The following is a 57,671-nucleotide window of genomic DNA, read 5'->3' as shown; positions in this document are numbered from 1 at the left end:
TAGGACGAAATTTAATATTCCGGTCTACATTCATACAAATGAAAAGAAATGGCTTGGTGATCCTTCATTAAATGGTTCACGTTTTTTTATGGGGAATGAAATTAGCATTAACGATGCAGATCATCTCATTAAAGAGGAAGGTACAATTGACGTCGGGTCATTTACGTTTGAAATTTTCCATACACCAGGGCATTCGCCAGGTAGTGTTTCATTCTATTGTAAAGCTGTAGAGGCTGTATTTTCAGGTGATGCTCTTTTTGCAGGTAGTATAGGTAGAACTGATTTACCTGGTGGAAATTCAGAACAATTGATTTCAAGTATACATAAAAAGCTGCTTACTTTACCTGAAGAAACGGTTGTTTTATCTGGTCATGGTCCAGAAACAACGATACAAGCAGAAATGGATGACAATCCATTTTTACATGGGTTTTAAAAACCAAAAGGCGTAAGGCAAAATAGAAGAGCCTTTCTCAACATGTCGAGAAGGGCTCTTCACAGGGGATGTTCTATTTAATCATAATGGGAGGGAATATAGTTAAGCTACTAATTTAAAGTTATAACAAAGTTAATACTATGTCAATAGTGGAAACTTCGCAAAGGTGATGAAATGATAGACTATTTAAAAAAGCATATTAAGCAATCAGAAAACAGCTATATTACATATGATGAATTTATAAGTAAAGCGTTATATGACCCCGAGTTTGGCTACTACATGAAAGAGAAAGAAAAGGTTGGCAGACAAGGTGATTTTATTACTAGTAGTAACATATCTGATGTATTTGGGAAGCTATTCGCTCAGGTTTTTTTGAAGTTGATTGAACAGGAAAAAGTGAAACCCTATATATGTGAAATCGGCGGAGGGAATGGTCGATTTGCACATGCGGTATTAACAGAATGTAAAAAGCTATCTCCTACTATTACTAAAAAACTTACGTATTGCATGATTGAAAGTAGCCCGTATCACCTTTCATTGCAAAAAAGTATTCTTCCTGCTACAAGTGTTGAGTTTTTTCAAAGCCTAGATGAGATGAGAAAACAATACCGGAGTTTTAATGGAATTATTTTTTCAAACGAACTTTACGATGCTTTTCCAGTTAAGGTGATCGAAAAACGCAATAATGGTTTGTACGAAGTAATGGTTGGGCTAAACGCCGGAGAACTATTAGAAGAAAAGACAGTCCCACTGACGAATAGTCACATAATCAGATACCTTAATGAACAACAAATAGACCTGAGTAATGGTCAGAGGTTTGAGGTTCCACTTGCAATGGTAGGTCATATAGAAAAAATGGCTGGATGGGTGGACAAGGGAATTGTTTTTACGATTGATTACGGATACACACATAAAGAATGGATGTTGCCTGAGCATAAAAAGGGGAGCTTACGAGGGTATTATCAACACAATTTACAAACTGATCCGCTAATACATCCCGGAGAAATGGATTTAACGACACATATTCATTTTGATTCGCTAATTTACTATGGAGATAAAGCAGGATTGAACTTTATAAACAAATTAAGGCAGGACCATTTCTTGCTTGGAGTCGGTATCCTAGATTATTTACAAGATCATCATGATCCAAATCCTTTTTCAGAGGTTAGTAAACAAAATCGTGCTCTTCGTTCACTTATAATGGACGGAAGTATGAGTGCAGCCTTCCATGTAATCATCCAGCAGAAAAATGTAAGTGTGGACTGGAGAAGTATAATTAAAAATAGGTGAGAAAAAAAAGCGATGTAAACATCGCTTTTTTTAATGAGCCCCTGGAACCATCATAAATGTTGTCCAATAAGTAAAGGCAGCAAAGAATATAGTTAAATATGCGCCAAAAATGTAGATATACATACGCTCAGACAATTTCAAATAACTTAAAAGAATAAAGAATCCTGTTTGGCCAAAGAAAAGTAAAGCAGTTTGCTCCATGTCGCCAATGAAAAACATAACAGCAAAAATACCTGTCCAGAATCCTAACACTCGGAACATACGATCCATATGTATCCCTCCTTTTCACCTCTAGTCCATCACTTATCTATTATAATGTACAATTTAATGAAAAGTAAATATTACTTTGTGATAAAGTATAACTTCACACAGTTGATTGTCCACTATTGTGAAGTTAGAGGGATAAATGCATGATAACTGCAAGAGTTGCAACCAGTCATCATATTTTCTTGTTCAACTAAATCAACATCTGTAAATAAAACAGTAAACATCCCCTTTAAAAAAGCAAAGTGCGTAGAACATACTATATCATTATGTCTAGCAGCTATTTCTTTAAAAGGACAATTATAAATTTGGAAAAAGATTTTAGTCTTATCTATATTGTGATTGAATTCAGGATAAAAACCAGCCATTGTCGATGCTTCTTTTAAAACGTTTAGCTTTTGCTCAAATGTTAACTCAAGTGGAGACGTTGTTTGATGTGGTAATTGTGTTTTGACAAGTTCTTCGCCAAACTTCTTTCCTGTTTCAAAGAGTGCTTTCTCTCCAACATTTCCAAGGCTCATCATAGTTTGAATTGCAATACTAGCCAAAAGTTTATAATCACGGGCAGGAAAATGAAGCTCAATAACATCGTCAGATAATTTATATAGTCTGCTCGGCCTACCGCCTTTTCCAGTTTTCTTCGTTTCCGAAATGAGCATGTTTACATCTTCTAACTTTGATAGATGTAATCTTGCAACATTCGGATGAATATTAAACGAATCTGCTATCTCTTGGACGGTAACTTCACCGTGCCGCTTTGTCACAAATTGATAAATATTAAAACGAGTTGGATCTGATAATACGTTTGTTATCTTTAATGTTTGTTCCATCCATTTCACCCCTACCCCCTACTTATTGGTATCATTATAATACAGTCAACTATCATATTTAAGGTGTTTGTAGTGTTTGTTCTAAATTGTTCACAATTAATTATATGAAATTGACATATCTTCACTACTTAAACATGAAAGAGCTGACTCAGACATGGAGTCAGCTCTTTTAAAAGAAATGTAAGTGTAAATTTTGGAACCTAGTTCTGTTGTCTAGCTCCTGGTGCTTTTCTTAACTGGGCTAGCTGGATTCGAACCAACGCATGACGGAGTCAAAGTCCGTTGCCTTACCGCTTGGCTATAGCCCACTGAAATACTATGCAAGCTAAAAAATAGGTTTGTAGCGCAGTACATAAATTATATTTGCCAATTGTGCTAAAAATATACTTGGAATTTTAAAAGAAAAAATAGGTATATAGTACAATTTACTTCCAAAGACTATATTTATAACTACCAAAAAGGGGTATTGAAAAATGGAGTTTGATTGGATATGGAAAGCGGTACTAATTGTTTTAGCGGGTACATTATTATTAAGATTTGCAGGTCGAAAATCGATCTCACAAATGACGTTAGCACAAACCGTTATAATGGTTGGAATTGGGTCATTATTAATTCAACCTGTTGCTGGAAAAAGTATTTGGGTTACTTTTGGTGTTGGAGGAGTTTTAATAGTAACACTAATTGTGATGGAATACGGGCAAATTAAGTCAGATGGTATAGAAAGCCTAATTACCGGGAAATCAAAAATAATAATTGAAGACGGTACCTTAAATGAAAAAAATCTGAGGAAAATGAGATTAACAGTGGACCAGCTTGAGATGAAGTTAAGGCAAGGAAATGTAGCAAAAATTTCGGATGTGAAATGGGCTACATTAGAACCGAATGGGCAATTAGGTTATACATTAAAAGATGACATGCAAACTGCTACAAAAAAGGATTTAGAGCAATTACGAACTGATTTTCAATGTCTACATGATTTGATTAACAAACGTTTACCAAATGTGAAATTGGTTACTCAATTTAATCAACCAGTGGCTAACTCAAGTGGTGATGTGACCAATCAACCACAAAGTAATAATCAACAAGACATTTTTTCAGAGGTTGAGGATAAATCGCATGAAACATCACCGCCAAAGTACTTACAGTAAGGAGAATAGTTGTATTTTGAAGCAGGTAGATGTTCCTGCTTCTTTTAGTATGGAAAGGAAAATGTGAACAAATTGTGAACGATGTAGCAAGTTTAAAAAAAATTTAAAATAAATAAAAGGAATATGTCAATCTTTGTAGAAATATGTAAGTGTAAACACAGTTAAATAAAAGAAGAGGTGGTTAAAATTGAATCCAATAGAACAATTGGGAGATCGTTTTTTGCAGGACGCATTTGCAAGTAGTGCCTCTGACATCCATTTTGTTCCCCGTAAACATGATGCAATTGTGCAATTTCGAATGGATAATGATTTAATAACTAAAGAAATCATTCCAAGAGAGAAATGTGAAAGACTCGTATCGCATTTTAAATTTTTAGCAGAAATGGATATAGGCGAGAGGCGAAGGCCACAAAACGGTGCATTATCCACTGTAATAAATAATCATCTATTAAGTTTACGACTCTCGACATTACCCACAGCATATGATGAAAGTTTAGTCATCCGAATACTTCCACAAGATACCCTATACCCATTATCACAACTCTCTCTTTTCCCAAACACGACCAAAAAACTGATATCTCTTCTCAAGCATTCCCATGGTTTAATCATCTTTACCGGACCTACAGGTTCAGGAAAAACAACGACACTTTACTCCCTATTAGGTGCCACGAAAAAACTCTATAATCGGAACATCATCACACTAGAAGATCCTATTGAGAAAAAAAGCGAAGATGTATTGCAGGTACAAGTAAATGAAAAAGCAGGTATCACGTATGCAATTGGTCTAAAGGCAATCCTACGCCATGATCCCGATATTATTATGGTTGGAGAAATCCGTGATTCTGAAACCGCCCAAATTGCTGTAAGAGCGGCACTTACAGGGCATTTAGTGCTTACAACGATGCACACTAGAGACGCCAAAGGAGCCATTTACCGACTTCTGGAGTTTGATGTTTCGCTACAAGAGATTGAACAAACTATAATAGCGGTCGCAGCTCAACGTTTAGTTGAATTAAAATGTCCTTTCTGTGAGGGGAAGTGTTCCTCCTATTGTAAGAAAATGAGAAAAATACGCCGTGCGAGTGTTTATGAACTATTGAATGGGCGTGCTCTTTCAGAGGTAATGAAGGAGGCGAAGGGAGAATCCTCCGTTTATAATTACCGCAAACTACGAGATGTTATTAAAAAAGGTATTGCACTTGGCTATTTACAGCCTGAAGAGCTAGATCGATGGGTGTTTAAAGATGAACAATAAATGGCTAATACAAGAGCAAGCTGTATTTTTAAAGAGGTTAGGAGAGTTGCTTGAAAATGGCTATCCACTATCACAAGGAATTGAATTTTTACAGCTCCAAGTGCGTGATAAAAGCAAACAAGACTTAGAGAAATGTCTTGTAAAGCTTAAGGAGGGGAACACATTTTATAGTATATTAGTTGATCTCAAGTTTCATAAAGATGTATTGGCCTATCTATTTTTTGCTCAAAAGCAAGGGGATATAAGCTTTGCTTTACGAGAAGGCAGTGCGATTCTAGAAAGAAGGGTTGAATATCTTACTAAAATTAAAAAGATCCTCCGCTATCCCCTATTCCTTGTGTTTTTTGTTGGTTGTATGTTTATTCTGGTTGAACGATTCCTTTTGCCTCAGTTTCAACAATTGTACACATCAATGAATTTAGATTCTTCCTTCTTCGTCAACGCATTGTCTTACTTTTCAACATTTATCAAACTGCTTCTATATGGGATAATCAGTAGCTGCATCTTTCTCCTCACATTTTACTTTCTTAAATTTAAGAACCTCACAGCAGTTATACAAATGAAACTAGTAATGAAAGTCCCATTGCTAAATAGATTAATTGTTTTATTAAACTCCCATTTCTTCTCTGTTCAGCTTAGTAATTTATTGAAAGGGGGATTATCAATTTATGAATCGATAACGGCTTTTGAAGAGCAAAATCATTCACGATTTTTTCGCGAAGAAGCAGTTGTGATAAAAGAACAACTATCAGGAGGTGAACGATTAGATTGGATTATTGGCAGTAGGAATTATTTTGAAAAGGAGCTTGCTTTGGTCATTTTACATGGCCATTCACATGGGAGTTTAGACAAAGAACTGTACCACTACAGCCAATTCACTCTCGAAAGATTAGACGGGAAGATCTCATCTTTTCTTAAAATATGCCAACCCATCTTATTTACAAGCATAGGGCTCATCATTGTATTTATGTATCTAACCATCATGTTACCCATGTTTAAGCTTATAAATGCCATTTAAAATTAGGAGGAAAAAGGATGAATCAAAAAGGCTTTACCCTGATCGAGATGATAATCGTTTTGTTTATCATTTCAATTTTATTATTGATTACCATTCCAAATGTAGCTTCACAAAATGCAGTTATTAAAAGTAGGGGATGTGAAGCATTAATTAAGATGGTACAAGCTCAGTTACAGGCACATGAGCTTGATGCGGACAATATTAATACCGATGGAACATACACTGCTCCAACTTTAGAACAACTAAAAACGGAAGGCTATATTGAAACAACGTCATGTCCTGGTGGTAAGTCATTAATCATTAATCCTACGACAGGAAAAGTAGAAGAAAGCTAACATGCACCAGACAGTGGCAGTGCCTAATCAAAAAGGTTTTACCCTCATCGAAGTTCTTCTCGTACTCCTAATTATCTCCACGTTAACTTCGTTGACATTAATCCAATTCAAACCGATTTTTGATTCTAAAAAAATAGAGTATTTTTTTGAAACGTTTGAGAATGATTTATTATTTGCCCAGACCTATGCAATGAGCCACAATGAAACGGTTTATGTTTACTTTACTGTGAATGAACACCAATATAGAGTTTTAGCAGGTTCCACTCGCAGGCAAATTCTATCCCGTGAATTTAGTAAAGATATTAAGTTAGAGTACTCCAATTTAATACCAGGAGTTGTTTATCTTGCAAATGGAAATTTATCAAAATCAGGATCACTGGTCTTTAAATATAAAAAAGATGTATATCAAGTAACATTTTTGCTTGGGAAAGGTCGTTTTTATGTTAAAAAAGTGTGAACGTGGGATAACCATGCTAGAAGTGCTTGTTTCATTCTCCATTTGGCTATTACTGATACTTACTTTGGTTCCGAGTCTTATTTTACTAAAACAAGAAAGAGATAATATTCAAACATTAAATAACGGAAACCAATTATTATATGAGGAGCTAATAAGCTACAAGGAAGATCGTAGTTTGAAGCAGAATTCAACAATTATTAGAGGTGGTACAAGCTTCATACTTACATGGGACTTCACTAGCGATACATCGATTGTAACAGCCTGTGTTTCATGGGAGGACAAAAGGAACAGGATGATAAAAAGGTGTGGGTATTCAAGACAATGAAGAATGAAAAAGGTTTTACTTTAGTTGAAATGCTACTATCCTTTTCTATGATGCTGGTCATTCTTACATTTTTAGTTATGATGTTACAGCTTCTGTTTAATGAAAGTGAAAGGGACTTTAATCAATTAGAATGGGAAGTATTTATCCAACAAGCTAAGTATGAAGCACAAGGTTCAAATACGATTTCATTGAGAAATAACATAGTCACATTCGCAAGGTACAATGGAGAAATGGTAAGCTATGAACCTTATCAACAAGTTATTCGAAGAAGAGTTAATGGAACTGGACATGAAGTTCTCCTTCAAAACGTAAAAAGTGTGAAATATGAAGCGACGTCAAATGGAATTATCATTGAAGTAAATGATAAATATAAAGCGCGAATTTCCTCAATCATTCCAATCGAGGTGAAATAATCTGAGCAATGAAAAAGGCTTTATTTTACCAACGACATTACTCATTTCATTCCTGTTTTTCATCGTATTCACCCACCAACTCAATTCCTATCTCACAGAGAAGAAATTTTACAAGGAAATCGAGGAGTTGTATAAAATCGACAACCTTCAACGTTTAGCTATAAACGATATTGTGAGCATACTGGAAACAACAGAACCAGAGAATATAGCATATGCATACTTTTATTATCCTAATGGTACGGTGAAGTATTCAACGCAAGTTTTATCAGAGCAATCGGTATTGATCACTTTAAATTGTGAAACCTTAAATGGCAGAAAATCAAATGTTAGGGTGATGTATGATGTGAATGATAAGGTTTTAAAGGATTGGACAAAATATTAGCGTTTTCAGATCACTATTAAAACTAAGCATCTAGTTAGGTTAGCGCTTAGTAATGATAAACCTGTCCAACAGTCAAAAAATATAGTATTATAATCAAAAGTACTATGGGGGCAATTTAGGTGAAAGCAATTTATTTAACAGGCTTTATGGGAGCGGGGAAAACTACGATTGGTCGAGAACTCGCAGGATTTTTAGGCTGTCAAGTTATTGATACTGATGAGTATATTGAAAAAGATGTAGGCAAGAAAATCCGAGCCATTTTTGAAGCAGATGGAGAAGCGACATTCCGTACGTATGAAAGAGAATATTTGCGAAAAGTACCAACTACTGATGTGATTGTAACAACTGGCGGGGGTCTGGTCATTCAAGAGGAAAATCGCGAATGGATGAAAAAACAAGGTATCGTGGTTTATTTACACTGTGAGCTTGAAACCATTCTAGAACGACTAAAACATGATACAGCAAGACCATTAATTGATCATAAACAGCTAGAAAGTGCCAAAAAACTATTTAATAGTCGGAGTAAATTCTATGAGGAAGCAGATATTATGATTGATACTACTTCAAAAACCATTAATGAAACAGTGGATGAAATTGTAAAGCTGGTTAAAAGTAATCGGAAATGGGAAGAATAAGAATAAAAACAGAGTGGGTGGTGTTTTTATGTCTCCAAACGATTACGTCAAATTTATGACCCAACAAATTGTTAGTTATATTGATAAACCAAAAGAAATGCGGAAAGAAACGAGATTACAGCGAAAAACTGAACGTACCCCATTTGTAAACCACTGGTTTGGTGTTATTCCATATGGGTTTCAGTTGTTTTTTAAAAAAAGTAAAAGTAAAAAGAAAAGAGTGACGAAGTAATTTACTAACGGGTTCCCTTTTGAAATGCAAAAGGTGAAAAAACAGGGTATATAACTTACAAAAAAGGCGTGGCAATTCGCCATGCTTTTTATATTTCGTTAAACCTAAATAAAACCCAAAAATTTATAGTGTTTAAGGTATATAAATAATGTCCTTAAAATCAAGGCTCTGTTATTATTCATTGTTGAATTTCGTGTAGGAATAAGAATTCATAGGCGGAGAATTTCCCGCTAATGTATATAGTAGAGGCTTAAGATGCAGATATAAGTGGTGATATTCCGATTAACTGTTCTAAATAAGACAAAATCCAAGGATTTGGATAATATAAACGGAAAACTTCCCTTATTTTTTGGAAAATATGCGTATTTACCAATTTAAACGGAATTTTTCCGTTTATTTTTTAAACACGGTAAAAACAGCATTTAGTTATAATGGAGCCAAAATTCTGATAATCCGATCTTATACATAATTCAACATAGTAATTTACATCTATTTAGCAATCCAATTATCAGATAGAGAATTGCTATTCGCAAATAGTTATTTTTACATGCGATTTTATATGTTAAATTGCAAAAAAAACATTGATCAAGCAATAAAAAATAGGGTGAGAAAATCACTACGATTTCGCACCCTATTTGCATTGTGATTTACTGTTTTGCACCTTTAAAGGGAACCCGTCAGTAATTTACTTTGTTACTCTTTTTTTGAATTAAAAATCTAAATAGGACCTTGATTCACACCCCACAACAACTAATACATCATCTCTATAAACTGCACGTCCTTAACAGTCTTTGTTTCCAAATCATAAACGATTGTTACATGGACATTATACTCTCGTCCATATTGCTTGATTGAAAACGTAAATCGTTCAAGCCCAGTTCCATCTTTCTTCTTTTCTCTCCAGATATGTTGATAATCCAGTATTTTTGCAGCGGGATACTTTTTCTGAACTTCCTTCATTGCTAATTTGCCCCATTTTACAGGAACCTTCCCAAGTTGTGATTGGGCTGAAACCTTTTCGGGTTGTAAAACGTATGTATAATGATTGGTAAAAATAGACACAAACATCATTAGTAATAATACTTTTCTAAAAATAGGAATCACCTCATTCTTTAGTTTCTACATATTTTTCCTATTTATTCAAAATGAGGTCAATCATGACAGCCGAAAGAAGAAACTTGTAGTTACGAACACTTTGTCTGATACTACAAGTTTTTATTTTTTGGAATGGAATAATGATCTTTCGTACATATTAAAGCTATGTGAACAGTCATAATTCATTAGGAGGCCAGTATGAAAAAGCTATTTATACTTAGTATTTGCGCATTTGTTTTAATGGGATGTGGCGGTGATAAAGAAGAAAAAGCAAAAACAGCCAAAAAAGACGAAAAAACAATCATACAAGAAGAAGGTATTGCTCGTATTCAGGCGCAAACAGAGCTGGGTACACTTGGCTTTACACCTGAGGAATTACAGGAAAACTGGAACAGCGCCCAAGACGAAATGAAGGAAGAAGATTCCTATCAAATTAAACAATTAAACGTGACAAATGGCGAATTTAGAACCGATGTTGGAGAAGGTGTAATTTTAGAAGGAATTGTAAATGAAGAAACAAACGAAGTATCAAAGCTTTCTGTGATCCGAAAAGAAGTAGAAGCAGAACAACTTTCACAATCATTACACCAATTTGAAGACACAATTGCGTCATTTTTCTTACTCGTTGCAGTTACCAATAAAGAAGAAAAAGTCAGTGAAGAGCAAATCAATACAATGGTTCATGACTTAGTGATCTTAGAAACGGATAAAGATATGCTAGATGCTGAATCATCATTAAATAATGTAACGTATATGGTGGAAGAAAATGAGCGTGGACTAGTCATGACGGCAACGCAAAAAAAGGATTAAATCAATAAAGCGACCAGATTCAAATTTGGTCGCTTTTTCATAATAAGAATTAATATGTGAAAGTGTAAAAATTTATACCTAGTTTTAGTATCTAGATCCGGGTGCGCCTTGCGCTTTTCTTTAAAAGGTAAGTATAAAAATTTTACCTGGTTTTGGTGTCTAGCTCCAGGCGCCATCGGACCTGAGGTCATAAGCCGATAGGCGGGCGCCCCGCGCTTTTCTTACGTGTTGCATAGATAACATATTGTTTAGGATCATTTAGATAGTTCGTTGCCAACACGAGTAATTCTTGTGTAGAAGTCGATTTCAACATGGAAGTATTATTAGCTTCAACAACTTCAATTCTTTCTATATTGTACGTAAAACTGCCATAAGGAAGGCTAACCACCAAATTATCACCAGCTTTAAGTTCGTTAATTCGTTTAAAAACAGGATAATCTTGGCCTAATAAAACCATTTGATTATCTTCATCAGGAAGAGCTGAACCGATGTAATGGCTAACCCCACGCTCTACTTTTTCATTCGTTTCAACGATTGGTAGCTCTGAGTTTAAACTAGGTATTGCTAATATACCAATGGCATCACCTTTATTCGGAGCGAAGTTTATTTTTAGGGAGCGATTTTTCAGTACCTTATATGCATCCGAAAGGCTGTTAGCCTGTGCCTGTACACTGTGAATATATTTAAAACTTCCGATACAACCTAACAGAATTATTACAAAAGTGAATAAAATCGTGTAACGTTTAATCATATATCTCCTTTATCTTTGAGAGAATTCCCTTTTGATAGTTTAAAAACGTAACTGGTGATATTCTAAATCTCTAGCTTTCGTTAATAAGAGTCCCCACCTGTTCGACAACTCCATTTTCGACTTCCCTATTATAAGAAAAGCGCAGGGCGCCCGCCTATCGGTTTATGACCTCAGGTCCGATTGCGCCTTGCGCTAGACACCTTAAACTAGGTACAAAATTTTATGCTTTCACATATAAATTCTGAATTGGCTAAAAAATATTCACCTTATCCCCCATTATTCCAATCATCAAATTCGGGTCTACTTTTTTTCCAATGCCTAAATCGAATAAAATCTCGATACTCGCGAAAATCGTCCTTACTCATACCATCATTAATTGCCTTTTGGATAATTGACTTCCATTCCTCATCCAAAATATCTACTCCAGGTTCCGCTTTTTTAGCATCAATACTCTGGCCGATTATGTATTCAACAGATGTTTCAAGTGGTGCTGCTATTTTTACTAAAAACTGTAATGAAGGATTATTTTGGAGATTACGTTCGATATAGCTTAAATAAGACTTGGACACTCCAGCCATTTCAGCTAGCTCAGTTATGGAGTATCCTTTGTGCTGACGCAACCTTTTTATGCGATCTCCAACCATAGGTTTCTCCTTGTTCTACAAGAATTTCACTTCTATTCTTAAACCTTTCCTATAAAGCGTATATAAACATAGTTTACTACTATAAATTCATTATACAGAATATATTGTTCTTTTGAAAGAACAAATTAAATAAAATATCGAAAAACTTTTTATCAAAAAATTCCATTTTTATATTGTTCACTTTGACATCCTATGATATAGTAACAACAAAATTCTTTATAAAGAACAAAATGTTCTATGAGTTCAATACATAAGAGGTGAAATGATACAGGTGAAGCACATAGGTGACAGAATAAAAGAACTACGAATTGAACATGGTATGACATTAAAAGAATTGGGAGAAGCAATCCAATTTAATTACAGTAACTTATCAAAAATTGAACGTGGTAGCCGTAAACCAGCAATTGACTTCCTTGAAAACCTCTCTAACTATTTTGATATTGAGATTTCCTATTTTTTCGGTGAACAGAAATCAACTGTTAACGAGCTAGATCCTAATTCATTAGACCTAGAGATTCGATACTTAGCTGAAGAGATGAAACAAAAAAACATATCGATCGAAGAGTTAAAAGACCTAGCAAGTACGCTTGGGAAGATGAAAAACTATAGTTCATAAGAACCGATTGAAGTGAAATAAATGTGAAAAAAGGTATTGACATGTTCTTAATACAGAACTAAACTATGTGTAGATAGTTTTCCAGATTGAACAATAAAGTTATTTATTTATATTTTTTACTTATTTGTTCTTTAAAACGAATTGATTGAATGTTCAACGACAAAATTTTTTATTTAAAATGTTCTTTATTAAGAATCAATTGTACTTTAAATAAAGTTTTGGTGATGTCTCCTTGCCATTATCTATGGAGGCACTCGGTCATGCTGTGGGTTGAAATAGTACCTTAGACGCGTTTGTTGTCAGAAGTGTGGTGTGAGGGTGGGTTAAATGCCCATATTTTTATTAATGTTTTTAATTATATGGTTTAACACATAGACCATATAACTAAGAACTTTAATGTTCAAAATAACCATTGAGGAGATGTAAGTTGTTAATGAAAGATTTTGATAAATTTCCGAAATCAATTAAAAAAGCAGTAAGGTATATCAACCAAGATGCAACAAAAGAACAACTAGAAGATATAAAAAAACTAATTGAGTATGCCATTGAAAGAAGATCGTTAACTCTCGAGTAGGAAAATGCGTATTGAAAGGGGGAAAGGTATGACCTACCGTCAACGATTATCTTTTTTTATCATGATTGATTCATGTATTGTCTTAACGGCTATCTTCTTTAGTAGTTTTCTAGTCAATGCTGACATATATGTGATTACACTACCAATTGTCATTACTTCTACTGTTATTCTACTTAGCCATCATTTTTTCTCTTTAAAATTTAAGCTTTATAAAAAAGCCTGGGAATATGCAAGTATTGGGGAATTATTAATTGTTCTTAAGGTTGTTACTTTATCGATTTCAACTGCCGCGATCGTGCAGTTAATCTTAGTTCAACAAATTCACTTTCGTCTTCTAGCAGTCACATGGATGCTGCACATGTTATTAATAGGTGGTTCACGCTTCTTTTGGAGATTATTTAGAAACTCAATTATTAAAGAAGCTGAAAATAAGAAGCGAACACTAATTATCGGTGCTGGTTCTGCCGGACGGATGGTTGCGAGACAATTATTAAAAAACAATGAGGGTGACTTACATCCTGTTGCCTTTATTGACGATAATGTAAAAAAACAAAACCTTGATATTTTGGGTATTCCAGTACTGGGTGGAGTTGACCAAATAGAGGGCACGGTAACGGAATTAGAAATTGAAAACATCATCATCGCAATACCTTCATTAAGTAAAAGAGAATTAAATGTAATCTTCCAGGAATGTGCGAAAACAAATGCAAAAACACAAATACTCCCAATGTTAGAGGATTTGGTAACTGGAAAAGTTTCAGTTAATCAATTGAAAGATGTACAAGTCGAAGATCTACTAGGAAGAGAACAAGTTGCCCTTGATATTGAAAGTATATCAGAATATGTAACAGATAAAGTTGTCCTAGTAACCGGTGCTGGTGGATCAATCGGTTCAGAGATTTGTAGACAGATTTCAAAGTTCAATCCGAGACAGCTAATTTTATTAGGTCATGGTGAAAACAGCATTTATACAATTGAAATGGAATTGAAAGAGACCTACCGCTTATCTGAAATAGAGTTTTTTACCGAAATTGCAGAGCTACAGGATGAAAAGCAAATGATGAAAGTCATGAGTAGATATCAACCAAATGTTGTTTACCACGCAGCAGCTCACAAGCATGTTCCGTTAATGGAGCGGAATCCAGAGGTGGCTGTGAAAAATAATTTAATTGGAACTAGAAACGTTGCAAATGCTGCGAGTTGGCACGGTGTTGATACCTTCGTGATGGTTTCTACTGATAAAGCAGTCAACCCAACAAGTGTCATGGGGGCAACGAAAAGGCTTGCAGAAATGATCATTCAAGACATGGATAAAAAGAGCAATACAAAGTTTGTCGCTGTTCGTTTTGGTAATGTCCTTGGAAGTCGGGGTAGCGTCATTCCACTTTTCAAAAAGCAAATTGAAAAAGGTGGTCCTGTAACAGTAACCCATCCTGATATGGTTCGCTATTTTATGACGATACCAGAAGCTTCAAGATTAGTGATCCAAGCGGGTTCTTTAGCGAAAGGTGGCGAAATCTTCGTACTAGATATGGGTGAACCAGTAAAAATAGTAGATTTAGCAAAAAACCTTATCAAGCTATCAGGTAATTCAATTGATGAAATTGGAGTCGAATTCACCGGGATGAGACCTGGTGAAAAACTTTTCGAAGAATTATTAAAAGATGATGAAGTGCACGATCAGCAGGTCTATCCCAAGATCTATGTCGGCAAAACAGCACATCTCTATATATCAGAAATTGAAGAACTTATTTCTACTTATTTAAAACTAGATAAAGAAGAATTAAGGGATGAACTACTAAATTTAGCCAATCGAACCCTTGTCCCGGAGCGTCTACTATCAATCTCAGGTTAAAAGGAGCTAAAACAATGAAAGTAAGAAAAGCAATTATCCCAGCAGCAGGACTTGGAACGAGATTCCTGCCAGCAACAAAGGCAATGCCAAAAGAAATGCTACCAATCGTAGATAAGCCAACGATTCAATATATTATAGAAGAAGCCATTGAGTCAGGTATTGAAGACATTATCATCGTTACAGGAAAAGGAAAACGAGCAATTGAAGATCACTTCGACCATTCCTTTGAACTCGAGCAAAATCTATTTGAAAAAGGTAAATTCGAACTATTAGATGAAGTCCAGAAAACATCAAAACTAGTTGATATCCACTACATCCGTCAAAAAGAACCAAAAGGATTAGGCCATGCCATTTGGTGTGCTCGAAAATTTATTGGTAATGAACCCTTTGCAGTTCTTTTAGGTGACGATATTGTTGATGCCGCAAAACCTTGTTTAAGACAAATGATTGAGCAGTATGAACGCTACAATGCTTCGATTCTAGGAGTGCAAACAGTTCCTGATAAAGAAGTTTCCAGGTATGGTATTGTTGATGGAAATCAAATTGGCGATCGCTTCTATAGTGTTAACAATTTAGTTGAAAAACCAAAGCAAGACGATGCACCTTCGAATCTAGCAATTATGGGTCGCTATATTCTTAACCCAAGAATCTTTGAAATTCTAGAGAATCAGAAACCAGGTGCTGGTGGAGAAATTCAACTTACTGACGCCATTGCAGGATTAAATCAATTTGAAGCAGTTTATGCGTATGATTTTGAAGGTACACGTTATGATGTTGGGGAGAAAATGGGGTTTATTCAGACAACACTTGAATTTGCACTAAAACGTGATGACTTAAGACCAGATCTACTAGAGTATTTTAAAAATGTATTAGACAAAGAGCTAGTTAAATAATATGGAAAAACAACTGCCAAAACGAGTTTTATTTTGTGCAACAGTCGACTATCATTTTAAGGTCTTCCATATACCATATCTTAAATGGTTTAAAGAACAAGGCTGGGAAGTTCATATCGCTGCATTTGGCGAGCTAGAACTTCCTTTTGTTGATGAAAAGTACAATATACCGATTCAGCGTTCGCCCTTTAAACTGAAGAATATTGAAGCCTATAAACAGTTGAAAGAAATCATTGATAATAACACATACCAAATTATTCATTGCCATACTCCTATGGGTGGTGTACTCACTAGGCTTGCTGCAAGAGAAGCAAGAAGAAATGGAACAAAAGTCATTTATACGGCTCATGGATTTCACTTTTGCAAAGGAGCTCCGTTAGTAAATTGGCTATTATACTATCCGATTGAAAGAGTACTTGCTTCCTATACAGACTGCTTGATTACGATTAATGAAGAGGATTTTAACCTTGCAAAGAGTCATGGATTTAAAGCGGGTACAATTGAACATGTTCATGGTGTTGGTGTGAATACAGATGTTTTCAAGCCAGTAGATGGGTTGAGAAAGAACGTACTCAGACGAGCATATGGTTATAAACCAGAGGACTTCCTAATGATCTATGCAGCCGAATTTAATAAAAATAAGAATCAGCAATTATTAATTAGAGCATTAGCTGAAATAAAGGATGAGGTTCCAGGTGCAAGGCTTTTATTAGCTGGTGAAGGGGCTTTACTTGGTGAATGTAAGGAGTTAGCAGAAAAACTAGGTATTAGTGGAATGGTTGACTTTTTAGGTTTTCGAAATGATGTTGAAATGTTGTTGAAGATGAGTGATATTGCAGTGGCTTCTAGTTTGAGAGAAGGTTTGCCAGTGAATATTATGGAAGCTATGGCTTGTGGGTTACCAGTGGTGGCTACAAAAAATAGAGGGCATAGAGAGCTAATAGCAAATTACAATAATGGTTGGGTTATTTCAGAGAATAATATAAAAGAAATGGCAGAAAAGCTGTTTTTATTAGCTAATAATAGTGAACTTAAAAAATATCTTGGCTTAAACGGTAGGAAAAAAATTGATATAAGTTACTCAACAAAAAAGGTATTATCTGAATTAAACATTATCTATATTTCTATAATACAGTTCGGAGCAAGGGATGAAAAATCGGGAGTCCCCAGAATTTTTTGAGTTTAATAAATCTAAGGTAGGTTTAATATGATACCAAAAATTATACATTATTGCTGGTTTGGTAAAGGTGAATTACCTGAAAAGGTAAAATATTGTATTGATACATGGAAGAGGGAATTACCTGATTATGAAATAATGCTATGGAATGAATCAAACTTTAATGTAAATACTAATAGATTTACTTGTGAAGCATATGAGGCAAGGAAATATGCTTTTGTTTCAGATTATGTTCGCCTATACGCACTTAAAAAACATGGTGGAATTTATTTGGATGTTGATGTGGAAATTACAAAAAGGCTTGACCATTTTCTAGACAAGAGTTTGTTTATGGGATTTGAAGAACCAAATGGAGGAATAGCATCTTGCCTTATTGGTGGAGAGAAAAATCATGAATTTATAAATTTATTATTAAGTAAGTATAGTAAATTAAATTTTAAAAATGAAGATGGAACCTATAATATGAATCCTAATACATTACTCATTGAGGAGATTTTAGTGGAGAATTATAGTTTTTCTAATAATGGTGAATATCAGATTTTAGATTCTGATATTAACATTTATCCATTTGATTTTTTTCATCCTTTAAGTTTAGTTTCAGGAAAAATATATCTAACTGATAATTCTGTTGCTATACACCATCATACATTGCTATGGGTATCAAATAGAACTAAATTAATAAGATTAATTAGGTTGAAAATTTTAGTGCCATTGCTAGGTAAAGAGCGTTACGTAAAATTAGTAAATAGTATTAAAAAGGGTGTCCATCCTTAGTAGTGTGTATTGTGAGACTAAAAAATTCTTATTTCATAACTATTCGTTAGAAATAGAAGGAATGATAAAAATATGGAACCAATAAGAGTACTTCAGGTAGTTACAATTATGAACCGTGGTGGATTAGAAACCATGTTAATGAATTATTATAGACAAATAGATCGATCAAAAATACAGTTTGATTTTTTAGTACACAGAAATGAAAAAGGGCACTATGACGAAGAAATCTCAAGGCTTGGTGGGGAAATTTATAACATGCCGCAAATAAGACCTGGTAATTATAGTACATATTTTAAAATGCTAAAACAATTTTTTTTAGACCATTCCTATTATAGAGTAGTTCATTCACATATTAACGAGAATAGTAGTTTTGTACTTAAAGCTGCGAAAAATGCTAGAGTACCTTGCCGTATTGTGCATAGTCATATTAGTGATTTAGGGATAGATATAAAGCTTCCTTTTCGTTTATATGCAAGGTACTCTATGAGGGATAATCCCAATAAATATTTTGCATGTTCTAAAGTTGCGGGTGAATGGTTATATGGTAAAAAGTTTAAGGAGAAAAATGATATTGTAATCCTAAACAATGCAATTAATACAAATGAATTTAAATATGACATTGTTAAAAGAATGAAAATTAGGGAAGATTTAGATCTTAATGACAAATTAGTAATAGGTCACGTTGGCAGATTTAATAAACAAAAAAATCATACATTTTTAATTGATATTTTTAAGGTAATACACAATAAAAATCCCAATTCAATGCTTATTATGGTTGGAGATGGTGATTTACGTCTTGATATGGAAAAAAAGGTGGAAAATATGGGGCTATCATCAGCTGTTAAGTTTTTGGGGATAAGAAGTGATATAGCTGAAATAATGCAGGGAATGGATGTATTCTTGTTTCCTTCTTTATTTGAGGGCCTACCTGTAGTTTTGGTTGAGGCACAAGCAGCAGGTTTAAATTGCATTGTGTCTGACACAATTACACAGGAAACTAATATTACTGGACTACTTAAATTTACAAGTCTACACGAGAGACCTGAAATATGGGCAGAAAATGTACTTACATCCACAACTGTTCATCAGGATACATCGGAAATATTAAGAGAAAGAGGATATGATACAAGAACAATGGTAAATTGGCTTACGGAATATTATGAAAATAATAGTATTAATGCCTAGACAATAAATGGAGGTGTATTATGACACCAACCCTTACTGTTTTTACACCAACTTATAATAGAGCGTATACTTTACATTTATGTTATGAGGGTTTGAAAAGACAGACATGTCATGACTTTATTTGGTTAATTATAGATGATGGATCATCAGATAATACGAAAAATCTTGTAGAAAAATGGATTATAGAAGGAGTAATTTCAATTCAATATCACTATCAAGAAAATCAAGGAATGCATGGGGCTCATAACACAGCATATAAACTCATTTATACAGAATTAAATGTTTGTATTGACTCAGACGACTATATGCCTGATAACGCTGTAGAAAACATCATCAGTTTTTGGAAGAAGTATGGAAGTGATAAATACGCAGGGATAGTTGGATTAGATGCAACCCGAAATGGCAATATTATTGGTACTAAAATACCAGAAAGACTAGCTGAATGTACAATCTCATCTTTATATGGAGTACATAAGGTTAAAGGGGATAAAAAGTTAGTATATAGATCAGAACTTACCCGGTACTACCCTCCTTACCCCATTTTCACAGGAGAAAAATATGTTCCACTAAGTTATAAATATATTCTTATTGATCAAGACTATCCATTATTAGTAATGAATAAAATCCTGTGTTTCGTTGACTACTTAGAAGATGGTTCAAGTATGAATATTATTAAACAGTATCAACGAAATCCTAAGGGGTTCTCATTCTTTAGAAAAGAAGCAATGATTTACGCATTATCATTAAAGGATAGATTTAGACATGCTGTCCATTATGTTTCTAGCAACTTAATAATTAGGAACAGTAAATTTTTAATAGAATCTCCCTATAAAGTTACTACCTTTTTAGCTATTCCATTAGGAATTGTATTATTTCTTTATATTCAAAATACAAATAAAACAACAGTTCTTAAAAGATAAAAAATAATAAATCAATAACTTAATAAGAAGTGTGGAAGGAACAAGTAGTTGAAATGACCATATTATGGATTAATCTGTGTGCAGTCTTTTCATTTTCGTTATTAGCTCGTTATTTCTCTAAAACTACATTAATTGATAGTATTCCGCGACCAAATAAGATATTTACTTTATTAGTACTGATATTATTAGTCTTGGTATCGGGACTTCGAGCTGGAAACATAGGAGATACTGGGGCCTATATGCATGGCTTTCGCATTGCAAAATTTAATTGGAATGATGTAGATTTTAGTGGAGAGTTTGGATTTTATATATACCAAATGCTTATAAAAAATATAACAGATGATCCACAGGTTTTGGTCTTTGTAAGTGCACTTATAACTAATTTACTTATAATTTATGTATTTTATAAATATTCAAGGTATTTTGAACTTGCTACATATGTTTATATCACATCAGGATTATTTTTAGTATCGATGAATGGAATTAGGCAATTTCTCGCATCAGCTATTTTGTTTACAGCCACGAAATTTTTAATTGCAGGGAATTGGAAAAAATATTTTATTGTGGTTATTTTTGCATCTACTTTCCATAAATCTGCACTAATTCTTATACCGGTTTATTTTATTGTAAGGAGGAAGGCATGGTCCAAAACTACTTTAGTATTAATTTTAATGACAATTCCTTTTCTTATGATTTTCACGTTTTTCACTGACACTTTCTTTTCGCTTTTAGAAGAAACAAGATATGGTCACTACGAAAATTTTAATGAAGGGGGGGCGAATGTTCTTAGGACTCTAGTATCTATTGTACCAATTATAATTGCCTACTTTGGCAGGCATAAACTTAAGGAAATTTATCCACAGAATGATTGTATAGTAAATATGGCTTTAATTAATACAATAGTAATGCTTGTTGCGACTCAAAATTGGATTTTTGCAAGATTTACAATCTATTTTGGATTGTATCAAGTTCTATTATTATCTTGGGTAATAAAATTATTCAATAAAAAGGATCGAAAGTTTATCTACTATGCAATTTTAATATGTTACTTTGTATTTTTTTATTATGAACATGTGGTCAGCCTCAATATCGATTATAAAAGCAAATTTATTAATTTGTAATATTGTTTTAATGTACTGATTGTTAAAGTTTGAAATTAAAGGAGGGTTAAAAAATGGTAATACTCGTAACTGGAGGAGCTGGATATATCGGTAGTCACACTTGTGTAGAACTACTAAATCAAGGATATGAAATTATTGTTATAGACAACTTTTCTAATAGTAAAAAAGAATCATTAAAGAGAGTGACTGATATTACTGGTAAACTCTTTAAAGTTTATAATACAGATATACTTAACAAAGATCAATTAAACTTAGTTTTCTTAGAAAATAAAATAGATTCCGTAATTCACTTTGCTGGTCTTAAGGCAGTGGGAGAATCTGTTTCAATACCACTCAGGTATTATTATAATAATGTTATTGGTACACTAAATTTGTGTGAAGTTATGAATAAGCACAATGTCAAAAATTTAGTATTTAGTTCATCAGCAACAGTATATGGTAATCCAAAAGAAGTGCCAATTTTAGAAAGTTCACTTTTAGGTGCAACAAATCCATATGGAAGAACGAAGCAAATGATAGAGGAGATCTTAAAGGATTTATATAATTCTGATCATTCATGGAGTATTTCTCTCTTAAGGTATTTCAACCCTATTGGAGCACATGAAAGTGGCCTAATTGGAGAAGATCCAAATGGTATACCTAATAACTTATTGCCATATATTTCACAAGTTGCAGTTGGTAAATTAGATAAGTTAAAAGTATTCGGTAATGATTTCCCAACCAAAGATGGTACTGGAGTAAGAGATTATATACATGTTGTTGACTTGGCGAGAGGTCACTTAAAAGCATTAGAAAATGTGAGTAATTCTACAGGTATAAATGCCTATAATCTCGGGACTGGGACTGGTTATAGTGTACTAGAAATGATTAAAGAATTCGAAAAGGCTTCTGGTAGAAATATTCCATATTCTATAGTTGAACCTCGGCCTGGTGATGTTGACAAATGTTTTGCTAACCCGTCAAAAGCAAGAGAAGACCTTGGTTGGATAGCTACAAAAACTATCGAAGAGATGTGTGAAGATACATGGCGTTGGCAGATAAATAATCCTAATGGATATATAGAAAATAATAAAATAATATTCACAACTTCTGATTCCCGTTTGTCTGCTGAGACAGCGGGTTTTGTTATGTCTAAAGCTGAATGAGGGATTTGGATGAATATATCTGAAAAGCTCACTCAAGAGAATTTTCAAGATCTTTTATTAAAATTCTATCAAAAAGAGCTAGAGTCAAAAGAAGTAGAAGTTATTGATGTTGTTAATGAGATTAAGAAAAATATACTACTTATATGTTCTTCAAATAATTAATAACAGTCCATACTCTTCATCATAATAGAAGGGAAAAACTTATGAAACGATCTCTAGATATTTTAATATCAATAACCATATTATTATTATGCTCATTTATTATCTGTTGTATCGGATTATTATTAAGAATAAAGATGGGATCTCCAGTTATTTTTAAGCAGAAGCGTCCTGGATTAAATGGAAAACCATTTTACCTATATAAGTTTCGTACAATGATAGATTTAAAGAATGAAAAAGGTGAGATGCTATCAGACGAATTGAGATTAACCAATATTGGTATGTTTATTAGGAAATATAGTTTAGATGAATTTCCCCAACTCATCAATGTACTTAAAGGTGATATGAGCTTAGTAGGTCCAAGACCTTTATTAATGGATTATCTACCTTTATATACAAAAGCACAGGCCTCACGTCACCTTGTAAAACCAGGAATTACGGGATGGGCACAGGTAAATGGAAGGAATAATTTAACTTGGGAAGAAAAATTCGAGTTAGACACTTGGTATGTTAAAAATCAAAACCTCTTCCTTGACCTAAAAATATTAATTTTAACCATAAAAAAAGTAATTAAAAAAGAGGGGATTAATCAAAATGGTCATGTTACAGTGGAAAAATTTCATGGAAGTAAAGAAGTGAATTATTAGTATGAAAGTAGTCTTAATTGGTAATGGCGGCCATAGTAAAGTTATTCAAGATATCATAAGATCTATTAATGAATTAGAGTTACTTGCTATTTTAGATGATAAATATGATGGTGAAATGATTATAAACGGAAAAGTTTATGCCCCTATTTCCTTCTTAGAAAGACTACTAGAAAAGGGGACTAAAGTCGTTGTTGCAATTGGGTCAAATGTTATAAGACAATCTATTGTACAAAAAATGAACCTGAATATGGAAAGTTATTTAACTTTAATTCATCCATCAGCTGTTATTAGTACTTCGGCAGTAATAGGGTATGGAACAGTCATTATGCCAAATGCTGTTATTAATTCAGATACAACAATTGGCGACCAATGTATTATCAATACTGGTGCGATAATTGAACATGATAACGCCATTGGTGATTATTCACATGTTTCACCGAATGCAACCTTAACAGGCAATGTAAGAATATTGGAGGGTGTGCATATAGGTGCTTCTGCAACAATTATTCCTGGAATAGAGATAGGTGAATGGTCAGTGATAGGTGCTGGATCAACTGTTATTAAAAATATACCTCCTAGTACAAAGGCTGTTGGTAGTCCGACAAGATTCATTGATTATAGTAGGCAATTTTAATGCAGATAAGGTGGTTATAATGAGTAAACCTAGAATTTATTTATCCCCGCCTCATATGAGTGGGAAAGAACTACATTATATAAAAGAAGCGTTTGAAAGTAATTGGATAGCACCTCTAGGTCCAAATGTTGATGAATTTGAAAAAGACATAGCATCTTATGTAGGGGTCAATGAAGCTGTAGCGGTGAGTTCAGGAACTGCAGCTATTCATTTGGCTCTTTCGTTATTAGATGTAAAAAAAGGTGATACTGTTTTTTGCTCAAGTCTAACTTTTGTAGCTAGTGCAAACCCAATCGTTTACCAAGGAGCAGAGCCAGTTTTTATCGATTCAGAGCCTGACACTTGGAACATGTCCCCAGAAGCGCTTGAAAGAGCACTTACTTATGCTTTTTATGATGGAAAAATGCCAAAAGCTATTATTGTAGTTAACCTTTATGGTCAAAGTGCAAAGATGGATGAAATAGTTGAGATTTGTAATAAGTATAATGTTCCAATAATTGAAGACGCTGCTGAATCACTTGGTTCCACATATAAAAGTAAACAGAGTGGAACCTTCGGAAAGTTTGGTATTTATTCTTTTAATGGCAATAAAATTATAACAACTTCTGGTGGTGGCATGCTTGTTTCAGATGATACCGAGGCAGTGAAAAAAGCACGGTTTCTAGCAACCCAAGCAAGAGATCCTGCTCCTCATTATCAGCATAGTTTGCTAGGATTCAATTATAGAATGAGCAACATTTTAGCCGGAATAGGAAGGGCACAACTGGAGATTTTAAATGAAAGAATAAGAGCAAGAAGAATAATTTTTAATAGGTATTCAGAAGAACTAGCTCATATTCAGGGTATCGAGTTTATGCCTGAATTGGAAAATACCTTTTCTAACCGTTGGCTAACGGCATTAACTGTTAACGAAAATGAAGTTGGTGTTTCAGTTAAAACTTTACTAGAAACATTAACTGAAGAAAACATAGAAGCAAGACCTGTTTGGAAACCCCTTCATATGCAACCATTGTTCGAAAAAGCAAAATACTATCCTCATAGTGAAGATGAGAATGTTTCTGAACAATTATTTGTGACAGGACTTTGTCTTCCTTCTGGTTCTAATTTGACAGAAGTTAATCAACAAAGGGTAATTAGAAGTTTAGCTAATACAATAAAACAAAAGGTGAGATAATTTGAAAATACATGTTTTAAAGTGAGGTGGAAAATTGGAGACATTTAAAAAAATACCCAAAAAAATACATTATTGCTGGTTTGGGGGTAAAGAAAAGCCGGACATAGTTAAGCATTGTATTGAGAGTTGGAAAAGACATTTATCTGAGTATGAAATAATTGAATGGAATGAAGATAATTTTGATATTAATAGAGTCCCATTTGTAAAACAGGCATACCAAGCAAAAAAATTTGCATTTGTTAGTGATTATGTAAGAGTTTACGCTTTGTTCAACTTTGGTGGTATTTACTTAGATACAGATGTTGAAGTTTTTAAACCTTTTGATGAATTTTTACACCATGATTCATTTTGGGGGTTTGAACAAGAGAATTATATTGCAACAAGCACTATTGGTGCTGCTAAAGGAAGTAAACTTATTAAAGTATTTTTAGATTCATATAAAAACAAAAATTTCGTTAAAAAAGACGGAGCTCATGATGAATTAACAAATGTAGCAATTATAACTGAAATTTTAAAAGAGAAAGGTCTAAAAACGAATGGAGAATTCCAAGAAATAGAGGGGTTAGGGGCATTTTACCCTCAAACATTTTTTTCCCCATTTGACTATATAAATTGTCGGAAATTCATAACTATAAATACTGTAGCAATGCACCATTTTTATAAAAGCTGGTTACCACCAAAAGCTAGATATAAAAGTCAAATTAAACAGACATTATCAAAAATAATTGGTGGAGATAATATCGCAAAGCTTAGGAGAATATTTTAAATAGTAGTTTTTAGGAGAAATGAAATGTTTAAAATACTAAAAAAAATAGGTAAAACATTGATTACAGAGTCTAAAAATAGAGGCATTTATTTCACTATTTTAATGAATGTTTCTCACCTAATGGGAGTTTTGAGGGGATTATTTTATAAGTTTTTATATTTTAGGAATTTAAAAGCTTCCATATTCTCACTTCAAACAAATAGTAGAATAGAAATTTTTAATAAAAATTCAAGAGTTAACATTGGAAAGTTTGTTTTCATTAGGAAAAATGCAAGCATTAGATTGGATTTTAATGGTGTATTAAATATAGGAGATAATGTTTTTATTAATGACAATTGCAATATTAACTGTATTAATAAGATCTCTATTGGAAGAAATACAAAAATAGCTCCTAATGTAAGTATTAACGACCACGACCATAACTATAAAAAAGTAGATGATCAACATTTGATTAAAGGTGAAGTCAAAATAGGGGCAAATGTTTGGATTGGATCTAATGTAGTGATATTACGGGATTCAATAATTGGTGATAATGCTGTAATTGCTGCTGGTAGTGTTGTTAAGGGGAATGTGCCTTCAAACACATTATTTTTAAATAAACGAGAGAGTCATTTTGTTAATTTTAATAGTACTGGCAAGTTGAGAGGAATTTTATGAAAAAAGACATTTTAATCTCTGTTTATAACATGGAAATTGGTGGTATTGAAAGAAGTTTAATCAACATGTTGGAAAGTTTTAATTATGATAACTATAATGTTGATTTATTGATTTTTAATCATACCGGAGAACTAATGGATTTTATCCCTGAAACAGTGAATATTTTGCCGCAGATAGATCAATATTCAGTATATAGAAGATCCATTGTTCAATGTTTGAGAGAAGGACATTATTCAACTTCAGTTGCAAGAATACTAGGGAAATTCATGGCAAATATAAAAGCTAGAAATAGTAATTTTGAAGAAGGCTCAGCATATATACAGATGCAACTTGCTTTGAAGTATTCTACTATTTTTCTTCCAAAAATTGAAAAGATATATGATCTAGCGATAAGCTATGCTTGGCCACATGACATTATAGCAAAAAAAGTTCGTGCAAAGAAAAAAATGGCATGGATCCATACAGATTATTCGAAACTTGAAATTGATAACAAGATAGATTTTGAGATTTGGAGCAGGTTTGATTGTATAGCATCAATATCCGAAGAATGTTCAAAGTCATTTGTAAATATTTATCCATTATTAAAATCAAAAGTTAAATTAATAGAAAACATAAACTCACCTAACTATATAAAAAGAATGATCGTGCAAAGTGAAGCAAATAATGAATGGAATTGTAATAGTAATACTTTTAATATTTTATCTGTTGGAAGATTAAGTCATGCCAAAGGATATGATCTTGCTATAAAAGCTCTTAAGGAACTTCATAATAGGGGCCTTACTAATATAAATTGGTATGTAATTGGATATGGAACTGAGGAAACTGCACTAAAAGATTTAATAAAACAATATGATTTAAAAGACCATTTTATATTATTAGGTAAAAAGAATAATCCATATCCTTATATGAAAGCATGTGATCTGTATGTTCAACCATCAAGATATGAAGGAAAAGCTGTAACAGTCACAGAAGCAAAAATAGTTGGAAAACCCATTTTAACTACCAAATACCCAACATCTGCTAGTCAAATAGAAGATGGGATAGAAGGGATAATATGTGATTTAAGTGTAAGTGGGCTAGTTGATGGAGTAGAGAGACTATTTAAAAATCATGAGCTAAGAAATTCTCTGATAAAAAATGTAAAAGAGAAGGATTATAGTAATATTAATGAATTAAATAAGTTGTATAAAATTATAGGTTCTTAAATTTATTTAAGAACCTATAATAATCAGGAGTGAGTGTGAAGTGCGTGTAAAAGTAAGTGTAGTAATACCGGTTTACAATGCCGAAAAATATATCGCTCAATGTATAGAATCGCTTTTAGATCAAACTCTTAAAGAGTGCGAATTTATATTTATAAATGATGGTTCTACTGATACCAGTCGGAAAATTATTGAAAGTTATAAAGTGTTCGATAGTCGCATCAAACTCTTTAATCAGTACAATAAAGGAGTTAGTGTCGCTAGAAATAAGGGTATAGAATTGGCAGTTGGTGATTTTATAGGGTTTGTCGATGCTGATGATTATATAGAAAAGGACATGTATGAAAGATTATATGTAGCGGGAATAGAAAGTGATTGTGATCTAGTTATATCTAATTTTGTAAGTGAGATTGAAGGACATAGAGTAATAACAAAATACCCATTTGAAACAGAGACTCCTCTTAATAAAAACTATATAGAGGATGAGGTATTACTTTACTTTATTAAGTCAGATAATTTAAACACAGCCTGTAATAAAATCTATAAACTTCAGGTAATAAGAGAAAATAAGGCTTTTTTTCCTGAAAAAGTACCATTAGGTGAAGATGGAATATTTAATATTCACATTTTTAGTAGAGCAACCATAATAAAATACATAGATTATACTGGATATCATTACCGAGAAGTAGCAGGTAGTGCAACAAGAGATATATCAAAAAATGATTATTTCAGTAGAGCTTTAGAAGTGTACAAATTAAACTTACTACAAGTATATAAAGAAAAATATGATAAGGTTGTAATTCAACAATTAAAATCGATAAGGCTTATTAATAGTGTTGTTTCTTATATTTATATTTATTTTAAACCATCAAAGATAGTAAGCTTTAATTACAGGTTTCAATATGTCAATTATATGGTTAATAATAAACATGTAAGAGAGGCATTACTTTACTATAATAGTGAAAATCATATGAGTTTGAGTAGGTACCAAAAATTTGTATTGACTATGATAAAAAGAAAATCTGTAGTAGGTTTATTTTTAGCAACTACTTACATTAGATTTAGAAATAAAAGTTTTGGGGGGATATAATTGAATATTATGATGTTTGCTCATGGTGGGAGTCTTAATAGAGGATGTGAGGCTATTGTCCGCTCTTCCACCAAAATTATTAAAGAAAAAATACAAGGATCAAAAGTATTTTTAGCTTCTGAAAAACCAGAAACAGATAAAATCATAAGAAACCTAGATGGAATCTTTGACGGTTCACAATGCAATATAAACAAGTATTCATATGATTGGTTAGTTTCTTCACTTAAATATAAGCTTTTTAAAGATGAGTCATATGCATTAGGGAAAATAGAAAACAATATAATAAAGCATATAAAAGATATGGATGTATATTTATCAATAGGTGGAGATAACTATTGTTATGGAGAGCAACCAGGTTGGTATGAGATAAATAAAAGGGTAAAGGCACAGGAAAAGAAATTAGTCTTGTGGGGATGTTCTATTGGTGAGGAAGATATCTCAAAAAGAAAGCTGGAAGATTTAAAATTATTTGATTTAATCTTAGCTCGAGAGACTCTTACATATAATATGCTAAAAAATAGAGGATATAATAATGTTAAATTATGCGCAGACCCTGCATTTACGATGGAAAAAGAAGAATTGAAATTACCAGAAGGATGGGAAGATCAGAATACTATTGGACTAAATTTTAGCCCTCTAGTTTGGAAACGAAATAAGGATTCACAAAATTCCGTTGGAGAACTTATCAAACATATATTATATTCTACTAATATGACAATAGCTCTAACTCCCCATGTGATATATGAAGGTAATAATGACTATGAAATTTTATTCAAATACTATGAGGACTTTAAGCAAACTGGTAGAGTAATCATACTACCAAACAATTTAAACGCAACACAATATAAGGGATATATTTCGAGAATGAAGTTTTTTATAGGAGCTAGAACTCACGCTACTATAGCTGCTTATTCTAGTATTGTTCCTACTTTAGTTTTAGGCTATAGTGTAAAATCAAAAGGAATATCAAAAGATATATTTGGAGAAGAAAAATTAGTCTTAGGTATTGAAGAGTTGTCTAATATCCAAAAGTTAAAAAATGCCTTTGATGAAATGGTACAAGATGAAGACGCACTAAAACAGAAATTACGTCAAACCATACCAAAAGTTAAAGAAATGTCGTACAAAGCAGTAGATCATTTAAAAGAGGTATGTTATGAAGAAGAATCTTCTATTTGTTATGCCTAGTTTAGCTGCTGGTGGAGGAGAAAAAAGTTTAATAAATCTATTATATCAAATAGATTATGATTTATATAATGTTGATCTGTTTCTATTTAGTAAAACCGGAACATTTCTTAACTCAATACCAAGAGAAGTTAACATACTTGAATTACCCATGAATTATAAAACATTTACAATGGGATTTAATAAATCATTAAAGGAATACTTTAAAAATGGAAAATTTAATTTAGCATATTACAGACTAATGTTCGCTATTAAGAACAGGACTATAAAGGATAATTCTAATGCTGAGCAGTATACATGGAGATATCTTAGTAAATCAATTGGGTTGTTAGAAAAAAAGTATGATATTGCAATTGGGTATCTTGAAAAGTCATCTATTTATTTTGTTGTAGATAAAGTTAATTCTAAAAAAAAAATTGGTTGGATCCATACCAATTACACTAATTCGGGTTTGGATAGTAATTTCGATGCTCCATATCTAAAACAATTAGACCATATTGTAACAGTTTCAAAAGAATGTGCTGAATCTATAAAAGAGACCTTTCAAGACCTAAGTAAAAAAGTTAGAGTAATATATAACATTGTATCACCTAGACTAATTAAGGAACTCTCAAATCATAGTATACATGAAGCGTTAACTGATGAAGAATACACGAACATAGTCACAGTTTCTAGACTTAGTCATGAAAAAGGTATAGATTTAGCTGTTAAATCTTGTGAAATACTACTAAGGAAAGGTTATAAAGTAAGATGGTATATAATAGGAGAGGGGAATGAGAGAAGAAATTTAGAACGTTTAATAGAAAAAAAAGATTTGAAAAATAATTTTAAATTATTGGGAATTAAAGAAAATCCATATCCATATATTAGGATGGCAGATATATATGTTCAACCATCTAGATATGAAGGGAAATCTATAGCTATTGATGAGGCGAAAATACTTCTTAAACCAATAATTGTTACCAACTTTAATACAGCGAAAGATCAAATTATAGATGGAACTGATGGAGTAGTTGTAGATATAAATGAAGAAGAGATATCAAATGGTATTGAGAGATTAATTATAAATATAACTCTAACTAAAGATATAATAAATAATTTATCTTTACAAGATTTAGGGACTGAAGAAGAAGTAAAAAAGCTGTATGAAATCTTTTAGTAGGTGGTTATACATGAAAAAGGATATTCTATTTGTAATTAATAATTTAAACTGTGGTGGTGGTGAAAAAGCACTAATTTCTCTATTAGAGGTCTTAGATTATTCAGAATATAACGTTGATTTATTTTTATTTAAACATGAGGGGATTTTTTTTAATAAGATACCTAATCAAGTTAATTTATTAGAAGAGCCTAGTGAGTATAAAAATTTTGATATGTCTATAAAAAGATCCGTCATAGATTGTATTAAGAAAGGCAAAATTAAGGTTGCCTTATCACGAGTGTGTGCGGGATTTATTTTTAAAACAGAAAAAAATAAATCTAGAAGTGAGCAAAGAGTTTGGAAGTATATATCTAGATCAATAAATAAAATTGATAAAAAATATGATGTTGCTATTGGGTATTTAGAAAAGAATCCAGTTTATTTTTGTATAGATAAGGTAGAAGCTAAAAAGAAAATAGGTTTTATCCATAACGATTATGACAAATTAGGAATGGATTATAATATCGATGTTAAATATTTTAGAAAACTAGATAATTTAGTTACAGTTTCTGAAGAATGTCTCCATATTCTAAAAAATAGATTTCCGATGTACAGTGAAAAAATAAAACTTATGCACAATATAGTATCTCCAAAAATTATTAATAAAATGTCAATGGAGCAATCAGATATTAAGAATAACGGAATTACAATTACATCAGTAGGAAGACTTAACTATCAAAAAGGTTTCGAAATAGCAGTTGAAGCTTGTGATTTGTTAATAAGAAATGGATTTAATATTAGGTGGTATGTTGTTGGAGAAGGGGAAGAAAGAAAAAAATTAGAGCAACAAATTAAGACAAAAAATTTAGAAGATATTTTTATTTTAATAGGCCTAAGAGATAACCCATATCCATATATAAGACAATGTGACATATATGTTCAAACTTCTTTATTTGAGGGACGATGTTTGACTATCACTGAGGCAAAAATATTAAAGAAACCCATTGTTTCAACTAACTTCAATGTTATTTATGATCAAATTGAAAATGGTGTAAATGGTTTAATTGTAAATCAGGATTCTAAGGCAGTATTTGAAGGGATAAGAAGACTAATAGAAAATGAAAAATTAAGATTTAGACTTATAGATAATTTATCAAGAGAAGATTTAGATAATGAGTCAGAGGTACAAAAATTATATAATTTGTGTAATTAGTTGTGAAAGTAGGTAAGTAAATGGTTTTGAAAGCATTCATTATAGGGTTGATTACTATAGTAGGAACGATAATCTTGTTTGATATTGTTCCAATATTAAGAGCATGGATAAGTAGAGTTTATATTGGAAGGTATACTGATATAGATATTTGGAGTAAATCAGTAACTAACAAAGGAGTAAATTGGTTAAATAATACTCCAATGATAAAGGTAACAGATAATACAAGATTAGTAGTCCTAGATATATTAAAAGGAAATTATTCGAGTAGTACAATACAACATTGGCAAGAGGCTTCCCTAATTTTAGGACTATCAGAATTTCTCAAATATAAAGATGACAATGAAGTTAAGAAAGAAATAATAAAATATATTAATATAAAATTCAATGAGAATGGTCAATGGAAGGAAAAGCCTAACAATGTTGATGGAGCAATATTAGCTTTTGCATTAATGAAATTGGACTTTATCGATCAAGATAAATATAAGGAGGCACTTAATTACACCTGGGAATTGATAAAAGAACATATAGGTATCGATGGAACAGTTGGATATAGAAAATCTATGGAAAGCTACAGATATGTGGATACCGTAGGTTTTATATGTCCATTTTTAGTTTTATATGGAAAAAAATTCAACAAGGATGAATGTATAGAACTTGCAGTTAAACAAATTAAAGAATTTGAAAAATATGGTATGATAGATAAACACTACATACCCAGTCATGCTTACGAGATAGAACACAAAGTACCTCTTGGATTATACGGTTGGGGGAGAGGTCTCGGTTGGTTTGCTATCGGTCTCATAGATACATGGAACGAATTACCATCAAATAATAAAAATAAGTATATTCTGGAAGATAGTGTGAAAAGGTTCGCTAGAGCTGCTATGAGTTTCCAACAAAGAAATGGAAGTTGGAATTGGACTGTCACTAGACGTGAATCAAGACCAGATTCTTCAACTACAGCTACATTAGGGTGGTTTATGTTAAATGCTTCTAAAATTGAGGATATTTCAAATGAATGTATCGACAGTACAAATAAAGCTATCGAGTACTTAATGAAGGTTACAAGAAGAAACGGTGCTGTAGATTTTTCTCAAGGAGATACTAAAGATATAGGGGTATATTCTATGTTGTTTAATATTCTTCCTTTCACCCAGGGATTCTGTATAAGGTTAATTAACGCTTACACCAACTCAAAGGTTGTGTAAATGTAATGAGAGTCAAAAATTCTATTAAAAATATAGCTGCGGGAATAGGAAATCAAATTATTATTACCTCATTAAGTTTTGTTTCAAGAACTGTTTTTATAACCTATTTGGGAGTAGAATATTTAGGGATTAGCGGTCTGTTTACAAGTATATTAGCTATGTTAGCATTGGCAGAAGCTGGTATAGGATCCAGTATTATGTACAGTCTTTATAAACCAGTCGCTGAAAACGATCACGGAAAAATTAATCAACTAATGAGGCTGTATAGAAATGCTTATCTGGTAATTGCTTTAATTGTATTATTTTTTGGATTATCTATCATGCCTTTCCTAGAATACTTTATCAAAAATTCAAGTATTGAAAGTATTAATTTAATCTATTTAATATTTTTGTTGAATACAGTTGTACCATATTTATATTTGCATAAGAATTCTTTTTTAAATGTTTGCCAAAAGGGTTATATAGTAACTGGTGTATATTCTGTTTCATCCATTATTTCTACTGCCCTTAAAATTGGAATTTTGTATTATACACAAAATTTCATTCTATACTTAGTAGTAGAAAGTTTTATAACGTTAACCACAAGTATTATTTTGGCATTTATAGTAAATAAATTGTATCCATTTTTAACAGAAAAAGTTATGACTAAGTTAGATGATGATACAAAACAAAATATCATTAGAAATGTAAAGGCTATTGTATTACAGAATATAGGAGTATTCTTAGTTTTTGGCACAGATAATATTATTATATCATCATTTATTAGTGTTACTGCAGTAGGATTGTATGCAAATTATCTTATGTTGATTGAGATCTGTAGAACTTTTATTAACCAAATATTTAATAATCTATATCACAGTGTAGGAAATTTAGTGGCGAATGAAACTAAAGAAAAAGTTTATAGTATATATAAAGTAAGTTGGCTATTAAACTTTTGGTTATATTCATTTTTCTCAATAATATTAGCCATAATGTTAGAACCATTTATTATTTTATGGATTGGCTCAGAATTTCTAATGAGTGAAAGTGTATTAATCGTATTAGTTATTCTTTTTTATGAAAGAGGTATGAGAAATTCAATTACTACGGTGAAAACAACAGCAGGAATCTTTCATGAGGATAGATTTGCACCTTTATGTCAGGCGGCTTTAAATCTTACTTTCTCAATTATTTTAGTTCAATATATTGGTATAATAGGTGTATTTATTGGAACTCTTATTAGTGCGATAGCAGTACCATTTTGGACTACTCCGTATTTAGTTTATAAAAAAGTATTTGAAAAACCTGTAATAAATTATTTTAAACAATACTTATTTTTCCTTGTAGTAGGATTTGGAACCTATTATTCAACAAAATTTCTAAGCGACTTTATTGTAATAGATAATATTTTTACCCTTTTTGCTACAGGACTTATTTGCTTAGTTATCCCTAATGTAATTTATCTAGCTATATTCTATAAGACAGAAGAGTTTATATATTTATTTGGGGTTTTTGTAAATCTACTTAAAATGTTACAAGTGAAATTAAAACTTTATAAAGAAAAAATCCCTATGAGTTAATGTCCTAAAAGAAACTTATTAAATGTAGTAGTTGACAACTTTAGCTAAAGATGATATTTTTATCCTATGTTGTTCTTTATAAAGAACATAAACATAAATTACTTGTTGCTATGTAAAACAATATGTAAAACAATATTATTTATACCGTTTGATACAGGTGGCACAATAAATGAAAATAAAGTTATATTGATTGGTTGTTCTTTAAAAAGAATTCTTACTATGGGGGAAATAATGAGTGCAATAGCTGGAATTTATCATCAGAATAAAGAACCTATAGCAGTAGATCATGGCAATGGGATTATGCAAGCTTTACAACAATATCCTGCAGACGAAATAAGTTCGTGGAAAAAAGATAATATCTTTCTAGGTTGTCATGCACAATGGATAACTCCTGAGTCATTAAATGAACAATTGCCTTACTATGATTACGATAGGCAACTTGTAATTACAGCTGATGCCATCATTGATAATCGAGAAGATTTATTTGAAATATTACAGGTGAAAAAAAATCAAAGAAAAACTATTGCTGACAGTAAATTAATATTACTCGCTTATCATCAATTCGGTGAAGAAGTACCTAAATATTTAATTGGTGACTTTGCTTTTATGATCTGGGACGAAAGAAAGCGACTTTTATTTGGTGCAAGAGACTTTTCAGGAAGCAGAACACTTTACTATTATCAAAACCATCAGAAGTTTGCTTTTTGTACAACGATTGAGCCGTTACTAACTTTGCCTTATGTAGAAAAGAAATTAAATGAACAATGGCTTGCAGAATTTCTTGCGATTACTGGAATGATTGATACAGTAGATGCTTCTATAACTCCTTATGAGAATATAAAGCAATTACCACCTTCTCATAGTATGACTGTAGTAAGTAATAAAGTCACGCTTAAGAGATATTGTACTTTAACTTCAAATGAGAAACTAAAACTAAAATCTAATGAGGAATATATAGAGGCATTTCAGGATGTATTCCAAAAAGCAGTAGATTCAAGGTTACGAACATACCGAAAAGTTGGTGCTCAATTAAGCGGGGGGTTAGATTCAGGATCCATTGTCGGTTTTGCATCAAAAACGCTACGCAAAGAAAACAAACAACTACATACATTCAGTTATATTCCTCCAAAGGATTTTGTGGATTTTACACCGAAACATATAATGCCAGATGAAAGACCGCTAATTAATGAAACAGTAAGACATATTGGTGGTATTTCAGATAATTATTTAGACTTCCAAGGAAGAGATTCATATACTGAAGTCGATGATTTTCTAGAAGTAATGGAAATGCCTTATAAATTTTTTGAAAACTCCTTTTGGTTAAAAGGGATGTTTGAAGAAGCGCAGAAAAAAGACATTGGGATCCTACTTAATGGAGGAAGAGGTAATTTATCAATTTCCTGGGGTTCAGCAATAGATTACTACGCTATTTTATTAAAAAAACTAAAATGGTTCCGTCTAGCTATTGAGTTGAGTCACTATAGTAAAAATGTAGGAGGAAGTAGATTTAAAAACCTACCAAGAATTGCTAGAGTTGCATTTCCATTTATAAAGCGAATATCGCCATTAAATACAACATACCAATATCCTACATTGATTAACTCTGAATTTGCGAAAAGGACAAATGTCTTTAATAAATTAAGTGAACATGGTATCGGAACAAACGGATGGTTCTCTTCAACTAATCTTTATAAACAAAGAAAAAGCCATTTTGAAGAAGTCTTTCATTGGAATGCGAGTAATACTCTAGCAACAAAGTTATCTTTAAGGTATTCAGTCTGGAAGCGTGATCCTACCAATGATTTACGAGTGATTCGTTTCTGTCTATCCTTGCCTGAAGAACAATATGTTCAAAATGGGTTAGATCGTGCACTTATTCGAAGATCCACTGAAAGTATGCTACCAAATAGTATTAGACTAAATCAACGTATCAGAGGGGTTCAAGGTGCTGATTGGGTGCATAGAATGATGCCGAATTGGACTTCATATGAAGAAGAAATTAAACAACTTGGCAAAGATAATAAAATATTAGAATTCTTAAATGAAGAAGTTATTAAAGGAGCCCTATCAAAAATTGAGGAGGGGGTTAGACCTGAGTTTGCAGTTAAGCCAGAATATAAAATTTTAATGCGTAGTTTAATAGTGTATAGATTTATTAAAAAGTTTGCTTAAAGGAGGTGATAATATGAAAAAAGTATGGAAACAACCTGTCCTAGAAGTACTAGATGTAAATATGACAATGGCCTCAACTGTTTGGGGGCCATACACTGACGAAGCGTATGTTCCTGGTGAGGAAGAGGATCCGAATAATCCACAAACTTGGAAACGCTTTACTAGTTGATGGTTAGAGTAAGGTAATTAATGCCCTTATACGATTAAGTTTGTATAAGGGTTTTATGTTAATGAAAAAAAACTGTGGAGTGAATACGATGTTAGAGGCCCCAAAAAAAATTATTATGTATAAAGCTTTTGGATTAAATATTTCTTGTGATGTCCAATTTCCAGAACTGACTATTAAAAAAGAGCAAGTGGATTCATCAGACATTGAGATAACTGGTATATATGGTAATAGTTTTCCTGTTATATCATCTTCGAAATATGAATTTATAATAAATAAAGATGAGGTAATATTTCATGCTCCTAATACGGCAACCTTTCTTATAGAAAAAGGAAAAAGAATTATATATAAACCAATTATAAATGCTGATATGGATCTAATCCGTCTATATATACTAGGTACTTGTATGGGTATATTACTTATGCAAAGAAAAATAATACCTTTGCATGGGAGTGCTGTAGTAATTGAAGGCAAAGTTTATGCTTTTGTTGGCGATTCTGGGGCAGGAAAATCAACACTAGCTTCTGCTTTCATAAAAAGTGGGTATCAACTTATTAGTGATGATATTGTACCTATATCACTTTCTGATGAAAATTTGCCTATAGTCACACCATCATATCCTCAGCAGAAACTTTGGCATGATAGTCTAAAAAAACTTAAAATAGATTCAAGTAATTATCGCTCCATATATGGACGGGAAAATAAATTCTGCGTACCAGTTTCTAATACATTTTGCACTCGAAGTTTACCTCTGGGTGGTATATTTGAATTGATTAAAGACGAGGTGATTAATAGAGTTGAGATTAACTCGATTCAAAAGCTTGAACGTTTGTCTACTTTGTTTCGAAATACATATCGTAACTTTTTAATTCCTGAAATGGGGCTAACAGAATGGCATTTTAATTCTTCCACCAAAATTTTAAATGATATTGATTTTTACCGTTTAAATCGTCCATCTTCACGATGTAGTACACATGAGATTGTTTCATTAATATTAGGTAATTTAAATAAAGGAGAATAATAATAATGTTAATTAAAGATGGAATAGTGCTTAGTAATAAGGTAACTCAAGTAGAGGGAAACATAGTTAGTGATATGGATGGAGAAAAGGTAATGTTGAGTATTATTAACGGAAAATACTATAATTTAGGTGAAATAGGCGGTGTCATTTGGGATCACATGAATGAGCCTATGTTAGTAGAGAATTTGATTACCATATTAACTAAAGGATATGAAATAGAGAAATCTGAATGTGAGGTACAAGTAATATCCTTTTTGAATCATTTACTAAAAGAAGGATTAATAAATACTAGTAAGGAATAGAAGATCTTAGTTAATATATGTTTGCTTGGGGGAAGTGACTGGCTTGACCACTATTAAGAAATTAGGTATTTTTTTAAAATTAGATAATAACACAAAACTTTTAATGTTAGAATCATTTATTAGTTTAGGCTGTTCTCGTGTTATAAAGGCCATGCCTTTTAAAAAAGTTATTAACAGGTTGGGTATGTATGAAGAAGAAACTTCGTTTACTGATAATGACCTGGATAAGAAGATAATAAAGAGTGTTTCACAGGCTATTGACATTATGAGTCGGTATACATATTGGGAAAGTAAATGCCTCGTCAAAGCTATAGCTGCAATGAAAATGTTAGAGAGACGAGATATTGAAAGTACACTTTATTTAGGAATTGCCAAGGACGAATCTGGTAAATTAATCGCACACGCTTGGTTACGAAGTGGATCCTATTATATTTCTGGATCTGAAGGTATGGAAAGGTTTACCGTAGTTGGAATTTTTGCAAAAAAAATAAGTAGTTCATATTGATAGGGAGAAAGATATGGCAAAGAGTTTCACTCTAAATTTAAATCAAATACCTAAAGAACTAAAGCTAATAATGGAAATTATAAAATATAATCATAATATAAATAAAGAATATTATGAAGACATTGATTGGAATAAGTTCCTTGAACTAGCTATCCACCACCGTGTCTATCCGATATTATATCCCACAATTAAAAAGATTGATAATAAAGTAATACCTTCATACGTTATCCAAAAACTGTCAGAAGTGTATAAAAGTAACATTTTTCAAATGCTTCATTTGAGTTCAGAAATCAGTCAAGTAAGTAAGTTATTTAAAAAGGAAGGGGTAAATCTACTAGTCTTAAAGGGCCCCGTTCTTGCAACAGATCTCTATGGGGATATTTCTCTCCGAACTTGCGGAGACTTAGACGTTCTTATACAAATTGAAGACTTAGATAAGGTTGAAGAACTATTAAATAGTATTGGTTATATCAAAGATGATTATATTAAATCAATATTAAATGACTGGAAATGGAGACATCACCACGTTACATATATCAATCATTCAAAGCAAATTAAACTTGAAATTCATTGGAGATTAAACCCTGGGCCTTCCAAAGAACCTAGTTTTAGTGAAATGTGGGAAAGAAAAAGGGAAATAACAAACACTGGCTATCCATTTTATTGTTTGGGGAGAGAAGATTTATTTTTATTTCTTGTAAGTCATGGTGCCCGTCATGGTTGGTCTAGGCTTAGATGGTTAATAGATATAGATCAAATTACTCGACAAAGTATTGACTGGGAAAAACTTACTAGTTTAATGTCTCAAAACCAATATATTGACGTAGGTGGGCAAGCTCTTATTCTAGCTTCTGAATTGTTAAATACTCCTATTGGTAAAGACATGCGAACAATTATAAATGGGAAACGTTCTTACAGCCTTGCCGAGCAAGCCATTTTTTATATTGAAAGGATGGTTAATTTACATTCAGAACCAATCCCAAATCAAATTGCAAGATATCATAAACGTCATTTATTCTCTCTAATGTCCATTCAGCAAAAGTTTTTATTTATTTTGAGTTTTTTATACCCATATCCTGAAGATGCAGAAAATTTACCGTTACCAAACCGTCTTCATTTTTTATATTTTCCGTTACGACCATTTTTATGGGTTTGGCGGAAAACAAGTAAACACGTAATCTCTAGGGGGATTTAATATTGAAGCACATCCTACACTTCACAAAGCAAATACACTCTTTTTCTGGTAAAGTTTTATATTATAATCTTATAGCTATGATATTTATAGGATTGTTAGAGGGTGTTGGAATACTGTTGTTAATTCCTTTGATTAGTCTTACAGGCATCCTAGATTTAAATATAGAAGCATCTTCTCCTTTATATAAATTTAATGGGATATTTCAAGATATACCAGAAACAATTAGCCTAATATTAATCTTATTTATATATGTTTTGTTAATTATAGGGATAGGATTTTTTCAAAGAAATCAGACAATATTAAACGTTAAAATTCAACAAGGATTTACCCTTCATTTAAAAGAAAAAACGTATAGATCATTATTACAAGCAAACTGGGGATTTTTTTTGAAAAGAAGAAAGTCAGATATTATTAATACTATGACAAAAGAGATCAGCCGTGTTAGCAGCGGTACAAATTTATTTTTGCAATTTATCTCTTCCCTAGTATTTACGATAATACAAATTTGTATTGCTCTTTGGTTATCTCCATTTTTAACTATAACAGTAATGTTTCTAGGTTTTGCACTTATTTACTTATCTAAAAGTTTTGTTAAAAAATCTAACAACTTGGGTAAAGAAACTATTGAGTTATCACAGAACTTTTTAGCAGGTATCACAGACCATTTTAATGGGATAAAAGATATAAAGAGTAATAATCTAGAAGAATCTCATATAGTTTGGTTCCGTTCTGTAAGTCAAAGAATGCTTGATAATGGACTCGAATTAGTGAAACTAAAGACTACATCTCAATTGTTATATAAAATTATTTCTGCATTCTTAGTAGCTTTTTTTGTATTTATCTCTATTAAAATGTTTCAGGCACAGCCTGCCCAACTCATGCTAATAATTATTATATTTACTAGACTATGGCCAAGATTCAGCGGAATACAATCTAACTTGGAACAACTAGGTTCTATCGTGCCATCCTTTAAGGTTTTAGTAGATTTACAGAATGTTAGCTTAGAAGCAAAAGAGTATGATGAGGAAAACAATGTTAAACCTATCCAAATTAAGAAGGGGGTAGAATGTAGAGAGGTTAATTTTAGATATAATATAAACGAGCCTGTATTTGCTCTAAAAGACATAAATATTCATATTCCATCCAATCAAATGACAGCAATTGTAGGGCACTCAGGAGCTGGGAAAAGCACATTAATTGATTTATTAATGGGGTTAAACAAGCATGAGACAGGTGAAATATTAATAGACGGAACTTTACTAACTGAAGATAATTTGTTATCGATGAGGCGTTCAATTAGTTATGTTTCACAAGATCCATTTTTATTTAATGCCACAGTGAGAGAAAATCTATTATTAATCGAACCAGATGCAGGAGAAAATCAAATTTGGGAAGCTTTGAAGTTTGCTTCTGCCGATGAGTTTGTAAAGAAGTTGCCTAAAGGTCTTGATACACTTATTGGTGATCGTGGTGTAAGATTGTCTGGGGGAGAAAGACAACGAATTGTTTTAGCCCGAGCAATATTACGGAAACCATCAATACTAGTTCTTGATGAAGCAACAAGCGCTCTTGATACTGAAAATGAATATAAAATTCAGCAAGCACTGGAACAATTAAAGGGAAATATGACAGTTATTGTTATTGCACACCGTTTATCTACAATTAGACATGCGGATCAGATAATAGTTTTAGATAAGGGGAATATAATTCAACAAGGTAGTTATAGTCAATTAGCTAATGAAAAACGTGGTATGTTTAGTAATTTATTAGGTAAGCAACTGGAAATGGTAAAATAGCTGCACCCATATTACATGGGTGTTTTTTGTAGTACTGTAGGTATAACAATTTGCGAAAAAAATGATGACAAATTCATAGGATGCAAAGATTCTAGGGATTTTCTAAATATAGGAGAAGGCACTCCTTAATACGAACGTAGAGTGCCTTATAACCTATTGGGATTAACCCCAACAATATCAGGTATGTCGAATAGTTTTTAAGAAATTAGAAATTCTCTTCTTGAATAATCTGATATAAAGAAAAGCTATGTTTCTATTGTTCATTTCTTTTTCAACATTAATCAATTCTGTTGGTGGGAGAAACCAGATACATAATTCTTTAATACTAAACCTAATTGAATCATAACTAAAGATCTGATAATCGAAAAAATCGAAATATTTTTTAATAGATCTATTATCTGTGTTTCGAATATGCTCATAATTCCAGAATATATATCTTTTTTTTGAAGGAAGTTTTATCAGCTGTTCCAAATATGAAAATTGAGTGTACACAGTTGTTAATGTTCTAATCAGCCTCTTTAATGTCTTATCATCTTTTGCCACTTTAAACAAAGTAATTAAATCTAATCTACCTTGACAATTATGTATTAATTGTAGAATATCAATAAAATATTTCAAAGAGTTCATATTATGTCTCCAGCCATGAAGAACAATCATGTAGAACGTATGAAAATCCGATAGCTCTTTTACATAATTAAAATCTTGAAATGGCTTCGATTGATTCCAAAATTCTTCTATATTTAAATCAGCCGTAGTTGGATCCACAATGTTCCAATGTAGTTCTACCATTAGAGGAATGGTTGACTGCGGTAATTCTTTATTAAAGGTTAAATTAAACCCTGAAGGAATATCCTTTAGATCGGGTGTAAACCCGAGAGTGTTTATACATTCTATCGCTCTATCAAGCTCATTATTCTTAATTAATAAATCAATATCTGAAGTACTCCTTGCCCCAATATGACCAAAGTACTGTTCAGCAAACACTGTACCTTTTATTGGTATAACTTCAATGCCACTCCTTTCGAATTCTTTAAGTAGCATTTCCGTTTGATTTTTTATAAAAAGATTTTGATACAATGCCTCAGTATATTTCTGTTTTAACCTTTTTTGAAAAAAGAGAGGAGTTTCTTCAAGTTTTCCAGCTTGTTTTAATAGATGATAGATTTGTGATGATATATCAAAGAACTCAATATCTTCAATTGCCTCGTTATAATACTCGTCTTTATCTGGTATTGGAGTATTAGAATCATATAATGCCCGAATTAATTCAATTGCCATCAATGTATACTCCTCACTTTAATCATTTGAAGCCAACGATAATATAGTTTTTTTTGGTTCAAAATTAGTTTGATGTAGATTTCGGTAAAAGCCAACTTGATTAATAAGTTCTTCATGTCTACCAGTTTGAACAATCTTTCCTTCATTCATTACAACTATTAAATCTGCATTTTGTATAGTAGATAGTCGATGTGCTATGACAATTGTCGTGCGATTTTTCATTAATCGCTCTAAAGCGACTTTTACATAATACTCAGTTTCGCTATCAAGAGCAGATGTAGCTTCATCTAATAGAAGGATTGGTGCATCTTTTAGTAATGCTCTTGCAATTGCAATCCGTTGTTTTTGTCCCCCAGATAACTTAACTCCTCTTTCACCAATATCAGTGTCATACCCATCAGGAAGGGATATGATAAAATCATGAATATTTGCATTATGTGCAGCTTTAATCATATTTTCCTCAGAAATATCAGGACGTGCTATCTGTAGGTTATCCTTGATTGATCCATCAAAAAGGAACGATTCCTGTGGTACTAATGCTATTGCACTTCGTAGTTCTGAAAGAGAAAGATCTTTTATTGGTACTCCATCTATCAATATATCTCCAGTTTGTGGTTTGTAAAATCGAAGAAGGAGGTTAAATAATGAAGTTTTGCCAGCACCACTATGGCCTACTAATGCTACAACCTTACCTGCAGGAATGTTTAGATTAAGTTTGTCAAACAGCAGGGTATTTTGCTCATAACCAAAAGTAACATTTTTAAAGGCTATTGAATGTTCTACTGAACTCGGAGTGTAGTAAGCAGGTAATACAGTAGATTCAGGGTTATAATCCAAAACACTTGAGATTCGTTCAATTGCTGTTATAGAGTGTTGAAAACTTGCCCAAAGTCCTGCGAGCCCTGAGAGTGGATAGAGTAAATAACCCATAAGGTTAAGAAAAATGAGTAGGGATCCTACAGTAATTTGTTGAATAGACACAAAGTATGCACCTAAGCTCAAATTTACTAAATAGGCGATAGAACTGATTGCATGTGAACCTGAATAGAACCATCCTCGCATTTTTGTATTTTCTAACTCAAGGTTATAAAGCTCATTGTTTTGTTTTGAATATCTTTTATGAAATATTTTTTCCATTGTAAATGAACGAATAATTGAAAGACCTTGAAAAGACTCATTGAGTAAGGTATTCATATCACTATATAATTTATGTACCTTTCTACTATTACGACGAAGTATTAGACCGAAATATGCACCTGTAATAAGTGCGAGGGGTGCTAGTGTAATCGTTAGTACCGTCAATTGCCAGCTAATATATGTTAAATAAATAAATGCTGCTGAAGATAACAAAGGGAGCCGAATTAACTGAATCAGACTACTTCCTATAAGTCCATCAATATTGTGAATATCGTTTGTGAAATGTGAAAGTAATTCACCTGAATGGTGATTAGCAGTTTTATTGGCAGGTAAAAGCAAAATGTGCTTATATAAGTCAGTTTTTAAATCTCTTTTTAAGGTACTGGATGCAGCAGTTTCAAAATATGTTGTAAAAAAGGTTGATAGAATACTAACAATTGTGAGAGATACTCCTAATGGCAGCAACCATCTTAAACGGTCAAAATTACTCTGAATAGCAGCATTAGTAATATTTCCCATAAACCAGGCAAAGGCTATCGTAAGAAAAATTTCAATCAATAAAAAGAAAAGGAGACCTATGTAAGCCTTTCGGTGTTTATAAATATACGGTTTTAATAAAGAACCAGCTTTTTTAATGTCCTGTAGGTTAAAATACTGCTTTACTTCAGGCAAGAGTCGCTGTAGCTTTGATTTCATTTTAGACACTCCATTATACTCTAACATGTAGTTGATATTTTTCTTTTTTATTAAGGTATAATCTTAAGGAATATGATATGAAGGGTAATGATAGTATTAATCTTTTCCATACTGTTGCAGATAAACTTGTAATTTTTTTCGTTTTGCTTCCTCTTTTAATTCTTGTTAGCCTACCAAGAACTTGATCTCCTAATATTGGTTCATCGTAAGATAAATTTGTATCCCCTTTAAAAAGCAAACACTGCTCTTTATTAAATTGCTTAACATTATAATAACGATGGGCTACTAGCTTTCCATTCCCTAAAAGGAATAAACAAATATCGCCTTTCTTTAACTCCGTTGGTTTGCATACTGTAAAACTGCAAATGTCACCTTCAATAATAAACGGGTACATACTGGTCCCCTTGGCTGGGAGATCTATTATTCCAAATTTCTTCAATACCTTGGTTAGCACCATTGCTTCAGCCATATTAACTTGCATACTGAACTAATCCATATTCTACCAAATAATTCAAAAAGGATTCAATGTCTTTTTCGTTTGTCGAAGTTTCAAAATTTTTGATGATTTCTTTATGAATAGAGACTACTGTTTGAGGTTTGTCTAACATTAACCAACAAAACCCACCCAAATCATTAACTCTCGTAATTGTATAGTTATCAGTATTTAAAATAATCCATTCATCATCAAGTTGTGTAGCTTCATAGTTATTTCTTTGTATGAACTGGAACATTATGATATCAACTCCCAAAATGTATCATTTTTTTGAAATTGTAATTCATATGCAGGAACATTCTGAACTAATAGCTGCAATAATTGAATAATTTGTTTCGACTCTATTGAATCGTTAGTCCAAAAGAAAACCTTATCGATTAATCGAAGTAAAGCATCTGCCTTTTTTAAAATTGTTCTTTTGTTCTGTTGCGATTGTTTTAGTAGTTGAATACTTCCTAAACTTGTTAATGTTTCGTTACCTCTAATTTTAATTTCACTTCTAAAAGGAGAATCGTAAATAATAATTTCCTTAGGAGAAATTTTTACTAGAGTTGCTTCATCGGATAGAAGGCTACGTGGATGTGATAACTTCGCTGCAGTGGATTTTCCAGCACCCGAATGACCAGAAAAAATGTGTCCTTTGCCATTATCTATTACACATGAGGAATGAATTAATAGACCCCAATTAATATGAACAATAAAAGAACTATATAAATTTAAAAAAGCATGTTGTAAAGCTAAGTCATCATGAACATATATCTCGGCATATTTAAAATTAGAATCAACCTGGATTAAGTAATCAGCCCGGCAATAGGATATTAGATTTTTATTTTTTGTGATAGTAACATCATAATTAAGAAAAGGCACTCCAAAGCCTTCGTTTATGAGGATATTCATATTTGATTGGATGTTTAAATCATTACATAAGGTATATTCGTTAATAATAGTTCTCATAACATTTATTGAATTACTATTAACATGAAAATAATGTTCACCTATATTAATAGTTGAATTTATCACAATAAATCTCCTTCTATATTAAATAGAGTAGGTCATTATTGAGAGTCAAGGGTTAAGCACTGACTCTCAATAACCTTAAATTTTATTTGTTTTTACCTGGCGGCCCACCAGGACCTCTTCCCGGAGGTACTCCACCATTCCCAGGGTTTTCAGGACCTACTGGATGTCCTCCACTCGGTTCCTTTTTGTTATGTGGTATGTACCCTATCTCACTTGCTGGATTCCAGCTTTTTGCAGTTTCAAATCGGATGGGCTGGTGACTTAAAACTAAAGGACGGTTTTTGGCATTAAGATTCAAATTTACACCTCCTTGTTTTTATTGTACCTTTTATCAACTTGTTCAATTTAACGAACAAGTTGATAAAAAATAAAATATATAATTAATAGAAAGCATTATATTGTTCCATTTAATTTACTAATTTTCATTACCTTCTAATTATAATAGTTTAAAGGTTCTTTTTAAAGAACAAATAATCGACAATAAACAACAATTTTTTTATAAGAATAAATTATTTTAAATGAAAAGGTTTTAGGAATCTTTGAAAAGATAATTGATGAAATACACATATTGGAGGGAAATTGGTCTGCATTGTAAATTTAATCTTGTCTTTTTTACTATATTATAGTATGTTCTTAATAAAGAACATCTTAACAACGAATCCCGAAAGCAGGTACCAAAATGCAACCAATACTTTTTCGATCCATACTAACATTATTACCATTCCTATACATGCTCTTCATCTGGCTACAATCCAGCAAATTCAACCCATCACAACTAGAGTACATCTACCCAACTATTCACCCAATCGTTTTCTTAACGATAGGAGCAACACTAGAACTGGCTCACCTAATCCAATTTGGAATACTATATCTCCTTATCATCGTTGCCTTCCTTACATACGATGAACTTAACTCCAAAAAGGAAAAGGTCGCACTTACTATTGCACTTTTATACGGAATCACGGATGAAATTCATCAATACTTTGTACCATTTAGATCCTTTTCTTCTATTGATGTTCTTAAAGATATTATAGGAGTATTGGTGATATGGTTCCTTATCCGAAGAAAATATTACTCAAGTAATCACTCTAGAATAGGTTCCTTCTTAAAAGGAATAACAAATCTATCAAGAAAAAACAAACCAAACATCCCATTGTAGAAGTGCCTGGGTCCACATAAAGTCAGGCATTTCTTAATACATTATCGTTCGTTATTAAGAATAAATAAAGAGTGGTGAACTAGTTGAAATTCATCTTCATATATTTAGCCCTACTAAACCTATTCGACGGAATCATTTCCTACATAGGCCTAAACAGGGGAGTCATAACCGAAGCAAACCCATTAATGAACGAGCTTTATTCCTATCATCCAATCCTTTTTCTAGCCTTAAAAGTAGCTTTATCTCTTTTCTTGTACATATTCATCATCTTAAACATCATACCAAGCAAGAATTGGTTCAAAGCACTCACATTATTAGCAGCGACATTATACACAGGCACATTTATTCTTCACGGATTTTGGTTATATCTTGCAGTTTTCTAAAATAGCATAGTAAAAAGAGGTGATCAACTTGTACCAAAAAAACTGTACAAGATGTAAGCGTGATTCTTATAGCAGTTGTAACACTGAAAAATGGCTATGTCCATATTGCAACTTTGATATTACCCACATGAAAGCACACCAACCAAACCACCATTCAAAGATCTCTTCCGTCTATAAAAAGCTAAATGAAAAGAAAGCAAAAGAGGCTTATCAAAAGACATTATTATCAATAAGGACAAAATAAAAACGTTCATGAGTTTTATTCATGAACGTTTTAACGTTTTTCATTTATTTTCCACTTATTAAATTCGAGGAATTCACGGAATTGGTCTTTTGAAACTCCGGATTTCATTGCTTCATTGACCAGTTTTGTCCACTCGGAGTCAAGCTCTGTACCTGTTAGTACTTCATCTTCATCGTGTAGTAATGTATTTACTGAAACATTTAATACGGAAGAGATTTTTTCTAAAAATTGTACAGAAGGGTTCGATTGGAGGTTGCGTTCAATTGAGCTTAAGTAAGACTTTGCAACTCCAGCTCTTTCAGCTAATTCTGATAAAGACATTTTTCTCTGCATTCTATATTTTTGTATACGTTGACCAATCATGTCACACGTCACCTTCCTTCATCATCGATTATAGCATATCTCTGAAGGTTTTGTACTATATGACGAACTATGTTGTGAAGAAAATAGCAGAATTGATATGAAATAAGTGCCTTTTATACAATTTCACTGCATTCAAGAGCTTTTTCTATAAAGAACGTTTTGATTTCATCTACACTAATACCCATGTCCAGTGCTTCTAAAATTAATTCTACCCATTCTTGATCCAGCTGCGCATTTCCATTATTAATCATTCGTCCATTTCCCTCCTAAAATACTGTAAGCATTCCAGGCAGCCCAGCCATCATCATTGGGTAATCCAACCTAAGACCTGTGACTTTGCGTCCCCATTTTTCAAAAGGTTTGCCTTTTTCATTTGCTTTTTGATATTAAGTAAGTCTTTTTAGTTACTAATGGTCTACGTATGTATAAGACTTTTGTTTTAATAAATAGAAGTATAAACAATAAGAGGAATTTGTGTTGTAGAAGTGTGTCGATGTCAAAACATTACCAAAAATGATTATCTTTCGTGCTTTTTCGAACAAAATCAAGCCTTTAAACCTATAATATTTGTCGAATTTACTCAGGTTTTATTATGTTAATGGTATAATAGTCCTAACTTTGTGAATAAAAGTTATAAAGTGGTTAATAAACTTTTCAAAAAGTAAAGTAGCTTTTTGTAGTATTAACAAAAATACCCAAATCATTTGTCGATATTTTCCTACAGAAAATGTGTAACCTACCCCCAAAAAGAAATAATTAGCTAAATTTTCAGATAATTCGACATGTACTTTATAAATTTCCATACTAAAAAGAGTTCCTAAAGGTAAGAAGCCCTAGTTCTTTATCACATTACTAAAAAGAGCTTCTTTGAGGTAGAAGCCCTAGTTCTTTATCACATTCTGCATTAAATAAAACAACCCGCCATTAATGATCTCGACCTTAACTTTTGGCTCATATTGCTCTTTTAGTGCTGTTTTTTCAATCTCGTAGCTTTCAGGTTTTTCGTCCAATCCCGCATAAAAGTGATCTAGTAATTCCAAATCCTCATTCCAACGTTCTTTAGCATCATCCGCCCAAGTGTGATCATCTGCTTCAACATAGTTCGTTATATACTGTTTTATTCGATTTAACCCACTTTGAGGTTTAATTAACGGTGACATTGTAAAACAGTAATCTGGTATTTTGGCTTTTAAATCTAGTTGTTCTAATTGCTTTTGGAAGTTTTCTACGAATAAGCCTGTGATTAAGTTTAGACCAAGAGACATTAAAATATCTCTTTTTCGGTCACATTGATACGATACTTTTACGTTTAGCGCAATCCAAGGATGAAGTGGAATATTCCCTGTTGTTTGCATCGATACATTTTGAGATACATTTTGATAAAGACGAATGTAGCCGGCAAGTGTTTTCGTTGAATCAAAAATTTGATGCAATCTTGGTGCGCCAAAATGAACTATTTCTCCTTTAAGATCCTCAGGTGCGCTTTCCTTATCTGTTACTAATGTTAATAGCATTGGATTTGGTATGCCACCCGTTTTTTCGAGATAATGCCAGTAAAAGGGGCGGTTCATTAATTGTTTGTCTAATTCAACGGACAACTGTACTGTTAGGAATGCATTGTGTCTTTCGACGATATCACATTCATTAGCCGTAAAATAACGGTCCAAAAACTTATGAATTTCCTGTTGCTGCATGCTGTTCATCTCCTTCTGTCATTTGTTCTCCATAGCTGATTATAGAAGTGAGATTTTCCATTTTAATACGCATTTCACCATCGCTCTTCGAATGAAACAAGATATCTTTTATATGGTCTTCAATATCGCCAATCTCTAATCTAGTTAGAATCTCATCAAGCTGACCGATAACACGTTCGAATAAATTAATTTTTTCATATAACAGCTTTAAAATATGTTCTTCAACGGTATTCTTTGTCGCAAAATTATAGATGTGAACATCCTTTTCCTGACCGAGACGGTGAATACGACCAATCCGTTGTTCTAAGCGCATTGGATTCCACGGTAAATCGTAATTTATAATGTGATTACAAAATTGAAGGTTAATCCCTTCACCACCAGCTTCTGTTGCGATAAGGACTTGGATCTTATTTTGGAATAATTGCTTCATCCAGTCTTTTTTCCCTCGTTTAAAACCTCCTCGAAAGGGTACGGATGATATTCCATTTTGTTGTAAGTACCACTGGAGATACAGCTGGGTAGCTCGATATTCTGTGAAGATGATTACCTTATCATCGACATTTTTAATTAACTCTAGCGCTTTCTCTGCTTTAGAGTTCGTTGTAACCTGTTCAACCTTTTGCATCAGTTCGGTAATCACTTCATTTGGAACTTGGCGACCTTCTTCATCTTTTTTCTCGAGCATTTTCTTTAATGTAAAAAATACAGCCTCACGACTACTACATGCTTCACGCTGCAAAGTCATAATCGAGAACATACTGTTTATAAATGGACTTTGATTCGAACGATAAAAACTAATTGCGTCATAAAGGTCTCGCTCCGTTTTTGAAAACTCAATCGGAATAGTCTCAACTTGGCGTTTTGTCCACTCAATCCCAGTGTCATCACGGCGATTCCGAATCATCACCTTGTTCACTAGATCTTTTAAGTGCTTATCACCATCTAATGATCGATTTTTCGTATTGTATGATTCCTCGAAATAAGACTGGTTACCTAAATGACCTGGTTTTAATAAGGAAACTAAATTGAAAATCTCATCAATTCTGTTTTGAATCGGTGTTGCAGTTAGTAGTAAGCAAAACTTTTTCTTGAGATTTTGTATAAACTCATAGTTTTTCGTTTTGCTGTTTTTTAGTTTATGTGCTTCATCAATAATGATTAGGTCATAGTCTTGTTCATAGACGATCTCGCGGTGTGGACTACGTTTTGCCGTATCAATAGAAGAAACAACAACATCATACTGCTCCCACATATAGCTTTTTTTCTGTTGAACAGCTGGTATATAGAACTTTTGGTTCAGCTCCATCGCCCATTGTGAAACGAGTGATGCCGGAACAAGAATAAGTACTTTTTTTACAAGACCACGAATCATATATTCTTTTAAAATAAGTCCGGCTTCTATCGTTTTACCAAGTCCAACTTCATCAGCTAGAATTGCTTTCCCATTCATTTTTTCAACAACTTGTTTGGCAACCTCTAATTGATGAGGAAGAGGAGTAAGTTGTGGTAAATGCTTAGGTGCTTGTAAGCCTTCAAACTCGGGAATAGTTAAATGACCCTCAACCTCATTTGCAAGTTTATAAAGCTCCCAATTTGCCCAAGGACCATCTTCGTCAATTCTCTTTAAAAAATCATCCTGCCAGGAGTGATCAAACTCTATGTCGACTTTCATCTTATCAGTCCTTTCTATGGGGTGTAATGTTCTATTTTAAAGGATATATCGAATATTGATTGAATAAATAAATGGATTTACACTCTAATCACGAACGATTTGGTAGTAAAAATATTTATTGTTAAGGAAATATTGTTATTGCCGAATAAGGCTATTTAATGGTAGGATGATATTAGCTTTGAAAGTTTAGAATAATTGAACAGTCATAGCTCTATTAGGATAGTATAACCAATGATCTTTAAAATTATATATTGGCGAATGAGAACAAGGGGAGAGACTACCGTTTGCGGTGGCGCCGAAGGAGCAAGCAGAAACAATTGTGAATCTCTCAGGCAAAAAGACTCTTGTTTGACGCAACTCTGGAGAGAGCCAAAGGAAACATGTATTGTAAATGAACCTTACTTGTTTATTTAAGATGTTTACTTGTAGGCCACCAAAGGGGAAAGCTTTTTAAAAGGTAAGTGTTCTTTATGAACCTACTTATTTAAGGTAAACTTTCAGGTGCCAGGACAGAGACTTTCACATATAATTGTGGAGTTTTTCTGTCCTTTTTTGCATGTTCAGAAACTCTCCAGGAAGCGTTTTCTTTTATAAGGGAATGCTAATAAGGTTGGATTTACATAAGTGAAGAGGGGGAGTTATGTTGACAGAATTAAAGCGTACACCTTTATATGAAGTTTATGGACAATATGGTGCGAAAACAATCGATTTTGGTGGTTGGGATCTTCCAGTCCAATTTTCAAGTATCAAAGAAGAGCATGAAGCAGTTAGAACAAAAGCTGGCTTATTCGATGTATCTCATATGGGAGAAATCGAAGTAAAAGGCACTGACAGTCTTGCTTACCTACAAAAAATGATGACAAATGATGTGTCACTACTTAAAGACGGCGGTGCACAATACACTGCAATGTGCTATGAAGATGGTGGAACAGTAGATGACCTTCTTGTTTATAAAAAAGCTGATAATGACTATCTATTAGTAGTTAACGCTTCTAATATTGAAAAAGACTTTGATTGGATGCTGAAATATGTCTCTGGTGATGTTACAGTTACAAACATTTCGAATGATGTAGCCCAACTTGCACTACAAGGACCATTAGCTCAGGACATCCTTCAAAAATTAACAACTACTGATCTTGGTGAAATCAAATTTTTCAAATTCCAAGATGATGTTGAAGTTAATGGAGTAAAAGCACTTGTTTCAAGAACAGGTTACACAGGTGAAGATGGCTTTGAAGTTTATTGTAAAGTGGAAGACGCGGTTTCGCTTTGGAACAAGATTCTTGAAGTGGGTAAAGAAGACGGGTTATTACCTATTGGTTTAGGTGCGAGAGATACCCTTCGTTTTGAAGCAAACCTGGCGCTTTACGGTCAAGAACTAACAAAAGACATCACTCCACTAGAAGCTGGAATTGGTTTTGCTGTTAAAACGAATAAAGAAGCGGATTTTAACGGTAAAGAGGTTCTGAAACAGCAAAAAGCTGAGGGTACTCCTCGTAAGCTTGTTGGTATAGAGATGATCGATAAAGGTATTCCGCGTCATGGTTATGAAGTATTTGTAGGCGACGAACAAATCGGTACAGTAACAACTGGAACTCAATCGCCTACATTAAAGAAAAATATCGGACTTGCACTAATTAATACAGAATTTGCTGAGCTTGGAACAAAAGTAGAAGTGCAAATACGTAACAAGAGTCTCCAAGCAGAAGTAGTAGCGACACCTTTTTATAAGCGACCTAAAAAATAAACTGTAGTCGAAAGGGGTTAAACCATGAAACATCGTTATTTACCAATGACGGAACAAGATAAAAGTGAAATGCTTAAAGCGATTGGGGTTTCTTCAGTTGATGAGCTTTTTAACGATATTCCTGAAAGCGTTCGTTTCCAAGGAGAATATAATATAAAGAAAGCAAAATCAGAAACAGAACTTCTTAAAGAGTTAACAACACTTGCAGCTAAAAATGCTGATTTAAGAGCAAACGCATCATTCCTTGGTGCTGGCGTATACGATCATTACATGCCAATCATCGTTGACCATGTTATTTCACGTTCAGAGTTTTATACGGCATATACACCGTATCAACCTGAGATTTCTCAAGGTGAATTACAAGCGATTTTTGAATTCCAATCAATGATTTGTGAATTAACAGGCATGGATGTAGCGAACTCTTCAATGTATGACGGTGGAACAGCTTTAGCAGAAGCAGCAATGCTTTGTACTGGTCATACTAAAAACAAAAAGGTTTTAGTATCTAGTGCTGTTAACCCGGAATCTCGTGAAGTTCTTAAAACATATGCAAAAGGTCAATATATTGAAGTTGTTGAAGTTCCTGCAACTAATGGTTTAACTGATTTAGATGCCTTAAAAGCAGCTATGGACGATTCAGTAGCGTGTATAGTAGTTCAATATCCAAACTTCTTTGGTCAAATTGAACCACTTAAAGATATCGAAGAAATCGCTCACACTGGTAAAAGCATGTTCGTTGTTTCAAGTAACCCACTCTCACTAGGTGCATTAACTCCTCCTGGTAAATTAGGTGCTGACGTTGTTGCTGGAGATGCACAGGTATTTGGTATCCCAACAGGATTTGGTGGACCACACTGTGGATATTTCGCAGTAAATTCAAAGTTAATGCGTAAAGTACCTGGTAGACTTGTAGGTCAAACAGTTGATGAAGATGGTAAACGCGGCTTCGTACTTACACTTCAAGCGCGTGAGCAACATATTCGTCGTGACAAAGCGACATCAAATATTTGTTCAAACCAAGCGTTAAATGCTCTAGCAGCATCTGTTGCAATGACTGCGTTAGGTAAAAAAGGTGTTAAAGAAATGGCTGTTCAAAATATCCAAAAAGCACATTATGCAAAAAATGTGTTTAAGGAAAATGGTTTTGAAATTTCATTCGAAGGTCCATTCTTCAATGAGTTCGTTGTTAAATTAAACAAACCTGTTAAAGAAGTAAATGCTAAGTTAATTCAAAAAAATATTATCGGTGGCTATGATCTTGGTCATGACTATCCTGAATTAGAAAACCATATGCTTGTTGCTGTAACAGAATTACGCACTAAAGAAGAAATCGACACATTTGTGAAAGAATTGGGGGATGGCAATGAATAATCATCAAGATCAACCATTAATTTTTGAACTAACAAGACCAGGTCGTGTTGGCTATAGCTTACCTGAAATTGATGTACCTGAACTTAACCTTGAAGATGTCATTCCTTCAGATTACATTCGTGTTGAAGAGCCTGAACTTCCTGAAGTATCAGAGCTTGACATTATGCGTCACTATACAGCTCTATCAAGACGTAATCATGGTGTAGATTCAGGGTTTTACCCACTAGGATCTTGTACAATGAAATACAACCCTAAAATTAATGAAAATGTAGCACGTATCGCTGGTTTTGCTCATATTCACCCATTACAAGATGAGTCAACAGTTCAAGGTGCACTAGAGTTAATGTATGATTTACAAGAACATTTAAAAGAAATAACAGGTATGGATGAAGTAACGCTTCAACCTGCAGCAGGAGCGCATGGTGAGTGGACAGGTCTAATGATGATTCGTGCTTTCCATGAAGCAAATAACGATACTGCTCGTACGAAAGTTATCGTTCCTGACTCAGCACATGGAACAAACCCTGCATCTGCAACGGTTGCTGGCTTTGAAACAATCACAGTTAAATCGGATGAAAATGGATTAGTTGATTTAGAGCATTTAAGAAGTGTAGTAGGACCAGACACTGCTGCATTAATGCTTACAAACCCTAATACACTAGGATTATTTGAAGCTCATATCCTAGAAATGGCTCAAATCGTCCACGAAGCAGGCGGAAAGCTTTATTATGATGGTGCAAACTTAAATGCAGTATTAAGTAAAGCAAGACCTGGGGATATGGGATTTGACGTCGTTCACCTTAATCTTCATAAAACATTTACAGGTCCACACGGTGGGGGAGGCCCAGGTTCTGGTCCGGTTGGAGTAAAAGCAGACCTAATTCCGTTCTTACCAAAACCTATTCTTGTAAAACGTGAAGATGGATACCGTTTCGATTATGATCGACCACAAGCAATCGGTCGCGTAAAACCTTTCTATGGAAACTTCGGAATTAATGTACGTGCCTATACGTATATTCGTACAATGGGTCCTGATGGTTTAAAAGCTGTTACTGAATACGCAGTTCTAAATGCTAATTACATGATGCGTCAACTTGCACCACACTTTGACTTACCGTTTAACCAACATTGTAAGCATGAGTTCGTATTATCTGGTAAGCGTCAGAAAAAACTTGGTGTACGTACGTTGGATATTGCAAAACGCCTGTTAGACTTTGGTTACCATCCGCCAACAATCTATTTCCCTCTTAATGTAGAAGAGTGTATTATGATTGAACCGACGGAAACGGAATCAAAAGAAACATTAGATGCTTTCATTGATGCGATGATTCAAATCGCAAAAGAAGCAGAAGAAAACCCAGAAATCGTTCAAGAAGCTCCACATACAACTGTTATAAAGCGTCTTGACGAAACATTAGCTGCACGTAAACCAGTTCTTCGTTTTCAAAAACAATAATATATATAGAAGAGATTCATCCGTATGTGGGTGAATCTCTTTTTTTGGAATAAATTACCGCGGTTAGAAGGGTTGTCTTTTGTTTATTCTACTGTTAGTATTAGTACATATCACCTGACGGAAACAACTTACTCATAAATTCAAATCTCTAATCGATTTGTTTTCCAAACTTTGTTAGCTTCGTAGAAGTTGACGAAGAGAAGATTAAATGGTAAGATGATTTTTGTCGCTAAAATAAGTGATAACAGCAAAAAAAATTGTTGACATGAATACGTAATATTGATAAACTATGATTCTGTCACAAAAAAAGTTCTTTGAAAACTGAACACAACACAAGCGTCAATGTTTGTTTTAAAAAAATGAAGTAATGAACATCGATTAAGAACGTCACGTCCTGTGACAACATCGATGTCAGCACTTCCATGTGCTAGTTCAACTCTATTGGAGAGTTTGATCCTGGCTCAGGACGAACGCTGGCGGCGTGCCTAATACATGCAAGTCGAGCGGTTCTTAGGAAGCTTGCTTCCTAAGAATAGCGGCGGACGGGTGAGTAACACGTGGGCAACCTACCTATAAGACTGGGATAACT

At 32.9% G+C, this 57,671-nt stretch carries 63 protein-coding genes, 1 tRNA gene, 1 rRNA gene and 2 riboswitches (1 of these 67 running past the window's edge); of the genes, 49 read left to right on the top strand and 16 right to left on the bottom strand.

Features of this window, described 5'->3' with window-relative positions:
* Both PY093_RS14050 and PY093_RS14045 read left to right on the top strand, forming a co-directional pair.
* Positions 1-433 carry the 3' portion of an MBL fold metallo-hydrolase gene (locus tag PY093_RS14050; RefSeq protein ID WP_275646485.1) on the top strand. The gene continues 200 nt to the left of window position 1, outside the view, so only the last 433 of its 633 coding nucleotides appear in the window; its start codon lies beyond the left edge, outside the window; its stop codon occupies positions 431-433.
* Between the two features lie 174 nt (positions 434-607).
* Complete coding sequence (locus tag PY093_RS14045; RefSeq protein ID WP_275646484.1) at positions 608-1,723, top strand: class I SAM-dependent methyltransferase; 1,116 nt, start codon at positions 608-610, stop codon at positions 1,721-1,723.
* Positions 1,724-1,753: 30 nt separating this feature from the next.
* On the opposite strand, the gene PY093_RS14040 is transcribed toward PY093_RS14045, so the two are convergent.
* From PY093_RS14040 to PY093_RS14030, 3 genes are all read right to left on the bottom strand, one after another.
* A complete protein-coding gene (locus tag PY093_RS14040; RefSeq protein ID WP_275646483.1) occupies positions 1,754-1,993 on the bottom strand; it encodes a DUF2626 domain-containing protein in 240 nt (79 codons plus the stop codon).
* 113 nt (positions 1,994-2,106) lie between these two features.
* Positions 2,107-2,817 (bottom strand): helix-turn-helix transcriptional regulator, encoded by a 711-nt coding sequence (locus PY093_RS14035; RefSeq protein WP_275646482.1) that lies wholly within the window; start codon positions 2,815-2,817, stop codon positions 2,107-2,109.
* 236 nt (positions 2,818-3,053) lie between these two features.
* Positions 3,054-3,125, bottom strand: a tRNA-Gln gene (locus PY093_RS14030).
* 165 nt (positions 3,126-3,290) lie between these two features.
* Between PY093_RS14030 and PY093_RS14025 the strand changes: the two genes are divergently transcribed.
* The 10 genes from PY093_RS14025 (at position 3,291) to PY093_RS13980 (ending at position 9,017) form a co-directional block, all read left to right on the top strand.
* Positions 3,291-3,965, top strand: coding sequence for a DUF421 domain-containing protein (locus tag PY093_RS14025; protein WP_275646481.1), 675 nt, complete (start codon positions 3,291-3,293; stop codon positions 3,963-3,965).
* A 187-nt stretch (positions 3,966-4,152) separates the two neighbouring features.
* Positions 4,153-5,220, top strand: coding sequence for a competence type IV pilus ATPase ComGA (comGA, locus tag PY093_RS14020; protein WP_275646480.1), 1,068 nt, complete (start codon positions 4,153-4,155; stop codon positions 5,218-5,220).
* The gene (gene comGB / locus PY093_RS14015) at positions 5,210-6,238 is read left to right on the top strand and encodes a competence type IV pilus assembly protein ComGB (protein WP_275646479.1); all 1,029 of its coding nucleotides are present in this window, start codon (positions 5,210-5,212) and stop codon (positions 6,236-6,238) included. Before comGA ends, comGB begins: the two co-directional genes overlap by 11 nt.
* 17 nt (positions 6,239-6,255) lie before the next feature.
* The gene (comGC, locus tag PY093_RS14010) at positions 6,256-6,573 is read left to right on the top strand and encodes a competence type IV pilus major pilin ComGC (protein ID WP_275646478.1); all 318 of its coding nucleotides are present in this window, start codon (positions 6,256-6,258) and stop codon (positions 6,571-6,573) included.
* 1 nt (position 6,574) lies between these two features.
* A complete protein-coding gene (gene comGD, locus PY093_RS14005) occupies positions 6,575-7,030 on the top strand; it encodes a competence type IV pilus minor pilin ComGD (RefSeq protein WP_275646477.1) in 456 nt (151 codons plus the stop codon).
* On the top strand, positions 7,014-7,355 hold the full coding sequence (locus tag PY093_RS14000) for a type II secretion system protein (protein ID WP_275646476.1): 342 nt from the start codon (positions 7,014-7,016) through the stop codon (positions 7,353-7,355). Before comGD ends, PY093_RS14000 begins: the two co-directional genes overlap by 17 nt.
* Positions 7,334-7,768 (top strand): competence type IV pilus minor pilin ComGF, encoded by a 435-nt coding sequence (comGF, locus tag PY093_RS13995; RefSeq protein ID WP_275646475.1) that lies wholly within the window; start codon positions 7,334-7,336, stop codon positions 7,766-7,768. Before PY093_RS14000 ends, comGF begins: the two co-directional genes overlap by 22 nt.
* 1 nt (position 7,769) lies before the next feature.
* Complete coding sequence (comGG, locus tag PY093_RS13990) at positions 7,770-8,150, top strand: competence type IV pilus minor pilin ComGG (protein WP_345774242.1); 381 nt, start codon at positions 7,770-7,772, stop codon at positions 8,148-8,150.
* A 119-nt stretch (positions 8,151-8,269) separates the two neighbouring features.
* Positions 8,270-8,785 carry a shikimate kinase gene (locus PY093_RS13985; RefSeq protein ID WP_275646474.1) on the top strand — a complete coding sequence of 172 codons (516 nt, stop codon included), beginning with the start codon at positions 8,270-8,272 and terminating at the stop codon, positions 8,783-8,785.
* A gap of 28 nt (positions 8,786-8,813) precedes the next feature.
* On the top strand, positions 8,814-9,017 hold the full coding sequence (locus PY093_RS13980; RefSeq protein ID WP_275646473.1) for a YqzE family protein: 204 nt from the start codon (positions 8,814-8,816) through the stop codon (positions 9,015-9,017).
* A 750-nt stretch (positions 9,018-9,767) separates the two neighbouring features.
* Here the strand turns inward: PY093_RS13980 and PY093_RS13975 are convergent.
* The gene (locus PY093_RS13975; protein ID WP_275646491.1) at positions 9,768-10,085 is read right to left on the bottom strand and encodes a DUF3889 domain-containing protein; all 318 of its coding nucleotides are present in this window, start codon (positions 10,083-10,085) and stop codon (positions 9,768-9,770) included.
* 225 nt (positions 10,086-10,310) lie between these two features.
* On the opposite strand from PY093_RS13975, the gene PY093_RS13970 reads away from it, so the two are divergent.
* On the top strand, positions 10,311-10,922 hold the full coding sequence (locus PY093_RS13970) for a hypothetical protein (protein ID WP_275646472.1): 612 nt from the start codon (positions 10,311-10,313) through the stop codon (positions 10,920-10,922).
* A 187-nt stretch (positions 10,923-11,109) separates the two neighbouring features.
* On the opposite strand, the gene PY093_RS13965 is transcribed toward PY093_RS13970, so the two are convergent.
* Together PY093_RS13965 and PY093_RS13960 are read right to left on the bottom strand one after the other, a co-directional pair.
* Positions 11,110-11,673 (bottom strand): sortase, encoded by a 564-nt coding sequence (locus PY093_RS13965; protein ID WP_275646471.1) that lies wholly within the window; start codon positions 11,671-11,673, stop codon positions 11,110-11,112.
* A gap of 266 nt (positions 11,674-11,939) precedes the next feature.
* The gene (locus tag PY093_RS13960) at positions 11,940-12,317 is read right to left on the bottom strand and encodes a helix-turn-helix domain-containing protein (protein ID WP_275646470.1); all 378 of its coding nucleotides are present in this window, start codon (positions 12,315-12,317) and stop codon (positions 11,940-11,942) included.
* A gap of 262 nt (positions 12,318-12,579) precedes the next feature.
* Here PY093_RS13960 and PY093_RS13955 point away from each other — a divergent pair, with 262 nt between their 5' ends.
* The 30 genes from PY093_RS13955 (at position 12,580) to PY093_RS13810 (ending at position 42,369) form a co-directional block, all read left to right on the top strand.
* On the top strand, positions 12,580-12,933 hold the full coding sequence (locus PY093_RS13955; protein ID WP_275646469.1) for a helix-turn-helix domain-containing protein: 354 nt from the start codon (positions 12,580-12,582) through the stop codon (positions 12,931-12,933).
* 427 nt (positions 12,934-13,360) lie between these two features.
* Positions 13,361-13,507 carry a hypothetical protein gene (locus tag PY093_RS13950; RefSeq protein WP_275646493.1) on the top strand — a complete coding sequence of 49 codons (147 nt, stop codon included), beginning with the start codon at positions 13,361-13,363 and terminating at the stop codon, positions 13,505-13,507.
* A gap of 28 nt (positions 13,508-13,535) precedes the next feature.
* Positions 13,536-15,362 (top strand): nucleoside-diphosphate sugar epimerase/dehydratase, encoded by a 1,827-nt coding sequence (locus PY093_RS13945; protein WP_275646468.1) that lies wholly within the window; start codon positions 13,536-13,538, stop codon positions 15,360-15,362.
* Between the two features lie 14 nt (positions 15,363-15,376).
* Positions 15,377-16,255 (top strand): UTP--glucose-1-phosphate uridylyltransferase GalU, encoded by an 879-nt coding sequence (gene galU / locus PY093_RS13940; RefSeq protein WP_275646467.1) that lies wholly within the window; start codon positions 15,377-15,379, stop codon positions 16,253-16,255.
* Position 16,256: 1 nt separating this feature from the next.
* Positions 16,257-17,435, top strand: coding sequence for a glycosyltransferase family 4 protein (locus PY093_RS13935; protein WP_275646466.1), 1,179 nt, complete (start codon positions 16,257-16,259; stop codon positions 17,433-17,435).
* 27 nt (positions 17,436-17,462) lie between these two features.
* Entirely contained in the window at positions 17,463-18,206 is a 744-nt protein-coding gene (locus PY093_RS13930; protein ID WP_275646465.1) for a glycosyltransferase family 32 protein, read from the top strand.
* Positions 18,207-18,278: 72 nt separating this feature from the next.
* A complete protein-coding gene (locus tag PY093_RS13925; RefSeq protein ID WP_275646464.1) occupies positions 18,279-19,391 on the top strand; it encodes a glycosyltransferase family 1 protein in 1,113 nt (370 codons plus the stop codon).
* Positions 19,392-19,411: 20 nt separating this feature from the next.
* The gene (locus PY093_RS13920; protein WP_275646463.1) at positions 19,412-20,311 is read left to right on the top strand and encodes a glycosyltransferase family 2 protein; all 900 of its coding nucleotides are present in this window, start codon (positions 19,412-19,414) and stop codon (positions 20,309-20,311) included.
* Between the two features lie 53 nt (positions 20,312-20,364).
* The gene (locus PY093_RS13915) at positions 20,365-21,432 is read left to right on the top strand and encodes an EpsG family protein (protein WP_275646462.1); all 1,068 of its coding nucleotides are present in this window, start codon (positions 20,365-20,367) and stop codon (positions 21,430-21,432) included.
* 53 nt (positions 21,433-21,485) lie between these two features.
* Positions 21,486-22,577 carry a UDP-glucose 4-epimerase GalE gene (galE, locus tag PY093_RS13910; protein WP_275646461.1) on the top strand — a complete coding sequence of 364 codons (1,092 nt, stop codon included), beginning with the start codon at positions 21,486-21,488 and terminating at the stop codon, positions 22,575-22,577.
* A 9-nt stretch (positions 22,578-22,586) separates the two neighbouring features.
* Complete coding sequence (locus tag PY093_RS13905; RefSeq protein WP_275646460.1) at positions 22,587-22,739, top strand: YwzD family small protein; 153 nt, start codon at positions 22,587-22,589, stop codon at positions 22,737-22,739.
* A 41-nt stretch (positions 22,740-22,780) separates the two neighbouring features.
* Positions 22,781-23,383, top strand: a complete 603-nt coding sequence (locus PY093_RS13900) for a sugar transferase (RefSeq protein WP_275646459.1) — start codon at positions 22,781-22,783, stop codon at positions 23,381-23,383.
* 1 nt (position 23,384) lies between these two features.
* Positions 23,385-24,017 (top strand): acetyltransferase, encoded by a 633-nt coding sequence (locus PY093_RS13895; protein WP_275646458.1) that lies wholly within the window; start codon positions 23,385-23,387, stop codon positions 24,015-24,017.
* 19 nt (positions 24,018-24,036) lie between these two features.
* Entirely contained in the window at positions 24,037-25,191 is a 1,155-nt protein-coding gene (locus tag PY093_RS13890) for a DegT/DnrJ/EryC1/StrS family aminotransferase (protein ID WP_275646457.1), read from the top strand.
* 34 nt (positions 25,192-25,225) lie between these two features.
* On the top strand, positions 25,226-25,957 hold the full coding sequence (locus PY093_RS13885; RefSeq protein WP_275646456.1) for a glycosyltransferase family 32 protein: 732 nt from the start codon (positions 25,226-25,228) through the stop codon (positions 25,955-25,957).
* A gap of 24 nt (positions 25,958-25,981) precedes the next feature.
* The gene (locus tag PY093_RS13880; RefSeq protein ID WP_275646455.1) at positions 25,982-26,614 is read left to right on the top strand and encodes an acyltransferase; all 633 of its coding nucleotides are present in this window, start codon (positions 25,982-25,984) and stop codon (positions 26,612-26,614) included.
* Positions 26,611-27,819, top strand: coding sequence for a glycosyltransferase (locus tag PY093_RS13875; protein ID WP_275646454.1), 1,209 nt, complete (start codon positions 26,611-26,613; stop codon positions 27,817-27,819). Before PY093_RS13880 ends, PY093_RS13875 begins: the two co-directional genes overlap by 4 nt.
* Before the next feature lie 40 nt (positions 27,820-27,859).
* A complete protein-coding gene (locus PY093_RS13870) occupies positions 27,860-28,906 on the top strand; it encodes a glycosyltransferase family 2 protein (RefSeq protein WP_275646453.1) in 1,047 nt (348 codons plus the stop codon).
* Positions 28,907-30,094 (top strand): polysaccharide pyruvyl transferase family protein, encoded by a 1,188-nt coding sequence (locus PY093_RS13865; protein ID WP_275646452.1) that lies wholly within the window; start codon positions 28,907-28,909, stop codon positions 30,092-30,094.
* Positions 30,063-31,250: a glycosyltransferase gene (locus PY093_RS13860; RefSeq protein ID WP_275646451.1), complete on the top strand. Its 1,188-nt coding sequence runs from the start codon at positions 30,063-30,065 to the stop codon at positions 31,248-31,250. Before PY093_RS13865 ends, PY093_RS13860 begins: the two co-directional genes overlap by 32 nt.
* Before the next feature lie 13 nt (positions 31,251-31,263).
* Entirely contained in the window at positions 31,264-32,445 is a 1,182-nt protein-coding gene (locus tag PY093_RS13855) for a glycosyltransferase (protein ID WP_275646450.1), read from the top strand.
* Between the two features lie 20 nt (positions 32,446-32,465).
* Positions 32,466-33,653 (top strand): glycoside hydrolase family 88 protein, encoded by a 1,188-nt coding sequence (locus PY093_RS13850; RefSeq protein ID WP_275646449.1) that lies wholly within the window; start codon positions 32,466-32,468, stop codon positions 33,651-33,653.
* A 5-nt stretch (positions 33,654-33,658) separates the two neighbouring features.
* Positions 33,659-35,212, top strand: coding sequence for a lipopolysaccharide biosynthesis protein (locus tag PY093_RS13845; RefSeq protein ID WP_275646448.1), 1,554 nt, complete (start codon positions 33,659-33,661; stop codon positions 35,210-35,212).
* 231 nt (positions 35,213-35,443) lie between these two features.
* Positions 35,444-37,384 (top strand): lasso peptide isopeptide bond-forming cyclase, encoded by a 1,941-nt coding sequence (locus PY093_RS13840; protein WP_275646447.1) that lies wholly within the window; start codon positions 35,444-35,446, stop codon positions 37,382-37,384.
* Between the two features lie 13 nt (positions 37,385-37,397).
* Positions 37,398-37,553: a paeninodin family lasso peptide gene (locus tag PY093_RS13835; protein WP_275646446.1), complete on the top strand. Its 156-nt coding sequence runs from the start codon at positions 37,398-37,400 to the stop codon at positions 37,551-37,553.
* 88 nt (positions 37,554-37,641) lie between these two features.
* Entirely contained in the window at positions 37,642-38,571 is a 930-nt protein-coding gene (locus PY093_RS13830; protein WP_275646490.1) for a phosphoenolpyruvate carboxykinase (ATP), read from the top strand.
* A 5-nt stretch (positions 38,572-38,576) separates the two neighbouring features.
* On the top strand, positions 38,577-38,873 hold the full coding sequence (locus PY093_RS13825; protein ID WP_275646445.1) for a lasso peptide biosynthesis PqqD family chaperone: 297 nt from the start codon (positions 38,577-38,579) through the stop codon (positions 38,871-38,873).
* 43 nt (positions 38,874-38,916) lie between these two features.
* Positions 38,917-39,378 carry a lasso peptide biosynthesis B2 protein gene (locus PY093_RS13820; RefSeq protein WP_275646444.1) on the top strand — a complete coding sequence of 154 codons (462 nt, stop codon included), beginning with the start codon at positions 38,917-38,919 and terminating at the stop codon, positions 39,376-39,378.
* 13 nt (positions 39,379-39,391) lie between these two features.
* Positions 39,392-40,573, top strand: a complete 1,182-nt coding sequence (locus PY093_RS13815; protein ID WP_275646443.1) for a nucleotidyltransferase domain-containing protein — start codon at positions 39,392-39,394, stop codon at positions 40,571-40,573.
* Between the two features lie 2 nt (positions 40,574-40,575).
* Positions 40,576-42,369 (top strand): ABC transporter ATP-binding protein, encoded by a 1,794-nt coding sequence (locus PY093_RS13810; protein ID WP_275646442.1) that lies wholly within the window; start codon positions 40,576-40,578, stop codon positions 42,367-42,369.
* 177 nt (positions 42,370-42,546) lie between these two features.
* Here PY093_RS13810 and PY093_RS13805 read toward each other — a convergent pair whose 3' ends face one another.
* The 6 genes from PY093_RS13805 to PY093_RS13780 form a co-directional block, all read right to left on the bottom strand.
* Positions 42,547-43,647 (bottom strand): nucleotidyltransferase family protein, encoded by a 1,101-nt coding sequence (locus PY093_RS13805; RefSeq protein ID WP_275646441.1) that lies wholly within the window; start codon positions 43,645-43,647, stop codon positions 42,547-42,549.
* Between the two features lie 18 nt (positions 43,648-43,665).
* A complete protein-coding gene (locus PY093_RS13800) occupies positions 43,666-45,480 on the bottom strand; it encodes an ABC transporter ATP-binding protein (protein WP_275646440.1) in 1,815 nt (604 codons plus the stop codon).
* Positions 45,481-45,493: 13 nt separating this feature from the next.
* Positions 45,494-45,961: a signal peptidase I gene (locus PY093_RS13795; RefSeq protein WP_275646439.1), complete on the bottom strand. Its 468-nt coding sequence runs from the start codon at positions 45,959-45,961 to the stop codon at positions 45,494-45,496.
* The gene (locus PY093_RS13790; RefSeq protein ID WP_275646438.1) at positions 45,951-46,211 is read right to left on the bottom strand and encodes a PqqD family protein; all 261 of its coding nucleotides are present in this window, start codon (positions 46,209-46,211) and stop codon (positions 45,951-45,953) included. The genes PY093_RS13795 and PY093_RS13790 overlap by 11 nt, the downstream gene beginning before the upstream one ends.
* Entirely contained in the window at positions 46,211-46,993 is a 783-nt protein-coding gene (locus PY093_RS13785) for a hypothetical protein (RefSeq protein ID WP_275646437.1), read from the bottom strand. The genes PY093_RS13790 and PY093_RS13785 overlap by 1 nt, the downstream gene beginning before the upstream one ends.
* 82 nt (positions 46,994-47,075) lie before the next feature.
* Entirely contained in the window at positions 47,076-47,291 is a 216-nt protein-coding gene (locus PY093_RS13780) for a hypothetical protein (RefSeq protein ID WP_275646436.1), read from the bottom strand.
* Positions 47,292-47,672: 381 nt separating this feature from the next.
* Here PY093_RS13780 and PY093_RS13775 point away from each other — a divergent pair, with 381 nt between their 5' ends.
* Complete coding sequence (locus PY093_RS13775) at positions 47,673-48,152, top strand: VanZ family protein (RefSeq protein WP_275646435.1); 480 nt, start codon at positions 47,673-47,675, stop codon at positions 48,150-48,152.
* A gap of 83 nt (positions 48,153-48,235) precedes the next feature.
* Positions 48,236-48,535, top strand: coding sequence for a DUF5658 family protein (locus tag PY093_RS21445; RefSeq protein ID WP_481769302.1), 300 nt, complete (start codon positions 48,236-48,238; stop codon positions 48,533-48,535).
* Positions 48,536-48,809: 274 nt separating this feature from the next.
* Here the strand turns inward: PY093_RS21445 and PY093_RS13770 are convergent, their stop codons facing one another.
* From PY093_RS13770 to PY093_RS13755, 4 genes are all read right to left on the bottom strand, one after another.
* Positions 48,810-49,142 carry a helix-turn-helix domain-containing protein gene (locus PY093_RS13770; protein ID WP_275646434.1) on the bottom strand — a complete coding sequence of 111 codons (333 nt, stop codon included), beginning with the start codon at positions 49,140-49,142 and terminating at the stop codon, positions 48,810-48,812.
* A 113-nt stretch (positions 49,143-49,255) separates the two neighbouring features.
* Positions 49,256-49,393, bottom strand: a complete 138-nt coding sequence (locus PY093_RS13765; RefSeq protein ID WP_275646433.1) for an anti-repressor SinI family protein — start codon at positions 49,391-49,393, stop codon at positions 49,256-49,258.
* 34 nt (positions 49,394-49,427) lie between these two features.
* Positions 49,428-49,517: riboswitch (cyclic di-GMP riboswitch) on the bottom strand.
* Positions 49,518-50,023: 506 nt separating this feature from the next.
* The gene (locus PY093_RS13760) at positions 50,024-50,836 is read right to left on the bottom strand and encodes a YqhG family protein (protein ID WP_275646432.1); all 813 of its coding nucleotides are present in this window, start codon (positions 50,834-50,836) and stop codon (positions 50,024-50,026) included.
* Positions 50,814-52,508: a DEAD/DEAH box helicase gene (locus PY093_RS13755; protein WP_275646431.1), complete on the bottom strand. Its 1,695-nt coding sequence runs from the start codon at positions 52,506-52,508 to the stop codon at positions 50,814-50,816. The genes PY093_RS13760 and PY093_RS13755 overlap by 23 nt, the downstream gene beginning before the upstream one ends.
* A 258-nt stretch (positions 52,509-52,766) precedes the next feature.
* Positions 52,767-52,862: riboswitch (glycine riboswitch) on the top strand.
* Positions 52,863-53,148: 286 nt separating this feature from the next.
* Between PY093_RS13755 and gcvT the strand changes: the two genes are divergently transcribed.
* From gcvT to PY093_RS13735, 4 genes are all read left to right on the top strand, one after another.
* Entirely contained in the window at positions 53,149-54,255 is a 1,107-nt protein-coding gene (gcvT, locus tag PY093_RS13750; protein ID WP_275646430.1) for a glycine cleavage system aminomethyltransferase GcvT, read from the top strand.
* A gap of 24 nt (positions 54,256-54,279) precedes the next feature.
* Positions 54,280-55,626, top strand: a complete 1,347-nt coding sequence (gcvPA, locus tag PY093_RS13745; protein WP_275646429.1) for an aminomethyl-transferring glycine dehydrogenase subunit GcvPA — start codon at positions 54,280-54,282, stop codon at positions 55,624-55,626.
* Positions 55,619-57,082: an aminomethyl-transferring glycine dehydrogenase subunit GcvPB gene (gcvPB, locus tag PY093_RS13740; protein ID WP_275646428.1), complete on the top strand. Its 1,464-nt coding sequence runs from the start codon at positions 55,619-55,621 to the stop codon at positions 57,080-57,082. Before gcvPA ends, gcvPB begins: the two co-directional genes overlap by 8 nt.
* A gap of 438 nt (positions 57,083-57,520) precedes the next feature.
* Positions 57,521-57,671 (top strand): 16S ribosomal RNA (locus PY093_RS13735); the annotation flags it as partial.

The organism is Cytobacillus sp. S13-E01, from assembly GCF_029193815.1.
Taxonomy (GTDB): Bacteria; Bacillota; Bacilli; order Bacillales; family Bacillaceae_L; genus Bacillus_BV.
The sequence above is the reverse complement of the archived record's forward strand: the minus strand, read 5'-3'. Positions and strand labels throughout refer to the sequence as shown.

What these genes read in the sequence shown, in the direction of transcription:
- PY093_RS13755 (WP_275646431.1), bottom strand. Translation starts at nt 52,508, where the DNA reads ATGAAAGTCGACATAGAGTTTGATCACTCCTGGCAGGATGATTTTTTA.
- PY093_RS13825 (WP_275646445.1), top strand. Translation starts at nt 38,577, where the DNA reads ATGTTAATTAAAGATGGAATAGTGCTTAGTAATAAGGTAACTCAAGTA.
- PY093_RS13925 (WP_275646464.1), top strand. Translation starts at nt 18,279, where the DNA reads ATGGAACCAATAAGAGTACTTCAGGTAGTTACAATTATGAACCGTGGT.
- gcvPA (WP_275646429.1), top strand. Translation starts at nt 54,280, where the DNA reads ATGAAACATCGTTATTTACCAATGACGGAACAAGATAAAAGTGAAATG.
- PY093_RS13970 (WP_275646472.1), top strand. Translation starts at nt 10,311, where the DNA reads ATGAAAAAGCTATTTATACTTAGTATTTGCGCATTTGTTTTAATGGGA.
- PY093_RS13805 (WP_275646441.1), bottom strand. Translation starts at nt 43,647, where the DNA reads ATGGCAATTGAATTAATTCGGGCATTATATGATTCTAATACTCCAATA.
- PY093_RS13920 (WP_275646463.1), top strand. Translation starts at nt 19,412, where the DNA reads ATGACACCAACCCTTACTGTTTTTACACCAACTTATAATAGAGCGTAT.
- gcvPB (WP_275646428.1), top strand. Translation starts at nt 55,619, where the DNA reads ATGAATAATCATCAAGATCAACCATTAATTTTTGAACTAACAAGACCA.
- PY093_RS13945 (WP_275646468.1), top strand. Translation starts at nt 13,536, where the DNA reads ATGACCTACCGTCAACGATTATCTTTTTTTATCATGATTGATTCATGT.
- PY093_RS13760 (WP_275646432.1), bottom strand. Translation starts at nt 50,836, where the DNA reads ATGCAGCAACAGGAAATTCATAAGTTTTTGGACCGTTATTTTACGGCT.
- PY093_RS13965 (WP_275646471.1), bottom strand. Translation starts at nt 11,673, where the DNA reads ATGATTAAACGTTACACGATTTTATTCACTTTTGTAATAATTCTGTTA.
- PY093_RS14045 (WP_275646484.1), top strand. Translation starts at nt 608, where the DNA reads ATGATAGACTATTTAAAAAAGCATATTAAGCAATCAGAAAACAGCTAT.
- PY093_RS13840 (WP_275646447.1), top strand. Translation starts at nt 35,444, where the DNA reads ATGAGTGCAATAGCTGGAATTTATCATCAGAATAAAGAACCTATAGCA.
- PY093_RS13775 (WP_275646435.1), top strand. Translation starts at nt 47,673, where the DNA reads ATGCAACCAATACTTTTTCGATCCATACTAACATTATTACCATTCCTA.
- PY093_RS13815 (WP_275646443.1), top strand. Translation starts at nt 39,392, where the DNA reads ATGGCAAAGAGTTTCACTCTAAATTTAAATCAAATACCTAAAGAACTA.
- galU (WP_275646467.1), top strand. Translation starts at nt 15,377, where the DNA reads ATGAAAGTAAGAAAAGCAATTATCCCAGCAGCAGGACTTGGAACGAGA.
- PY093_RS13850 (WP_275646449.1), top strand. Translation starts at nt 32,466, where the DNA reads ATGGTTTTGAAAGCATTCATTATAGGGTTGATTACTATAGTAGGAACG.
- galE (WP_275646461.1), top strand. Translation starts at nt 21,486, where the DNA reads ATGGTAATACTCGTAACTGGAGGAGCTGGATATATCGGTAGTCACACT.
- PY093_RS13860 (WP_275646451.1), top strand. Translation starts at nt 30,063, where the DNA reads ATGAAGAAGAATCTTCTATTTGTTATGCCTAGTTTAGCTGCTGGTGGA.
- PY093_RS13875 (WP_275646454.1), top strand. Translation starts at nt 26,611, where the DNA reads ATGAAAAAAGACATTTTAATCTCTGTTTATAACATGGAAATTGGTGGT.
- PY093_RS13900 (WP_275646459.1), top strand. Translation starts at nt 22,781, where the DNA reads ATGAAACGATCTCTAGATATTTTAATATCAATAACCATATTATTATTA.
- PY093_RS13830 (WP_275646490.1), top strand. Translation starts at nt 37,642, where the DNA reads ATGTTAGAGGCCCCAAAAAAAATTATTATGTATAAAGCTTTTGGATTA.
- comGB (WP_275646479.1), top strand. Translation starts at nt 5,210, where the DNA reads ATGAACAATAAATGGCTAATACAAGAGCAAGCTGTATTTTTAAAGAGG.
- PY093_RS13835 (WP_275646446.1), top strand. Translation starts at nt 37,398, where the DNA reads ATGAAAAAAGTATGGAAACAACCTGTCCTAGAAGTACTAGATGTAAAT.
- PY093_RS14025 (WP_275646481.1), top strand. Translation starts at nt 3,291, where the DNA reads ATGGAGTTTGATTGGATATGGAAAGCGGTACTAATTGTTTTAGCGGGT.
- PY093_RS13795 (WP_275646439.1), bottom strand. Translation starts at nt 45,961, where the DNA reads ATGCAAGTTAATATGGCTGAAGCAATGGTGCTAACCAAGGTATTGAAG.
- PY093_RS13890 (WP_275646457.1), top strand. Translation starts at nt 24,037, where the DNA reads ATGAGTAAACCTAGAATTTATTTATCCCCGCCTCATATGAGTGGGAAA.
- comGD (WP_275646477.1), top strand. Translation starts at nt 6,575, where the DNA reads ATGCACCAGACAGTGGCAGTGCCTAATCAAAAAGGTTTTACCCTCATC.
- gcvT (WP_275646430.1), top strand. Translation starts at nt 53,149, where the DNA reads ATGTTGACAGAATTAAAGCGTACACCTTTATATGAAGTTTATGGACAA.
- PY093_RS13935 (WP_275646466.1), top strand. Translation starts at nt 16,257, where the DNA reads ATGGAAAAACAACTGCCAAAACGAGTTTTATTTTGTGCAACAGTCGAC.
- PY093_RS13855 (WP_275646450.1), top strand. Translation starts at nt 31,264, where the DNA reads ATGAAAAAGGATATTCTATTTGTAATTAATAATTTAAACTGTGGTGGT.
- PY093_RS14000 (WP_275646476.1), top strand. Translation starts at nt 7,014, where the DNA reads ATGTTAAAAAAGTGTGAACGTGGGATAACCATGCTAGAAGTGCTTGTT.
- PY093_RS13895 (WP_275646458.1), top strand. Translation starts at nt 23,385, where the DNA reads ATGAAAGTAGTCTTAATTGGTAATGGCGGCCATAGTAAAGTTATTCAA.
- PY093_RS13975 (WP_275646491.1), bottom strand. Translation starts at nt 10,085, where the DNA reads ATGTTTGTGTCTATTTTTACCAATCATTATACATACGTTTTACAACCC.
- PY093_RS13845 (WP_275646448.1), top strand. Translation starts at nt 33,659, where the DNA reads ATGAGAGTCAAAAATTCTATTAAAAATATAGCTGCGGGAATAGGAAAT.
- PY093_RS13765 (WP_275646433.1), bottom strand. Translation starts at nt 49,393, where the DNA reads ATGATTAATAATGGAAATGCGCAGCTGGATCAAGAATGGGTAGAATTA.
- comGC (WP_275646478.1), top strand. Translation starts at nt 6,256, where the DNA reads ATGAATCAAAAAGGCTTTACCCTGATCGAGATGATAATCGTTTTGTTT.
- PY093_RS13930 (WP_275646465.1), top strand. Translation starts at nt 17,463, where the DNA reads ATGATACCAAAAATTATACATTATTGCTGGTTTGGTAAAGGTGAATTA.
- PY093_RS14035 (WP_275646482.1), bottom strand. Translation starts at nt 2,817, where the DNA reads ATGGAACAAACATTAAAGATAACAAACGTATTATCAGATCCAACTCGT.
- PY093_RS13905 (WP_275646460.1), top strand. Translation starts at nt 22,587, where the DNA reads ATGAATATATCTGAAAAGCTCACTCAAGAGAATTTTCAAGATCTTTTA.
- PY093_RS13800 (WP_275646440.1), bottom strand. Translation starts at nt 45,480, where the DNA reads ATGAAATCAAAGCTACAGCGACTCTTGCCTGAAGTAAAGCAGTATTTT.
- PY093_RS13770 (WP_275646434.1), bottom strand. Translation starts at nt 49,142, where the DNA reads ATGATTGGTCAACGTATACAAAAATATAGAATGCAGAGAAAAATGTCT.
- PY093_RS13955 (WP_275646469.1), top strand. Translation starts at nt 12,580, where the DNA reads ATGATACAGGTGAAGCACATAGGTGACAGAATAAAAGAACTACGAATT.
- PY093_RS13960 (WP_275646470.1), bottom strand. Translation starts at nt 12,317, where the DNA reads ATGGTTGGAGATCGCATAAAAAGGTTGCGTCAGCACAAAGGATACTCC.
- PY093_RS13915 (WP_275646462.1), top strand. Translation starts at nt 20,365, where the DNA reads ATGACCATATTATGGATTAATCTGTGTGCAGTCTTTTCATTTTCGTTA.
- PY093_RS13980 (WP_275646473.1), top strand. Translation starts at nt 8,814, where the DNA reads ATGTCTCCAAACGATTACGTCAAATTTATGACCCAACAAATTGTTAGT.
- PY093_RS13790 (WP_275646438.1), bottom strand. Translation starts at nt 46,211, where the DNA reads ATGTTCCAGTTCATACAAAGAAATAACTATGAAGCTACACAACTTGAT.
- PY093_RS13880 (WP_275646455.1), top strand. Translation starts at nt 25,982, where the DNA reads ATGTTTAAAATACTAAAAAAAATAGGTAAAACATTGATTACAGAGTCT.
- PY093_RS14040 (WP_275646483.1), bottom strand. Translation starts at nt 1,993, where the DNA reads ATGGATCGTATGTTCCGAGTGTTAGGATTCTGGACAGGTATTTTTGCT.